The sequence below is a fragment of the Aporhodopirellula aestuarii genome, from assembly GCF_023701485.1.
GTDB classification, from domain to species: Bacteria; Planctomycetota; Planctomycetia; order Pirellulales; family Pirellulaceae; genus Rhodopirellula; species Rhodopirellula aestuarii.
In genome coordinates this window covers 1-57671 of sequence record NZ_JAMQBK010000020.1, presented here as the reverse complement: position 1 = coordinate 57671, position 57671 = coordinate 1, and the positions used below count along the sequence as shown (strand labels likewise).

The window sequence follows — 57671 nt, the reverse complement described above, 5'->3', positions numbered from 1 at the left end:
CCGACATTTCATATGCTCTTTCTGCTTCCTCTTCCGCGCACCCCACGGAGCTAACGACCAACAACAAAGCACATAAATGGACTAAAAATTTCATGGCAAACTCAGACTCTTATATGAAAGAAAGAAGACAACATGCCCCAAGAGCAACACGCTTTGCGTTGATACTTTAAAAGTGAGCAATACAGGAGAAACGGTCGCCAGCTCACCATCGCGTCCGACCAACGGACGCGATGGCTGCTGCGATGGTCTTACGAAATTAAAACTCTGCGTCGATCACTTCTCTCGATGCGCGAGTGCCAAGTGCCCCCCACAATCCGAAGGGGCTTTCTGCACCGGCAACCGATAACGGGTCAGTGTTCACGCTGGCTGTGGAAACCATCGCTCGACTAGATAGATTCCCCGCGTCAATAGAGTCCGTAATGAATTTGACAGCACCGTCACCCATCAAAATATGAGCGCCACCTTGGTGTCGGCTGCTGGGGGGGCAAATTCCCTCGGACTGATACCAGCTTTGGGTAAAGCATAGCTCTCGGTTAGGAGGCAAGATCGCGTAGACGCCTGAGTGGATGGGGATGCCCCAAGCCCAGCGATAGCCGCGTCGATTGTCAACTTGAGGATTGCTGGCAAAGGGAGCGCTCGAATCCCAGAATTGAGGTCGTTCCGAATCAACGAAAGGCTCGCATGCTAACGCACCGCCTGGTGACTTCAGATTCCGCGTGGACGAACCGTTTAAGTGTCTTGTGCGTTTGTCGTCGTCACCAAGGTCGGTGATAAACTCACCCATCGCAATTGTGTTTGACAAACCATCAAGCACATCTCGAAAGGCAGATTTCATTTGGCATTTGAAAAAACCACGATTGCTGGCGTTAGCTGACGCGATGGTGGACGAAGCGTGCGGTACGCCTTTGTGATTCATCACAGCCGCCGCGTTTGTCTGGGCGATGGAGTCCCCCATGCACACGCCATAATTCGTGCGTCCCATGGCGGGAAGCCCGATGCCAGGATCGCTAGGGCATCGAAAAGTTGGGAGGTCTGATTCAAACGGCTTGTAAGGGCCCGCTTGACTATTAAGAAGCTTGTCGAAAGTTCGGCCTGGATACGGGCCCATGGGTGAGTAAATGTTCCCTGCACCAGGTTGGCCGGCAGGAACTTGGTAAGGATTAGAAAGTTGCTCCCAGATTGCCTGCTGCTCGATGAACGGCGTGAGGCCGACCAATGCAGAAAGTTCCAGAGAATTCTGTCCAGGAGCGTATTCTCGCCTCGAAACCGTGTAGGTCCCGCCGCATTGAACGGGCAACTGGTTGTAGGCCGAATGGTAGTTGTGCATTGCCAAGCCGATTTGCTTGAAGTTGTTGCTGCAACTCATCCGGCGAGCCGCTTCGCGAGCCGCTTGAACGGCCGGTAAAAGCAGTCCCACCAATACTCCAATGATCGCGATGACCACGAGGAGTTCAACGAGTGTGAATCCACTGCGTCCAAATTGTCTGCGCATTACGATATTCCCAAATCAAAAAGCCAAACTGAAACGAAACAAACGCAATCACGACACCTGCCGCTTAGGCATTGAACGAGCACGTGGCTGCAGTGTTCGCAATTTCATTAACGTAAGATTGAATTTACCATCGCTGCTCTTTTGTTCTGTGTTCATCGTGCCACACATTGGTTCTTTCGCGCACAATTTGCGGGTTTAGGATTACTTTCCCGGTACGGCGGCTCTTGTTAGCCAAGTTTCTGAATGAATCTGACTCGCGTGAAAGAGGAATGCCTCAGCGAAACGCTCTTTCTGTTTGCCGAGCCCGATGAGCGTCGCCGTAGGGTGAGATCGCAACCAACGGTCGGGAAAGTATGCGTGCAGAATTGCCGCTGGTTGTCTCGCAGCTTTGCGAGCGGAGCGCGGAGGTACTCGGAGCGGATCCACGCCAAGTCGTGTGCGTTGCGGTCAAACTCATCAACGTCGCTGCTGTTTGCCACCTCGGATTCCGCCGGGGTGATTACCGCGTGATCCGAATGCGCCCCAGTCGCAGGTTTGCATGTCTGGGATTCCGCTTTGGGGCGGACGTGATTGCGGGTCGGATCGGGTGGCGTATGGATGTTGTGTTGTTCGAGTGGTTGATCAGTGGGGCGTGATACGCAGTTGGAATAGGGTGAAGGAGCGATCGAGTTGGCGCGTGCATCGATCGACCGGTGTCCCGGTGGTGGACTCGGTGTGTGTTGAGTTGGTTCGGTGCAAACGAATCGAAAGGACGCTACCGCGTCGGTGGCGGTGACCACGCTGGTGTGAGGAGCAAGACCCCGAGACACCCACGCGGCAGCGGTGATTTTCTGTGCAACGACTGGTACTCCATCGTGGTGCTGGTCCCGCGCAGTGATCTCGTCAAAGATTCACTGCGCTTGGTAGGAACCAAGCGACAATCGATGGGTACAAGTCTCGCGCAGCAACGAACCGTGGTGCACTGAACGATGGAAGTGACGACTGTGCGTTGACATATGGAAACGCCTTGTGCACGAGTCGATTGGGAAGAGGCTCGGTCCGACTACGGTACCGGCGGATCGGGACAGAGTGCCCGTGAGACGGCGCGATCGTTTGCGATCGCGAGAGAGTAGAGAAAACGCGGCTCGATGGTCGCAACTTCAACTGGACGCGTTTCGATGGTCGCTTCGGCGAAGAGTGACCAGATCATGTCGATGCCGTGACACCGGGCGGCGTCTTCAATTCGAACGAATCGCAGGCGGGTTTTCGTGTCGGCGTCTGTCGTTTGGTGTTCGCGATCGGATCCGGCCGCAGCCTGGGACGCCGTGGACGCGGATTCGGTTGCGCATGCAGGCTTGGGTGCGCAGGTTGTCCCGGAGCAGCAGCAACAGGAGTTCGCAGCCGGTTTCGGTTTATTGGCTGCGATGAGGTTTTCGCGGGAGTCTGCGTTGACGCGGTCGATCAAAAATGTTGGGGGTGTGACGTTGTTTTCGGTCGCCCAGGTGAGTTTTTCGATGTCCGAGTGACAGCAGCACTTGTCCCAACAGAATTCGGCCGTTGCGCAGCCGCAGGGGCAATCTTCGCAGGGGAATCGCCCCGTTTTTTCGATCGGGGGCGCCGACAGCGGTAGACCGACGATTCCGACCGTGATCACGATCAAGAGCGCAGCAGAGATCGATCGTCGAAACGATCGCGAACTTGCTCGGAATAATCGCAGGGGAAAAGACAATGTTTGTAAAACAGCTAAACGGGCCGGTCGGCGGCTCGCTCCTCACACGAGGCAGTCTAGACATTGGAATCAGGTTGGGGAATCCGCGACAAATCGACGCGACGTGCGGTTTGGCGTCGCACTCGCCGATCGCTGGTCCGCATCAATGTAGGCAAGGTGGCGGGAGGATGTCAGCGGATCTGGTGATTTGGCTGCGGTGGGCCATCGAATGATTTGTGGACTGGGAACCCCGGGTGGGACGGCGATTTGCGAGGCGCTGGCGAGAAAGGTTGGTACCCAGAGACGTCAGAAGTGTTGCTTTGTTAACCCAAGGCAGGAGTAGGCGATGAAGCGTGATTCCTCGCTGTCACGTATTAAAACTGCCCTCTTTGGCTTCACCCTTCTGCTTGCGGGAGGTTCGAAATCGGTAACGACCGGAGAAGGCTCCCTCTGGGATTTAGGCCCTGTTCTCCCAAAGTAAAAGTGAATGTTGCCCCAGATGTCTTTCTTCTGGAGTTCCCGTATCAAACACAGTCTCTTTTTCCAAACGCGCAACTTCAACATGGTCGCGTCGGGGTGTGATCTAAACGGAAAGCGTTGAAGGGCGGTGGGCGTTCGTGGTTTGTTGGACGTGTTGGATAGCCAAGATCGATGCTTGGAGGTTTACGCGTCTCGACTCACTCAAGCGAGTCGTTGTGAATGACGATGCAACGTGTAGATCGGGTGAGCTGCAAAACCGCGCGTAAGATTCGGGCCAGTCATTACTGCGTCATCGTGACACGCTCGATTTCATGTTCAATTTGAGGGTGCACGTAGTCCGATTTGCGACACAAACATGTTGAAAAATGAACGCGCCGCTCGCTCGATGCTGTCATGCGTCATAATGCCTAGGTGAAATCCACACATTTTGGTCCATGTATCAGTTGTTTAAATCACATCTGTTCGCCATCATCATTGTCTGACGAGCAAGCATCGATCCATGAAGGAGAACCGTTCATGACACGCGGCGTCGAAGTTACTGAGTTAGTATTACGAGACGGGCATCAAAGCATCCTGGCAACCAGGATGGCGATGGAGGACATGGTCCCCATCTGTGAAGAAATTGATCAAGCCGGATATTGGAGCGTTGAGTGTTGGGGGGGAGCGACTTACGACTCCTGCATCCGATTTCTGAACGAAGATCCATGGGAACGTTTGCGAACGTTCCGCAAGTTGCTGCCGAATTCGAAGCTGCAAATGTTGCTTCGGGCGCAGAACCTGCTCGGCTATCGCCACTATGAGGATGAAGTGGTGGACCGGTTTGTCGACAAGTCGGCAGAAAACGGGATGGATGTGTTTCGCGTCTTTGATGCCCTTAACGACATCCGCAATCTCGAGCGGGCGATGAAGGCGGTGCAGCGAACGGGCAAACATGCCCAGGGCACGATTTGCTACACGACGAGTCCGTTGCATACCAACGATAAGTTCGTCGAAATGGCAAAACGGTTGCAGGACATGGGATGCGATTCGATTTGCATCAAAGACATGGCTGCGTTGCTGAAGCCACAACCCGCCTACGAGATTGTCAAAGGAATTAAAGAAGCGTGCGGCGATGAAATGCTCGTTCATGTCCACGCTCACTCAACGACGGGTGTGACGTTGGTCAGTTTGATGAAGGCGATTGAAGCGGGAGCGGATATCGTCGATACGAGTATTTCTTCGCTGAGTCTCGGTCCGGGACACAATCCGACAGAGGCGCTTGTCGCAATGCTCGAGGGAACTGAGTATCACACGCGGTTGGACAAGTCGCGATTGAAGAAGATCAAAGAACACTTTGCAAAGATTCGACCACGCTACGCTGAATTCGAATCGAAATTCATCGGGGTGGAAACCGATATCTTCGAAAGTCAGATCCCAGGCGGGATGATTTCGAACATGGAAAGTCAACTCGGCCAACAGGGTGCCGCGGACCGTATCAACGAAGTGCTTGAAGAAGTGCCACGTGTGCGGAAGGTTGCCGGTTATCCGCCGTTGGTGACTCCGTCGAGTCAAATCGTGGGCACGCAAGCGGTGTTCAACGTGTTGATGGGGCCGTTCAAGGTTTTGACGGGCGAGTTTGCCGATTTGATGTTGGGCTACTACGGTGAAACGATCGCCGAACGCGACCCTAAGATCATTGAAGCGTCGGCGAAACATGCCAAGAAAGAACCGATCACCTGCCGTCCGGCCGACCTGCTCAACCCTGAATGGGAAGACCTACGAAGCCAAGCCGAAAAGCTGGGTGGGTTCAACGGCAGTGACGAAGACGTGTTGACCTATGCGATGTTCCCACAAGTTGCACCTGGGTTTTTCAAGACGCGTGATGACGGACCGAAAAACCTTAGCCAAACGCCAGAGCAGGTCGCCGCGGCAGCTGCGAAAGCGGCCGCGAAACGCAACGGTATCACGGGACCGGTTAAGTACGACGTTAAGTTGAACAACCGAGTGCACAAGGTTTCGATTGAGCCGACCGAGGTGTGAGACGCGTCCTCACACAATCAGGAATCGATGAACGGTTGAGGTCGATGGAGGATTTTCAACTTAATTTGGTATGAGTTTGAAGGTGGATCGCTCGCGTGATCCACGACATGTTCACAGCCGCCGGGGCTCGCCCGGCTGTGCCGCGAACAATTTACCTTTTCAATGCACAGTTCGAGCTAGTCAGTCAGATGGCCACCACAAGTAACGACAGTACAAAAAACGCACCCGCGAAGAAATCGATGGACGATCTCATTGCGGAATTGCATACCCGCCGCGCCGAAACGAAACAGGGTGGCGGTGAGACGCGGCATGAAAAGCAGCGTGCTCAGGGAAAGATGACCGCCCGCGAGCGTGTGGACAATTTGTGCGATAAGGACAGTTTCGAAGAGTTCGGGCTGTTTGCTCGACACCGGCAAACGAAGTTCGGGATGCTCACCAAAGCAGCTCCGTCGGACGGCGTGGTGACCGGGGCGGCATCGATCGATGGTCGATTGATTCACTTGGCCAGTCAAGATTTCTCGGTGCTCGGTGGTTCGGCCGGTGAGGTGCACTCACTGAAGGTGGCCGACGCGATGCATCGTTCTTTGAAAACGGGCAGTCCGTTTGTGTTTATCAATGACTCCGGCGGCGCACGCGTCCAAGAGGGAATTGATTCTCTGTCAGGCTACGGACAGGTCTTTCACAGCAACGTTTTGTTGTCAGGGGCGGTGCCACAAATTTCGCTGATTTGTGGTCCATGTGCCGGTGGGGCCGCGTATTCGCCCGCGTTGACCGACTTCATCATCCAAACCCGCAAGGCGCAGATGTTTATCACCGGTCCGCAGGTGATCAAGCAAGTCACGGGTGAAGACATCACTGCCGAGGAACTCGGTGGAGCCGATTCTCACATGGCTCACTCCGGTGTCGTGCACTTTGTCGCCGAAGACGATGAAGAAGCACTGCACATTTGCCGGCGTTTGCTAAGTTTCTTACCGTCCAACAATTTGGAAGCGGCACCGTTTGTTCCGGGAGACGAAAACGTTGATCCGAACCCTGAACTCAACAAAATCGTGCCGGTCGATCCAAAGGTCGGCTATGACGTTCGGCAGGTGATTGCGGGAGTTGTCGATCGCGGTGACTTCCTCGAAGTGCAGGCCGGGCATGCTCCAAACATGGTGATCGGGTTTGCACGAATTTTAGGAAATACGATCGGCATCATCGCCAACCAACCCGCCGTGTTGGCGGGAGCAATTAACAATCAGGCGGCCAACAAAGCGGCCCGGTTCATTCGTTTTTGCAATGCGTTTAATTTGCCGATGGTGACGATGGTTGACGTTCCCGGTTACCTGCCGGGGGTCGAACAAGAGTACAACGGGATCATTCGTAACGGTGCGAAGTTGCTGTTTGCATACTCCGCCGCGACGGTCCCGATGATCCAACTGATCCTGCGGAAGTCGTATGGTGGTGCTCACGTGGCGATGTGTTCGCGAGACATTGCGGCCGACTGCGTGTTTGCGTGGCCGACGGCTGAGATCGCGGTGATGGGTGCTGAGGGCGCCGTTGAGATTGTGTTCCGAAAAGAGATGCAAGAAGCGGAAGACAAAGTCGCACGCCGTGCCGAATTGATCCAAGAGTACCGGGACGCGTTTGCCTCGCCGTATGTGGCGGCCGGTCGTCGATTGGTCGACGATATTATTGAGCCGGCCGACACTCGCAAGCACTTGGCCCGCGCCCTTGAGTATCTGAAGAATAAACGTGACCAACGGCCACCTAAGAAACACGGCCTCATTCCGCTGTAGGACACCATGGACGAAAACAAACAAGACGAAATGTTACAGTTGCTGCGGTCGCTGCGTGATGAAGTGCAAGGTCTTCGCAAGCGGGTCGAAACACTCGAAGCGAATCAACCAAAACGCGTCATTAGCGAAGAGGTGATCTGCATCTTGTCGAGCGCTATCGCTGCGTACCTCGGCGTCAAACCTCGGATTCGACAAATCCGATTGATCAGTTCTGAATCGTGGGCTCACCAAGGCCGCGCGACTATCCAAGCCTCTCACGCCCTGAAACGTTAAGGCACCTCATCGATGAAATTCAATATTAAGGTCGACGGCGAGACGTACGAGGTCGAAGTCGACGTATCAGCACCTGAGCAACCACAACCCGGATTCGTTCCGCCCAGCGGCGGTTATCAACCGCCAGCGGCAGCGGCTCCCGCACGCCCGGCGTCGGGCGCGGTCGACGAGAAGGTTGACGACGAAAGTAAAGTCTGCCGCAGCCCGATTTCAGGTCTGGTGATCCGCGTCGATGCGGAAGTCGGACAAACGATCGAAGCCGATGAGACGTTGATGGTTCTCGAAGCGATGAAAATGGAAACCGTGATCACGGCTCCTGTCGCAGGCAAGATCGCGAAAATCAACCGCGCCGCGGGCGACCCCGTCAAAGCCGGACAAGTTCTGATCGAGTTCGAGTGAACCGACTAGGCGCAGTGACCGAGGATTCGATTGACGCCGCGGTCACTCTCTTTTCATACGTGATTCGAATGCAGATTCGTGTTCGTCTTGCGTGATGTAACCGTCGTCGTCCTTGTCGAGGCGTTTCCAAAGTGGATCGCCACCGCGGAATTCGTCGCGACTGATTTTGCCGTCCCGATCGGTGTCCATTCGCGAGGTGACGTTGGCCCAGGTCAAACCGCCGCCACGCTGAGTTCCCATGCCAGGACGTTGCGCCGTAACGCTCGCGGTACTTTCTGACTGAGTGGCTTTGGGAGTGGCTGGATTCTCGGCATTCGCTTTGAGTTTGGTTTCAAAAAACTCCGAGACCATGTCTTCGACTGTCGGTTCGTTGAATCCCGGCCCGCCATGGCCGGCGCCATGAATGGTGTGGAAGTGAACGGCGACCCCGGTTTTCTTGAAGGCGTCGAAAAGCAGTTTGCTTTGGTTGATCGGTACGGTGCCGTCTTTGTCACCATGAACGATCAGGAACGGCGGATCGTCGTCGCTGACGAAAGTGATCGGGTTGATCTTTCGGGCGACCTCGGGGTGATCGGCAACCAAGCCTCCGATCAGTTTGGATTCGGGGGAATTCATCGACGCGTGACTTTCGTAGCCGGGCGTCGAGACGAAGACGTTCAGATCGGTGGGACCGTAGAAATCGCAGACAGCTTGCACCCGGCTGGATTGATCGAGTGATTCACCCACTTCGAATTCTTTCACATCTCCGCTCGTTCCGAGAAGGGCGACGAGGTGCCCGCCGGCGGAGCTTCCCCAGACGCCGAAACGTTCAGGGTCGAGGTTGAATTCTTCGGCGTGAGCGCGGAGCCAACGGATTGCCGATTTGCAGTCTTCGATTTGGGCCGGGAATTTGGCGTCGCCGCTGAGCCGATACCCGATGCTGGCGACGGCATAGCCTTTTTGTGTGTATCCGGAACGAAGTGGTGGACAACCGTCTTTGCTGCCGCCTTGCCATCCGCCACCGTGGACCCAAATGAGGACCGGGAGGGGCTCAGAGGATTCGGGAACGTAGATGTCGAGTTTCTGACGCTCGTGTCCCGATTTGACATAGGCCACGTCGCGGTGGGCGGTGACGCCTTCGAGCTGGCGAGCATTGGCGCGAGCCCGCAATCCCAACCCGCCCGGGAGTTGGGCGACACATGGTGATGTGGTCAGCGCCGCGATGGTAAGGGAAACAGCGAGCGGGGCGGCAAGTGCGGAAAGTCGTTTCATCAGGCGGTACCGGTTGAGGGAGAGGACTCGTCTAAGTGTATCCAACCCGAGTTGCTCGCGGAGGTTTCGTGTCGCGTTTGAGGCCGTTTATGCCTGGGCGTTCTGTGCGCGGCCGAGCGTGAGCCGCATTTTGAAATTGGTGAGCGTCTCGCCGTGACGCTCCGCCAACTTCTGCTGCACGATGACAAACCCCATTCGCTCAAAAAACGGTTTTGCCGTGATGCTGACGTCAGCGGTGATCTGTTCAAGGTTGTGGCTAATTGCGTCGTTGAATAAGGGGGCAATCAAACGACTTGCGATCCCGCATCGTTGATGATCGGCGGAAACAAAAAGACGGTCGAGGTAGCCGGTGTTCGTCATGTCGGTGAAGCCAGCGATGCGGTCGGACACAACCGCCACGTAGGCGAATCGCCCACGGAAACGATTTGCCCAAGCGGTGGAATCCATTTCAGATGGCGCCCAGGCATTGATTTGTGCAGGCGTGTAATCTCGGATGTTGACACGTCGGATCGTGTCGCGAAACAGTGCCAAACAGGGCTCAGCGTCGGCGGGCACGAATCTTCGAATCGAGATGGCAGGATCGCCCGTACTTGTTTCCGATGTTGCAGGGTTGGAGGTCATTCTGGATACACTAACAAGGTTGCTTTCATGACGGTGACCGCTGTGCCTGAGATCTCGACACGGTCGCCCGCGATTTGGCATGAGACCGTGCCGCCACGCTTGGAGGCTTGGTAGGCAACCAGGGACGTTTTATCGAGCAGTTCGCCCCAGTAGGGTGCTAGGCAACAGTAGGCCGAACCGGTGACGGGATCTTCGTTAATACCGACCCGTGGTGCGAAGACGCGAGAGATGAAATCGACGTCGGGGGTGTCCGAGCGTGCCGTGATCATGACGGCACGCGTATCAATCTTGCCCAGGCGATTGAAGTCGGGGGTGACGCTGCGGACCGTCGATGCATTGTCAACAACGGCAACAAGGTCAAACTTCGATCGCAGGACGGTCGCGCGGTCGACGCCGAGTGACTGGCGGACTTCGTTGGCGAGCGGGACGGCGACCGTTTCGATGATCGGCGTTGATGGGAAATCGAGCGTAATCACGTGGTCGTTCTGTTGGCAGACGAGCATTCCGCTGCGGGTTTGGAAACGGATGGCTTCTCCCGGTGCAACACGTCGCTGTTCGATCAAGGTATGAGCGGCCGCGAGCGTTGCGTGTCCGCAAAGGTCGACTTCGACGGCGGGCGTGAACCAACGCAAGTGGAACTCGCCTTGCCGTTGCAGAGGGACGACAAAGGAGGTTTCGGCGAGATTCATCTCAGCCGCAACGCTCTGCATCCACGCGTCGCCGGGGTACTTGTCGAGTAGGCAGACGGCGGCGGGATTTCCGGTGAATGGAGCGTTTGCAAACGCATCGACTTGCCAGATTGGAATGCTCATGGTTTTGCATCAAAGCTACGGAAGTAGGGACTCCTCAAGACTTCAGTGAGGATTGGGGCATCCGCTAGGTTCGCGTATTCGCTTTGCCGTGTTTTCTTAATCAAATGGGGGGACATTGCCGAAAAGGGATAACAGGTATTCGGATTATAACGAGGGCGGGTTGTTATCCACGGGGCGGTGAACAGATGCAGATTAGTGACCTTTCGCAAACCCGCAGTCCGCTACAACAGCGGCGATTCGAAGAGAAGCAAGAAGTGCAGAGCGTGTTCAGCGCCGTTCTCGAGTCGGTCGGAAGAGAAGGTTACGAATCAGCGGCACCGACCGAGTCTGCCGTTCCGTTGGAAGAACAGATCCAGGATGCGTGGGACGGTTGGTACCAGCTCGAACGGATCGGCCGGTATCGCCACGCGGAGGCTCCCGCGGAACTGGGCGGAGAATTCGCGGCGGTGATCGACCGCGCGTATCGCGAAGGTGGCTACGCGGATCCCAAGCGTTTTTTGAACACGTTGTCCAAGGATGAACTGAAGACGGTGCAGAACGTTCATTGGCTCGCCGAATCAATCGACGTGAATTCATTGTCCGAAGAAGGTGCGTTGAACCTGTTGATTCCGCCCGCCGCTCAGGTCGATTTGAATCGTGATGGATTGACGCAATCGGGGCTAGCGTACGGCATCCGATTCCCGGACAGCACGACGCCGAAAGAGGTCGCTGTGGCGTTTGAGGATGCGACCGCCGGGTTGTCCGAAATGGAAACGTCGCTCCATGTGCTTCACATGAAAATGCCAGTGCTGCTGGCCAACATTCATCTCAACGCTGACGGCACGTTTTCGCACCAGGTTGAGCCGGGCGATCCCGAATTTAGGAATCCGATGCTCGAAGAAGGTTATTCGTATTCGGACGCCGCGCAGAGCTGGATCGAATACCTGGACTATTTTCAAGTGACGATGGACACGCGGCGATATGAAAGTGAGCGGGCGTTTTGGACGGACTTTCAATCGCGTTTGCCCGAAGGCGCGTGAGCGCGATCGTCGCGCTCACGCGGTTCGTTCACCCAATCGCAGTCGGATCAGGAGGTCATTGAGTGCGCCGCGACTCGATGGCATTTCCGGTAGCGTGGATGCGGCGTAGGCCGACTCGAGTTTTGCGGTCAATCTCGCGTATTCCGACTCATGAAACGCGAGGTCGGCCTCCGCGAGAGTTCCTTGCTCCGGACCTTCGAGCTTCATCGCAATCAGGTCGTTGAGGTAGGGAAGTTTCGCGTCTTCGTTCAGCAGCACCAGATTTGCTTCGACGACGCCCGTTTGCATCAGGTGGATGCCCGTCAACAACACGCGGTACACGTACAGCAGCGGTTTCACCCGAGGCGGGGATTCCTTGCGGAACAGTTTCCACTGCGTTGCGGCGAAACCGAGGTAGTGATGGGCATGATGTCGGGTGATGCAACCGACAGCGATCGTCTTCAGTTCGTCGTGTTCGGGTGTTGTAAACACGACCAAGGGCGAGAACACTTGTTCGAGGACGTATCCATTGCGTCGCCCCATCAATGTGAAAAACTTCTGCGCGTCGTGGGTCACCAGATCGATTTCGAGCCCGTCGTAGATGCCTTCTTTCTCAACCGTTTCCCGACCGGGGCTGAGTCCGACAACGGTTTCGAGCGGCAGCAGGTGCACGCCACGAAGATCAAAGTCGGAGTCGGGAGAGGGGAAACCGTAGAGGTGCGCACCGCTAATCGTTGCAAACACGAGCGGAAACGGATGCGTCCGCACATGTTGCATCATCTTGTCGTGGTCGATCGTGGAAGAGTGGTCGATCATGGTAAGTGGTTCTCCATCGCCCGACGGCGGGCGTCGATGAGAAACGCATTGACGCGTTCGTAGTCGGGACGATCGGGAAGTTTGGTGTTGCGGAATGCGGTTTCGAATTGGATTTGTAGTTCTTTCCGCCATTGTTCGGCGGCGTGGAACGGCATCTCACCACGACCGATCGTTAGCAGTTGGTCGCGGTAGTCGCCCGCATCGACGTTTAGCGTGCCTGCGGTCAACACGTGTGTTCCCGAGATCAGCAACCGGACGAGGTGCATGACGTGTTTCCACTTCACGCGTCCTTGGTTGCGAATGTCGGTTTGCATTTTTTTGAACTGCGAAGCGACGTAACCTGAATAGGTTTGAAAAACGAGCTTCGACAGAAATGCGTCTCGGATGCTCAAAAGTTCTTCGCCGAGCGGAGTGACTGAGTCGACGATCGGAGAATAGAGGCATTCGAGGACGTTGGGGTTCGCTTTTAATGCGAGCACCATGAACTTCTGCAGTTCCCAATAAACCTCTTGAGTCTCGTCGTTTTCGAGTTGTTCGGGGACACCGTAGAGCGACCAGTGCAGTTCGGCCGGCGGTAGGTAGACGCCGCGACGATCCGTGTCGGACTCTTCATGATCGAGCCCGTATGCGCGTGAGCCGATCACACACCGATAGATCACCCGTTCATATAAACCGGCACTCATCAGTGGTGAATCGTCCAGACGCATTTGCATGCTCTTAAACTCAGCCAATCGGACGAGTTGCTCGTGGTGAATCGGGGCTTCGAAGCCGTCGTTGAATCGGATTCGGTAGGCATGGTTGCGATCCACTGGCGAACGCACGATCACACCGACCGCGCCGGCGGGATGAGCGATGCGGTCATTCGCCGCCATGACGTCTTTCTGCGCAACGACTTGGGTGCCGACGGAAAAGATCAGTGGACGGTTTGGGTCGGCGGACAATTTTTGAATTCTCGAATGATTTGGGATACCGTAATACGGTTACGATAGACGCTATGAACGCAAAAACGATTGTATCGGGTTACCTGATCGCCCAAGCCGCCAGCGTGGCGGTCTGGTGGGGAGTGCTCGTGTTGGTGCCGAGCAGCGTCGAGTGGTTTCAGCCGGAGGGTTGGCCGCCGGAGTCTTTGCTCGGGTTTTGGTTGGGTGACGTGGTGTTGCTGGTCGGCGGATCGTTTGTGACTGCAAATGCCGTTTGGAAACAGACACGTTGGGCGACGACGGCGGTTTGGTCACTGGCGATGGCGATTCTGTATCCGACGTTGTACTGCATCGGAGTGAGCGTCCTCACCGATGAAGGTTGGATTGCGTCGGCGATGATGGCCAGCATGGCGGGGCTGACGCTCGCGATGGCAACCATTCATGGCAATGGTGACCAAGCACCGTCCACGATCCGCGTGACGCCGATGAACAGGACGGTGGCGGTGGCATGGACGTTCGCACAAACATTCGTTTTTTGGAGCGTGTTTTTGTGGATCTTGCCTATGGGAATCGTCGAGGCGGAAGAGCGGTTGGGGATCGAAGGTTTCCGGCATCCGGGGCAAACACCGCTGGCGATGTTTTTGTTGGTGGTCGCATCCGGGCTCGGATTGTGGAGTGGCATCCGAATGGCGACTCTTGGGTTGGGCACGCCTTTACCGACTGCGACGGCACCCCGGTTGGTTGTGGGTGGTCCGTATCGCTATGTTCGTAACCCGATGGCACTGGCGGGGATTATGCAGGGGCTCGCGGTTGGTTGGTATTTGGGCAGTTACGTCGTGATCGGATATGCGTTCGGCGGCGCCGTCGTTTGGCAGTTTTTTGTGCGGCCGGTCGAAGAAGGCGATTTGCAGGAACGGTTCGGGGATTGGTATCGCCAATATCAACGAGATGTTTGGTTGTGGATTCCCACGTTCAAACGAACTCAGGCTCATCCGAACGAGGATCTGGACGCGCTAACGGAGTGACGAAAACATCGCTCGTCAAGGCTGCCCTTGCACATGGTTAGCGTGGTTACCAAATCGGGGCGGCGCCGTTTTAATGGGACAGGGTGACGCTTCGTTAATTGTGGAAGCATTCGATTGTTTCTGTCGCTCACCCAGTTTACCTGTTCACGGTTGCATCGCATGTCCATTGAACTGACCACGCCGGCGTTGTTGTTTTCAACGATCTCGTTGCTATTGTTGGCGTACACGAATCGATTTTTGGCGTTGGCGACGGTGATCCGGTCGCTGCATCGAGAGTACCAGCAGACGCCCAATCCGATCGCTGCGGCACAGATTTTGAATTTACGTAAACGGGTGAACCTGATACGCGACATGCAGACGCTGGGAGTGGCGAGTCTGTTGTCATGCACGATTTGCATGGGATTGTTGTTCGCCGGGCAGATCGGTTTAGGCAAGATCGTTTTTGGGTTCAGTTTGATTTTGATGGTGGGATCGCTAGCGATCTCATTGTGGGAAATTCGGATGTCGGTTGGGGCGTTGAATTTGCAGTTGGGAGACTTGGAAAAACTTCGAACGGGACTTCGGCCGCGCCCGATGTCGGATGAGGAGTCCCAAGGTTCGTAAGAGACGATGGCGGGCGAGCGTTGATGGTCGGCCTTAATTCTGCAAACAAAATCTCTTGACAAAATCTCACCGCGATCGAATACTCGCTATCGGAATCTTCTACTCCCGGACCCTGACACGCATGCAACACCGCCGACGCCAAGTTGGCTTCTTTCTGCGAGAGCTTTTGCTCTGGGGTGTTGTCGTTGGGTTTGCGGTCAATCTGTTCACCGCACCGGTTGAGGCTTCGGCGACCCGCAGTGATGGACAGAGCTGTCTCGTTTCGGATGTGCATGGGTCACCGGCGCTGCATGCTAGGTCGATGCACCGATGGCAGTCCGATTCGTCGGATCTGCTTCAGCCAAAACTGGCGTGCGGGCCGAGCTGCATTGATGACGTTGCGGAAGCCGTTTCAGCTCGCTTGACGCTAGCGAACACTTGGGCGGGAAGTCACACGGTAACGACTCTCGTGATGCTCGGGATACGGTTGCAAATTTAGGTCAACGTTGGATCGCGATTGACCTTTTTTTACTTGCAACTTCCCTTTCGGTCGGTATCTCCGATACCGAACCGGTCTGTCATGAGATATCAGATGTCCAAAACACAAAAAGATAAACGATCCGGGCGCGCCGTCGCATCCACGTCAGCCAACGGTACCCACGAAAATTCCGTCATTCCCAAACGCGTGATCAGCTTGATCTCGCAAGAAAACTATGTTGCCGCGTACGACGTCATCCGGGCGTTGCCGCGATCGCCGGTCACCTTGCAGGCGATGGGGGTGTGCGCGATGCGGTTTGGCAAAGCGGCCGACGCGGTGAACTTGTTCCGTAGCATGGCCGTCAGTCCAGGCACGACGGTGCTGCGATCGGATATTGATGATGCCGTGAAGATAAATTACGCGACGGCGTTGATGTTGGCAGGATTGCCAAGTGGTGCGCTTGAAATTCTAAATGAACTCCAAGACAAGAGTCAGCCATCGGCGGAGAAGATTCGAGCGGCGATCAAGACGTGGGCGGCCGGCTTGTCGTTCTGGCGTCGTCTGGATTGGAAGCTAAACGGCATCGACCCGCCGAACAGTCCCGTTCCGATTGATTTTGAGCCGGGTGTGTTCCCGTTTGTCGTTCCACACGTGACAGAATCGTCGCTCCCACTGTCCGCCCCGTCACTGCCGCATAGCGAACCGGTTCAATTGAGTGCATGATGTTCACGGTCGGCGTGCTGTCGGACGTTGAAATTCGGCTAGCCGCGATGCCGTGCAACGCGATTGTCCCCGGACGCGAGTCCGGGACTCCGGGAGCATTATCCGCGATCAAGTTCTGGAGGAACGACAGGTGTCGTCACATTGGTGTTTGGGACCGCGGATTTTGTTCTGAATTTTGGATTGGTGAGTTCCGCTACGGGAGGTTGCCGAGGACATTGGCAAGCTTAGCCGCGAATGCGAGGATATTTTTTAGTTGATTGCAGGTCCTGTTCGTGGCTTGCTTGCGGGTGAATCAAATCGCTCGCTCCCGCGTTCGCGGAATCGAAGCGAACAATCTTTTCACTGAGTTAACATGAACGAGCATATAGAAGCGTGGGGTTTGATATCGATCGGCTTGGTTTTGCTGGTTGCGGGTGGGGAGATGTTGGTCCGCGGCGCATCGACGATCGCTGCGATCTTGCGAATTCCACCACTGGTGATTGGTCTAACCGTGGTCGCATTTGGAACGAGTGCTCCCGAGCTCGGTGTCAGCCTGCAAGCGGCGATGTCGGGAGCCGCCGACGTGGCCGTTGGGAACGTGGTCGGAAGCAATATCTTTAACGTGTTGTTCATCCTCGGATTGTCGTCGCTGATCACGCCATTGGTGGTGTCGAGTCGGTTGATCCGGTTCGATGTTCCATTGATGGTTGGCGTGTCGCTGTTGGGATGGTTATTGGCCAGCGATGGCGTCGTGGGACGAATCGACGGAATCGTATTGTTTGCTGTTTTGCTCGGTTACATCGTGATCTGCATTCGGATGGCCAAACGGGAACCGGAAGAGGTCAAACAGGAGTTCGCCGTCGAGTTTGGGGCGGACTCGCAGCCGCAAACGAATCTGTGGTGGCCGGGCTTATTGGCCGTGGTGGGATTAGTACTGTTGGGGTTCGGGTCCAAGTGGCTGGTTTCCGGCGCGGTGGCCGTTGCGACGTGGTTCGGTGTGAGCGAGTTGGTGATCGGACTGACGATCGTTGCGGCGGGAACGTCGCTGCCGGAAGTGGTCACGTCGGTCGTGGCGAGTGTCCGTGGCGAACGTGATATTGCGGTTGGAAATGTTGTGGGTAGCAATCTGTTTAATCTCGCCTGCGTGCTGGGGTTATCGAGCATCATCTCGCCTCAAGGTGTGTTGGTCAGCGAGCAGGCGATCGGGTTTGACTTTCCCGTCATGGTGGTAGTCGCGGTCGCGTGCTTGCCGATTTTCTTCACGGGTGGTCGGATCTCTCGGTGGGAGGGTGCACTGTTCCTCGCAGGTTTTGTTGCCTACACGGCGTACTTAATCGTTTAGAACCGACGCATTGGTATGGAAGTGACCGACTCCTACGTTTGCACGGTCCAAGCAATCGGTAGCCAGCCGCGGTTGACGATGCGGGTGGGGCGAATCCGCCATGGGAGTGGCCCGCGCAGCTCATCTTTTTGCACCGATGCGCAAACAATGACCTCGTCCAGCCAGGGGAAAGAATGACGCAATCCGCGTTCAAATCCCGCAGGGACCAATTAGGCCCTGTCTTCGATGCCGGCATGGTTTGGATTTTGACGTTGGTCGTGGACTCACGTTCACGGCCTGAGCCAGTCTTGCGTTGGGCCTTGGGATGGCGGTCAGTGTTCGATTGAGATGGGGGCTGCGGATTTGTCGTACCAGAAGATGTCAAGGCTTTCGGCGGGTTGGTCGCTAGCCCAAACCCTGGACAAGTTCCGCAACGGATAGGCGACCCTTCATGACGGAGAATTGGCGACGAGATAGCCACGTTATCTGATCTGATCTGGCCTGCTATAGTCCACATCTACCGTGAGCCGCCAAATCCATCAAATGGGAGTCGGTGGAGAAACGCGACTTCTTTGCGGCTGCACTTACTCTCGTCTTTTGCGAGGCCAGCGGGGGCGTCGTGTGATGGTTCCGGTGATTGGCGCGGGGGCAACTTGGATATTGGATGAATCAGTACGCTTGGACATTGGTCGATGACAGAACGGAATCAACTTCCCTCACGTGAACCATTGGCCTTGGTGGGCGTAGGCTGCCGATTCCCAGGCGGTGCGAATAACGTTGATTCGTTGTGGCAACTCTTGGTTAGCGGTGCCAGTGCGATCGGAGAGGTTCCCCCCGACCGTTGGCATGTCGATCGATACCACCACAGCGACGCTGAGTCGAAAGGGCGGATGGTTACGCGACGTGGCGGTTTCGTCGACCGGATCAAGTATTTCGATGCTGCGTTTTGGGGTATCTCCCCCCGCGAGGCGATGCGGATGGATCCGCAGCAGCGGTGGTTGCTCGAGACCGCTTGGGAGGCGTGCGAGGACGCAGGGACCCCACCGAGTAAAATGCGAGGGACGAACGTCGGCGTATTTATCGGCGCGTCGGGGCACGACTACGCCAGTTTGCAACTCAACGATTTAGCAAACCTCGACGTTCACACCAACACGGGCGGCACGCTCAGTATCGCGGCCAATCGCATCTCTTACATGTTGGATTTGAAGGGACCGAGCATCGCGGTAGACACGGCATGTTCGTCAGCGTTGGTCGCCGTCGCCCTGGCATGCCGCTCGATTTGGTCGGGTGAATGTGACACGGCGCTCGCCGGCGGCGTCAATGCGTTGATCACGCCCAACACCAGTATCGGTTTTAGCAAAGCGTCGATGTTGTCGCCGACGGGTGAGTGCTTTGCGTTCGATTCGCGGGCCGACGGTTACGTGCGGGGTGAAGGAGCGGGGATCGTCCTCCTCAAACCGCTTTCTCGGGCGATTGCGGACCACGATCGAGTGTATGCGGTTTTGCGTTCGGCCGTAGTGAATCAGGACGGACAAACTTCCTCGATGACGGTCCCGAGTGTCGCCGGTCAAAGTGAGATGCTGAGGACTGCGTACCGCAACGCAGGGATTGCTCCGCGAGACGTTGCCTACGTGGAAGCTCATGGAACTGGTACTCCAGTGGGTGACCCCGTTGAAGCCGAAGCCCTTGGACGGGTGCTCTCGGAAGGGCGCGGTGTCGATGATGTTTGTTGGATGGGGTCGATCAAAACCAATATCGGACATCTCGAATCGGCGTCGGGGATTGCCGGTTTGATCAAAGTTGCCTTGGTGCTCGATCGGAAACAGATTCCGGCCAACCGCAATTTTGAAATTCCCAATCCATCCATTCCCCTGGATCGTTACCACCTCAACGTGCCCACCGAGCTTCGATCGCTGCCGTCGGACGGACCGGTCCAGCCGCTTGCCTCGGTGAACTCGTTTGGTTTTGGCGGTACGAATGCGCACGTGGTGTTGCAGGCGGCGCCAAAGCCTACGTCGCCACAGCGTGATCACGCCATCGCCGACCGACCGTTCGTTTTGCCGATCTCGGCGAGAGACGAATCGTCACTGCGTGAGTACGTCAATCAATATCGAAAACGGCTCAAGACGTTTGACGGTGAACTCGCGGATTTCTGCTCTTCGGCGGGGGCCCGCAAAGAACACCACGAACAGCGGCTGACGGTCGTTGGTCGTAACACTCGTGAGCTCACGCGAGGGCTTACGAAATGGCTTCGCCAGGGAGAGGCGAGCGACGGGATTGTCTGTGGACGTCCGAGCGACCGGGCCGACCAGAGCGTGTTCGTGTTTACTGGACAGGGTTCCCAGTGGTGTGGGATGGGGCAGCGCCTGATTCAGCGTGAACCGATTGCGCGTGAAACAGTCGAGGAGATCGACGAGCTGTTTCAAGCCCAGAGCGGTTGGTCGTTGTTGCACGAGATGTTTCTTCCCGAGGGTGAATCGAACATTCAGCAAACACGCGTGGCGCAACCGGCGATCTTTGCTTTGCAGGTCGCTTTGGCTCGATTGTGGGCGTCCTGGGGGATTCATCCGACGTCCGTTGTCGGCCATAGCGTCGGCGAAGTCGCGGCGGCGTGGTGTGCAGGCATCTATTCGCTCAGCGATGCGGTAAGCCTGATCTATCATCGCAGCCGATTGCAAAACGAGACCGGCGGGGCGGGGCGGATGTTGGCTGCGGGAGTGTCCCCCCAGGAGGCGAGGAAGTTCATCGGGTCGCATGGCGGTCGGGTTCAAATCACCGCCGAAAACAGTCCCTCGTTGGTCACGATCGGAGGCGACATCGAGCCACTCGAATTGATTGCCGAGAAGCTCGAAGCGAGCGGCCGATTCGTTCGTTGGTTGGGGCTCGACTATGCCTTTCATACTCATCAAATGGAGCCCATCAAGGATGAGTTGCTCACATCGCTGGCCCATTTGTCGCCACGCCCGTCGCGTGTGCCGTTGATCTCAACGGTGTCGGGACGCGAGCAATGTGGCGAACAAATGGACGCGTCGTATTGGTGGGCAAACGTCCGTGAGCCGGTCCGTTTTGAATCCGCGATGGCAACGTTGGTGGCGGGTGGTGCGCAGCGATTCCTCGAAATCGGACCGCACCCGTCGATGCGGAGTTCGATCGACGCGTGCGTTTCGAATCAGAATGCGGTCGCCACAATTCTTCATTCGATTTCCCGCACGACGGACGATGCGGTGGAACTCGCCACTAATCTTGCCAAGTTGCACGTTGACGGGGCGAAGGTCGAGTGGCAGTCACTGAATCAAGGCTCTGGAACGTTCGTTCCGCAACCGTCGTATCCGTGGAATTACCAGGAATACTGGTTGGATCAAGGTGACACGGCCACACGAGTTGACCCACCACTGCATCCGTTACTCGGCGAACGGTTGAACGTTGCCAAGCCGACGTGGCAATTTCACGTCGATCCGCATCTGTTCCCCTATTTGAACGATCATCAAATTTGGGATGGAATTGTTTTCCCTGCGGCAGGTTATGCGGAGATCGGCTTGGCGATCGCGGCGGAATTGTATCCGGGCGATTCGTATGCGGTCGAAGATCTCGAATGCGAAAAAGCATTGTTTGTATCGGAGACCGCTGTTCCGATCGTGCAAGTTGTCTTTGAGGCGGAGACGAAATCCTTCACTGTTTATAGTTCGTCGGGATCCGATGCGCGGTCAAACGCGTCGCGTGGCGATGTGAATTGGGAGGTGCATGCCAAAGGTCGGTTGGTATCGCGTCCCGCGTTGCCTGAGTCGCATTCGATCGATCTTGACGAACTACGCAATCAATTTCCGGCAGCGATCATGCATGAGGACATGTACCGTGATTTACGCGAACTTGGTTACGGATTCGGGACCGACTTTTCGTTGATCCAAACGTCTTGGAATGATGCGCGCGGTGCGAAGCTTTCGAATCCCGAGTCACTTTCGCGTATCGCTGTTTCGGACCGCGTTGCCGGCGATGCGGCGCAGTATTGCATGCATCCGGCGGTGCTCGATGCGTGTTTTCAAGCGACGCACGGAACCCGCTACGTTTCCGGCCACAGCGAAAAAAGCAATTGTCTCTATTTGCCTGAATTGATCGGACGCGTGCAGCTTCACACGCGAGCAATCCCAAATGAGTTTTGGGCCCATGCGATCCAAACCGGTTCGGTCGGCACGTCGGTCGAATACTCGGTTGGCGTTTTTGACGAACACGGCAAACCGCTTGCGACGATATCCCGTTTTCGCGTGGCTCGGGTCGAGCAAGCCGATGCGGCCGCCGATAGCAGTGGCCGCCTCTACCAATTCAAATGGCAGCCGCAGCGGCTATACGGGGTGGGAAACGTTGGTTCGGCCAATCTGCCATCAACCCAAGACGTCGTTGCCGCCGTTTCAGAATCGATTCCCAACTTCTATGCCGAGGCAGGGCTTTCGGAATACTACAACGAGTTCGTTCCGCGGATGCAGCGGATCGTTCTGCAACTGATCGAGAATGGGGTCGTTGATTCAGGGTGGTCATTCTCGGTGGGTGAGCGTTTTGAATTCGATCAAGTTTTCGCTTCCCTCGGGGGCGATGAAACGCATCGCCGGCTGCTACGAGCCGAGTTGGGTTGGCTGACGCAGGCCGGCCTCCTTCGAACGCATGAGTCCGGTTGGCAGGTGGTTCGTGAACCGGTGCGGGTCGAGGTGACCGATTCGTTGACTGAACTGGAAAACCAATTCCCACGATTTGCATCAGAAGTCGCGTTGATCAAGGCGACCGGTCCGCGTCTGGCAGATGTTTGGTGTGGGGACGTGGACCCATTGGAGTTGTTGTTCCCGGGCGGTTCGAGCAGCATGCTCGATACGTTCTACTGCGAGGCGGGCGAGTTTTCGACGTTCAACCGGTTGTTGCAAGTCGCGATCGCCAAATGCGCTGAGCAGATTCCCGAACGCCGTGTGCTGCGTGTTTTGGAAATTGGTGCGGGGACGGGGTCTCTTACGCGGAGTTTGCTCGATGTGCTGCCACCCGAACAAATCGAATACACGTTCACTGATATCGGCAGCAGATTCATTGCGGATGCGAAACGCAATTTCTCTCATCATCCGGCTGTGGTTTTTAGGTCGCTTGATATCGAACGCGATCCAGCCGGCCAGGGGATCGATCCGCATGCTTATGATTTGATCGTCGCAACCAATGTGTTGCACGCCACGTCGGATCTGCGTGAAACGCTGGCTCACGTGAAATCGTGTTTGGCCTCGGAGGGAATGTTTGCGTTTTTGGAAGTCGTTCGTTCGCGTCCGATTTGGGACAACGTGTTCGGATTGCTCGATGGTTGGTGGCGATATGCCGATGTCGACCTGCGTGAAAATTCGCCGTTGCTGGATCGATCGCAGTGGCAGACGCTGCTCGCGGATTGCGGCTTCGACGCAGTGCAATCATTTACGTGTTCATCGAACGATGAGGAAACGGAGCAGGCTGCCTTTGTCACACGCGGACCGTGCGTGAAGACGGTTGAATTATCGACCGCGACCCTGTCGCGCGAGCCATCGACGGTGCTGATCTTTGCGGATCACGGTGGGACGGGAGATGCGATCGCCGCAAAGTTCGAACGGGATCATCACCGCCCCATTTTGCTCCGTCGTGGATCGGAGTTTGAGAGAATCAGTGAGTCTGAATTTCTCCTTAACAGCGGGAGTGCCTGCGAAATTCAACGAGTGGTCGATGACCTTGGCCTCCACCACGCTGATTTGGCAAGGATCATCCATTGCTGGACGCTTGATAATGATTGGGACGAAGTCACTTCCCAGCGTTTGATGGAGGAACAAGGTTCAGGCGTGTTCAGTGCGTTGGGGCTTTGTCACGCCCTGGACACGTTTGATATGACAACGATCCACCGGGTTTATTTCGTTACCCGTTCGGTGCAGCAGGTTGAGGAAACCGACCCGGTCAACGGTTTGTCTGCCTCGCCACTAGTCGGTTTTCTTCGCGTGGCGAACAATGAAGCGAGTCAGTACCGATGGACGCTCATTGATCTCGATCCGATCCCGAGTAATTTCGACGCGGATGATGTCTTTAACGAAGTCACGCATGAGAGCGACGAACGCGAGGTTGCGTATCGCGATGGCCGGCGTTTTGTAAATCGCTTGCAAAGTGTCTCGCATGACGATCTCGAGCAACGAAGCCGGGACGCGTTGATTTCCAATCGCGACGTGGTGCCGTTTCGATTGCAGATGAAGAAGGCAGGTGTACTTGAGCATCTGTCGCTTAACGAGACGACACGTAATCAGCCTGGACCGGATGAAATCGAAGTCCGCGTCATGGCTGGAGGAATCAATTTCCGAGACGTGATGAAGGCACTCGGGATGTATCCGGGCACGACCGAAGATTTGCTTTGGTTTGGCGATGATTTTTCGGGTGTTGTCGTCGCACGAGGTGCCAATGTCACTGACATCGACGTCGGTGACCACGTTGCCGGAATTGCACCTTATGCCTTTCGCAGTCATGTCACAGTCGATCACCGGTTGGTACTCCGTCAACCAGCGAACATCTCGTTTGAGCAAGCGGCGACGTTGCCCACCGTTTTCTTGACGACTCATTTTGCAATTCATCACGTTGCAAGAATGCAAGCGGGCGAGAAGATTTTGATTCATGCCGCTGCCGGTGGTATCGGTCAAGCGGCTGTGCAAGTGGCCCAAAGCCTCGGGCTGGAAATCTTCGCCACCGCTGGAACACCCGAGAAACGCGAATTATTGAAATCGATGGGCGTGGCTCATGTGATGAACTCACGGACTGTCGAGTTTGCCGATCAGATCATGGAGCTCACCGGGGGCGAAGGTGTCGACGCCGTCCTCAATTCATTGGCCGGTGAATTCATACCGAAGAGTCTGTCGGTGTTGGCGCCTTTTGGCAGGTTCCTGGAGATTGGTAAAATCGACGTTTATGAGAACTCCAAGGTCGGCCTCGCAGCGTTTAAAAACAATATCTCTTACCACATGATCGATCTGGCTCAGATCATTGCGGACAGACCGAGCCGAATCGCAGCGATCTTGGCTGACGTATCATTGCGTCTTGAATCGGGAACTTATCGCCCCTTGCCGCATCATGTTTTTCCCATCGGCAATGTCGTCGACGCGTTCCGGTTCATGGCACAGGGACGCCACACGGGTAAGAATGTTCTGTCTTTTGATGGGGGTTCGTCCTCTGCGGAGACACTGTCTATCGGGCCGTGTACCGAAGACGGGAAATTACTGCGTGGGGATGCGAGCTATCTGATTACGGGTGGTGCGGGTGGATTCGGGTTTGAGATCGCGAAGTGGATGATCCGGCAAGGTGCGCGGCGCCTGGTGTTGATGAGTCGCAGCGGTCCGCGTGAAGAGACTGCGATTGAAATTGAGACCCTTCGAGCAGAAGGAATCACGATTACCGACGCGCGAGGCGACGTAACAAACCGAGACGACGTCGAACGAGTGATCGGTGAAATTGAGGCCGATGGGTCAGTGCTCAAGGGCGTGGTTCATGCGGCGATGGTACTCGATGACATGTTCATCGCCGATCTGGACGAGGGGAGTTTCAGCAAGGTTCTGTATCCCAAAATGCTCGGTGCGTGGAACCTTCACCAATCGACGCAAAATCTCTCGCTCGATCATTTCATCTGTTTCTCATCGTTCTCGAATGTGGTGGGGGCAGCCCGTCAAGCGAACTACAACGCCGGAAATAGTTTTCTCGACTCGCTGGCTCAGCATCGTCAGGCCCGCGGATTGCCCTCGCTTACTGTGAATTGGGGGGCCGTGCTTGGGGCTGGTTTCGTGGCGAGAAACCAAAAGACGGCAGAGTATCTCGAGGGTATCGGGTTGCAAGCGTTTGGAATGAGCGAGGCACTCGATGTGTTTGCGGAGATGATCCTGCGTGACACCGCCCTGATCGGTGCTGCTGACGTGGATTGGAAACAATTGGGACGATTGAGCGCGGCGGTTGGAAAGCTGCCGATGTACTCGCTCGTTACACAAAATGCGTCCTCCAACCGATCTAATTCAGGGTTGCAGTCCGAACTGCAAGATGCATCGCCGAAAGAGCGGTTGGGGATATTGGCTGATCTCGTGGCACAGCAAGTGGCGGGAGTGTTTGGTATCGAAGCGGACAAAGTCGATCGCGTGGCGTCGCTAACCCAAGTGGGAATCGACTCGTTGATGGCCGTCGAACTGATCAACCGGCTCGAAACCGCGACCGGAACAAAGATCCCGATGAATCGCATCCTCAGCGGACCGAGCGTGCTCGAGCTGAGCCGGACGATTATGGATCTGATGTCGCGGCTTGATTCGGTGGAGTCGGATGGTACCGCGACCGGATCGGGAGCGTCGATCGATGCAATCGATTTTGAAAAGGAAGCTCGGCTCGATCCGGCGATCGTCACAACAGATGTCGTGCGGGAACCCGTTGAGTCACCTCGCGTATTGCTAACAGGGGCAACCGGATTTATTGGCGCTCAATTGTTGAGCGAGTTGTTAAAGACGACATCATCCGATGTGGTTTGTTTAGTGCGTGCGGACGATGAATCGGCCGGTCGACGTCGAATTCTTGACAACCTCGCGAAGTACGACTTGCAACATTGGGGGTCCGAGGATCGGATTCAGATCGTCGTCGGCGATTTCTCGCATCCGCGGATGGGGCTGTCGGATGAGAGCTTTGATCAGTTGGCGGATTCGGTCGACGTGATCTATCACAACGGCGCCAGCGTCAATCTGGCGTTGCCTTATCACGCGTTGAAGCCAGATAATGTGGTTGGAACGCAGGAGATGTTGCGTTTGGCGTTTCATCGCGGTCTCAAACCGCTGCACCACGTCTCTACCTTCACAGTGTATGCAACTGACGAGAATCGTGGACGCGTGATCCTGGAATCTGATCCACTGCCACGCTGCGAGGACTTGCTCTATGGGTATTCGCAAAGCAAGTGGGTCTGTGAGAAGATGATCGAGGAGGCTCGGCAGAGTGGGCTGTCAGTGACGATCTATCGTCCCGGGCACGTGACCGGGCATAGCGAGACGGGCGTCGCGAATGTGAATGATTTGCTGCACAGCATCGTGAGGGCGTGTTTATTGGTCGGCGCGGTGCCTTTCCGTGATCTGGCCCTCGATCTGACGCCTGTCGACTATGTGGCACGCGCAATCGTTTTCCTCTCGCAGCAACCGGAATCAAAGGGCAAAGACTTTCAATTGACGAATCCACATCCGATGCAGACGACAGCATTGACTGAGTGGATGAGCGAGGGCGGGGCGAACCTTGAGTTGATCAGCTTTGAAGACTGGCAAGCGAGGTTGCTGGCGTTTTCAGAACATGCCGGCGAAGCGGAAGAGGGATACAAGCTGCTCTCCGAAGTATTGATGCCACGTTTGACGGCAGGTAACGAGCGGGGCATTCACGGCAAATTCGATTGCCAACAGACGTCGCAGGCTTTGTTGCCCAGCGGGATCAGCTGTGCACCCGCTGATGCGAGATTGATCTCAACGTGTTATGGATATCTGAAACGGTCTGGATTGCTTCGACGCGTCGACGTTTCATCCGCGTCGCCATCACGGATCCGACGGGTGGGCGGTCTCGTTCAGGTTCGAAACGAAGAGGTGCATTAGTTCATCGGCTTGCGCAGGCGTCACAAAGTCGGCGTCGTAATGCAAATTGAGTTTGAGTCGGTGGGCGTATTTCACGGTGAGCATGGTGAGGCAGTTGTGGGGACGGATCGGTGCAAGTCCATCGATATCGACAATCGTCGTATCACCGACTCGGACGAAACCGTCTTGGCGAGGCAGAGAATCACGCCACAACGCTTTTCTAACGCAAGAGAAGATCGCAGATGTCTTGCACTCGTCACGCTGGACGGACTTTCTCAATGCCGTTGGGATTCGGTGCAACGCATTAATGAAGAACAAAAACGTGTAACGTAGTTGAAATTTTCTAATGACCGCCATTTCATCTCGGATACTGCGAAGCAACTGATCGCGATCAGTCCGGTCGCTTCCACGGCGATCAAGGAAGATGGAACTGACCTGATTCATCGCGGGCAGTGATCGATACGACTTGTTGCGCATGTCGATTGGAATCATTAACCGGATCCAATGCTGGTCGTTGTACTGATCGTGATCCTGTTGCCATTTCCAAAGGGCGAGGAAAAAGTCGCGGATGAGTAATTCATTCAGAGAAACGTTTTGCTCAATCGCGGCCTTTCGCAATGCCAGCGTATTCGCTTTATCGAACCGAAATGCCGCCAGCGATGGGTAGGGTGACGGAGAGCTCTGATCGCGGCTCCGAGCTTGATGGGCGATCACCGATTTGGGTTTTCGTCCCCAAAATTGGATGGCACCGAGCAGGCCGACCAATTGGCCCGGCAGAATTTTGAGTGTTGACCAAAATCGAAGTCCATAGGCCCCACGAGTGGCCAAGCTACTGACATCAACGGTCGGCGGGTGATCGCATCCAGGGCCGTTCTCACACACGCGGGCGTAATTGACCATCACGTCTTCGATGAACCTCGCTATTCCGTTTCCGTCACAACACGCATGATGAAACTGAAGCGTCAGTTCTGTTTTCGTGTTGTCTCGCACGACAAAGGTTTTCAGTCCAGGCTCACGAAACAGATCGATGTCGGCGGCGGGTGGCAGCGGGCCTCCCGTTGTTCCTTCACGCCAGATAATGGATGGTTCCGTGTCGTCGGGGAACGACCATCGTTTGCCCCATCCTGTTTTGATGATCGCTCTGAGCAAGGGATGATGCTGCAGCGCGGCATGCATTGCGATGGTCAGTGATGACCGATCAAGTCTGCCGTCGAAGTGCAGACGGATGAAACAGTAGCACGGATAGGCCGCGCAATGTTCAAACATCATGCATCGTTCGAACGGGGTTAAACGCAGCGTCTTGGACATCGGTTGGTGGTGACCTGCACGTCAGCAAAAGCGGGCAGTATACTCATCGGTGACGTTGCCGACGATGGTCCGTGTCATGAGTTTTGCCCAGCGTCGCTGAACTGTTTTGGGAGTCTATTTAGTGACGCTTGCGGAGATGCTGTTTTGGACCGTCGTTGTCATTGTGGCGATCCAGAGCAGCTTTGCAGTCGCATTTTCGGCAATCATGATCGGCCGTAGGCCGCCTACGATAAATGTCTTTTGTCCTAAGGCGGTTGTTGTGCTGTGTCTGCGTGGATCGGATCCGTTTCTGCGGCAATGTGTGATGTGTTTGCTCGGCCAGGATTATCCTCACTATGAACTGCACGTCGTCGTGGATCATGATCAGGATCCATCCATCGAAATTCTCGAGGAGTTTCGGTCTGACGTTCGATTGAAGGTCAGTGTTCTAGAAAATCCATTGGAAACCTGCAGTTTGAAATGCAGCAGTATTGTGCAGGCGGTGCTGGCGCTGGAATCCTCCGTCGAAATCGTCGCGTTGTGCGATGCGGATTGCGTTCCTCACGAAACCTGGCTCGCCGAACTGGTCGCACCGTTCGCGGATGAGCGCGTGGGCGCGACGACGGGAAACCGCTGGTACCGCCCGCCGGAGTTTTGGGGCGGTGCGATGGTTCGGTACGTTTGGAACATACCGGCGGCGCTCAACATGATTTTGTTGCGGATCGGTTGGGGAGGCAGTCTCGCGATTCGCCGTCAGGCGATCGACGAATCTGGATTACTTGAAAAATGGTCACACGCATTGTGTGAGGACACGATGCTGTACCAAGTCCTGCGAAGGCACGGATACCGACAGGTTTTTGTCCCGAGTGTGCTGATGGTGAATCGCGAATCATGCACGCTCCATGATTTGATGCAGTGGATCCCACGCCAGATGTTGACGGCGAAACTGTATCATCCGCTTTGGCCGTTGACGTTCGGATACGGCGTCATCTCTTTCATCGTTCCGCTGCTTTCAGTGGTGTTGGCTGTCGTCGGTTGGGTTCGATCGGATCCGCATTCGATGTGGATGGCACTGACGCTGTTTGTCGGATTTGAGTTTTCGAATGTTGTGTTGGTCACGCTATGCGAGTTGAGTGCGCGTCGTCAGTTTCGCAATCAGGAAACCCGAGGGGGGCGATCGGAGTTGATGTTTTGGTTGGGGCTGCCGTTATGGATCGTGATCGCTCAGATGACCGGACCGCATAGTTTCCTGAAATGTTTCACGGCAAAAGAAATATCGTGGCGAGGGATTCGCTATCGGATTCGAGGGCGTGAAATTCGGCGCGAAACGTATACGCCGCTTTGTGAGACGGCAGGGGACGTGCGTTCACTCTGAAATGTGAGTTTGTGCGGGTTAGGTCGGCCCGTGGGGTGGCAAGGATGATGCTGATACGAGCCCCGTACGATTCCGATAAACCTAAAAGTTTGACTACCCCGTGCGACCCACTCACCGCCTGATTCGCAGCCAATGCCAGTCCCCTTGCTAGCCAATCTCGCTCGCTACGCAATGGCAGGTCTGCTGATTGCCTCGACGGTGGTATGCAGTTCGGGCTGTCGACTGACCGGCGCCGCAAAATGGACGTCCGCAAAATTGTCCTTCAAGGGCAATGACGAAGACGCGAGCAAGACGCAAACGGTGCCAGAGCCCGTGACGACGGAATCGTTGTTGCAGAAGGTCTCGTATTCTCAACCGACCGACCCGGATTCGTCGGTGACGCAAGGACCGTGGGATGCACGTTCGGGTGAAGCGGTTACGTTTTCACCACCGACCGCCGATGATTTCGATCGTTTGACGCCGTGGTATCTAACGCTCGACGAAGTGGTTCGGTTGGCGCTCGACAACAGTCCCGTGATTCGCGACCACGGTGGGAAGGTGTTGGCGTATCCCGATGCGGTGCGGACGACGCTGGACCCGGCCGTTTTGCGAAGTGACCCCAACCTTGGGATTGATGCCAGTCTCGCTGCGTTTGACACGCAGTTTGAAACGGGATTCGTGTACAACGGTGGCGGCAATACGGTCAATTCCGCTTTCTCGGGCGGTCAATTTGGTGTGTTTGCTCAGCCGGAAACGCTCGCGAAGGTCGGCTTTGGGAAGGTGCTGAGTTCGGGGACGAAGGTCTCGGTCGGTGGAGTGGGCGGCTATGACGAAGAACTCGCGGGCGGACTTTATGCGGCGTATGGTGCTCAAGCACGTCATCCGCTGATGCGTGGTGCGGGCAAGCAGTTCAACCAGATCGCCGGTCCTTTGGCGAAACCCGGAATGTACCGCGGTGTGTTGATCTCGCAGATCGAACATCGACAGGCGCGGTTCGAAGTCGAACAATCGGTTTCGGAACTGGTGCGCGATGTTGCGATCGTCTATTGGGAATTGTTCTTCGCGTATCAGAATCTGGAAGCCAAACGCGCGGCACTTGAAAGTGCTCGGCAGGTCTGGGAACGCGAACAACAGCGAGTCGCTCAAAGCGTGAGTCCGGCTGACCTCGAGGCTCTCGCTCGGCAGCAGTACTATTCGGCCGAAGCGGGCGTTCGCAATGCCATCTGCGGCACGGCTCCTGGGCGAACGGGGGTCTACGACGTCGAGTTGAAGTTGCGAACGCTGTTGGCATTACCAATGAGCAGCGATTGTTTGATCTGCCCGGTGGGGCCTCCGTTGGCGGCACCGATTCGGTTCGATTGGAACGAGAGCGACGCGTACGCTCGAATCAATCGGATTGAACTTCGTAAGCAGCAGGCTCAAATCAATAAACGTGTTTTGGAAGTCAAAGCCGCTCGCAATCTACAACAACCGCAGGTGGATTTGATCGGAGCGTATCGACGATTGGCTGACGATCCGGCCGCCGAATCGGATCTGTTCAGTGAAGCGTTGCAGGGATGGCAGCTGGGGGTTGAGTACAGTCGCCCGGTCCTCAATCGTCGCGAAAACGCGGCGGTGCATAACGCTCAATTGCAACTCTGTCGCGAGCAAGCCATCGCGGAGGAGCAAGCCCGTCACGTGTCATCGGAATTGCGTTCCGCGTTCATCGAACTGGATCGCGCATACGGTTCGATGAATTCGATGGCTCAGAGTCGTGATGCCGCGAATGTCCGGCTCAACGCGCAATCTGAACGCCACGCCGCGGGCGATGTGCACGTGGAGGATGTGTTGGAGGCTCAGATCCGAGCGATGAAAGCGGAGACGGAATTCCAACGCAGTTTAGTCGACTACAACGTCGCATTTATCAAATTGCATCAGGCGCGTGGCACGTTGCTGCATGCGATGGGCGTCGGGTTTGGGCAGTCGACCAGTGACGAGTGCCGATTTGCGCTGAATTCGCCATCGGTGTATTCCCGTGCTCTTGAGTGGAATCCGTCGAAGCCGATGCATGCGGGTGAAGGCGAGATCCGCACGGCCACCACCCCTTCACCTGCAACAGTCGTCACGCCACGATAGGGTCGTGCGGACGGGTGCGAGCATTGGACTGCGTCGACGTCCGCGGTTTGGGTTCTTTCGGATTGTGATTGGTGAAAATCGGCTTCTACTCAACGATGACCGGCGTTCCGTGGGGGGGCAGCGAAGTACTGTGGTCGCGGGTCGCCCATCGATTACTCGCAAAGGGAACCGATGTCACGGTGAACTACCGGTGGTGGGAAGAGGAACCATCCGAGCTGCAAAAACTCCGGGCTGCCGGCGCGACGGTTTGGCCACGGCGAGATCCCACATGGCGTTCGTGGCCTTATCGTTGGAAGCCGCCGTTTGATCTGGAGGACGAAACGAAACATCTGCAGCGTTGGATCGCGCGAGAACAACCAGATGGAGTCATGGTCACGTTGGGGTACCACCTCAACCCGGTCCTGCCCGCCGACGAATTGATTCGTCGAGGGATTCCCTACGCCATCAACGTGCAGAGTGTCAGCACCGAAACGCTCGATGATCAGTACCTCGATGAGTTTCGAACAGCGTACACTCACGCGAGGAAGGTGTACTTCGTCTCACAGGAAAACCTCGACCGGGTCGAAACCAATCTGGCGGTGAAACTCGACAACGCGGTTGTCATCGATAACCCGTTCAATGTCTCTTGGGACGCAAACCCGGATTGGCCCGCAAACCCGGATTGTCCGGCAAACAATGTTCAGTGGCGTCTGGCGTGCGTGGCTAGAATTCATTTCACGTCAAAGGGGCAGGACGTCTTAGTCCATTTGTTGAAACAAGACAAATGGCGGGATCGTAATTTGAGCGTTCATCTTTTCGGAGTCTCCCAAGGCAATCTGCGGCAGACCCAAGACCTGATCGAACGGTATCATCTTCAGGAGACGTTGCTGATCGCGGGGTATGCCGAGAATGTCGAAGCTGTTTGGGCGAACCACCATGGGTTGGTTCTGCCGTCGCGGTTCGAAGGTGCGGCGCTCGCGGTTGTGGAAGCGTTATTGTGCAACCGGATTTGCATCACAACAGATGTCGGTCGAAACCGTGAGTTAATCGATGACGGTGAAACCGGCTTTATCGCGCCGGCGGCCACGGTGGAGTTGTTTGATCAGGCACTCGAGGCGGCATGGCAAAAAAGGGAACAGTGGCACGAAATGGGGAAACTCGCCGGTGAACGGATTCGTCAGCGATACGGCGAAGACCCGGTCGCGGCGTTTCAGAATGCGATCATTGAATTAGCCCGCACGAATGGGTAGGCCGATGTTCCTTCAGCAGTGCTGTTGTCCGATATGAAAATTAGCGTCGCTATCTGCACGTGGAATCGTTCGCAATTGTTGCAACGCACATTGCAGCGGCTATGTGATCTCGAGGTTGACGCTCGCTATACGTGGGAGCTGATTGTGGTCGACAATAATTCGACCGACAATACGGCGCAGGTGATCGATCGATTCGTTGATGCACTGCCAATCCGGGCGGTGCATGAGTCCAAGCAGGGGCATTCGCGAAGTCGCAATCGGGCAATCGCCGAGGCGACAGGGGACTATATCGTTTGGACGGACAACGATGTATTGGTATGTACGCGGTGGCTCAGTGCCTACTTCGACGCGTTCACCGCAGAACCGGATCTTGCGTTCTTTGGTGGCGTGATCGAACCGGTGTTTGACCCGCCTGGGCGACCCGATTGGTTGGCAGCGACCTGGGAAAAGTGCAAACCGGTGTATGCCGCCCGTGATCTTGGCCCAATGCCGGTCGAGTTGAACGAAAGTCGTTTGCCGTATGGTGCGAATTTTGCGATTCGTTCCGACATTCAACGCAAGCATCTGTTTGATCCGTCGCTAGGACGAGTCAGTTCAGCAATGATGGGTGAAGACGAGACTCAAGTGCTCAGGCAGATTGCTCGATCGTGCGGTAAGGGGCGTTGGGTTCCCGACGCAAAAGTGCAACACATTGTTCCTGCCGATCGCGCCACGGAAAGGTACGTTCGCTCGTATTTCATCGGCCAGGGAATGGCAAACGTGGCGTTGAATAAATCGTGTAAAACACGAGTCGCCGCATTCCTGGATTCTGTTTGGCAGTCACTGCTCTATCGGATCAAACGTAATTGCACTGACCCTGATGAATGGGTGTCTCACTTGATCTGCTCGGGGCTATCGTGGGGCGAGTATTTTGCGTTGACCGCGAGAAGGAGAAATGGGAAGCGGGAATCGGTTTAGAGCGTGCCGATTAACCCCATCGCCTCTTCGGCTTCGTCCATGAACCATCCGAGTTGCTCGTCGGTGAAGTATTCACGCCAAGTGCCCGCGCGTCCGCGACGGAAAAATTTGTCCGGTTGATTCGTGTTGGGATCGCCAAATCCGGCTTTCGTCCTTGAATCCAAACACTCCGCTTTGGAAGGTGAGAGGCCGAGGAAACGATACGCTTTGTCGCGTTGCTTTTGCGTATCGAGTTGCAGGTCCTCGTATCGGAGCCACAGATAAGGAAGATCAATCTCACCTTGGTCTGCCGAATGCATCATTTGAAAATCATCTAGGATCGTCGCATTCCATTCCTGGGCGACGTCGCGGACAAGGACTTCGCACGAGAGCAGTTGCTGTTTGTTCTCTTCAAAGTGATAAGGATTCTCGTCGAACTGACGCATCTTCTCTAACATCTCTGGACGGGTGTCGATTTTTAGGTTCATGGTGTGATAGAACCAACTCACGACTACGTCGCGTCCGTCTCTGGTGATGTAGAGATTCTTGACTCCTGGGATGAAGGTCGTTCGGAGAGGATAGGGGGTTTTGTCACCGCAGCGAGGTCGAGCCCCGCAAATATCGATGATCAATTGTTTGACGGTGCGATGCAACGCGTCATGCATGAGCCTTGAGTTGGGTTCATGCCTGAGGACGCTCCACGACAGGTCTGATATCGATTTCGCCCCCTCAAATAATGGAGCAAGATGAAACTCGCTGATGCTGGAAATCTGAGGATGCAAATTCATCAGATTAGACAGCCACGTGGTGCCCGATTTGGCGTAGCCGCGAATAAAGAACGCTTCGGGACGACGGAATCGAAAGAGGTTTCTCATTTGATCGCTGTCGCCTACCCTACATCACTGTGGCTCGATACCTTTATCGTTTGAAAAAGCCTATCGCTATCCAAATATTGCGACAACCGGACATGGTCGTTGCGATCGAATGCTGCCTGATGAAAACGATCCTCATCACGACTGATCAACCGTTTTGGCGGCGTGAGAACGGGGCTCAACAGCGGACTTGGTCGATCGTTCAGTTCCTGTTGGCAAGCGGGTTCGAAGTGACCGTTTTCTTTTTGGTGCCGATGACTCCATCGGACGTGGTGACCTGTGGTAAACACGGTCTGCGGATTGTGTTATTTGATCCACGAGAAATCAGAACACGCGACCGAATCGTATTTGGCGTTGGTCGTTTGATACGTGGTGTTCGCTTGTGGTTTCGCGGCGGATCACCTGCGAGTCAGACCGCAGCGTTAACGCTCGAAAGCTACCACTGGCCCTTGGCGGTGTTGCAATTTCGTTCGCTGGTCGAGTCGTTGCGTCCTGATTTTGTATACAGCGTTTACGTGGTTTGGTCACATTTGCTCGACGGGGTTGCGGATCGAAAACGATGTTTTCGTGCGATCGTGGACACACATGATTTGCTTCATCAAAGGCAGCAAGAGTTTACGCGCCGCGGACATCGGCACTGGATCTCGGTATCCAAAGACGAGGAGGTGGCGGCACTGCAGAACTTCGATTTGATTTTGGCCACTCAAGCGGAGGAGGCTGAATCAATTCGGGAGATGGTTCCGAGACGTGAGGTGATCGTGGTCGGGTATCTGCCTGGAAACGGTGCCGGAATTCGGCGAACGAATCGAGGCACTCCGCAAAAGAACCGACCATGGCGATTCGCTTTCATCGCGTCTGACAACGCCGCGAATTTCGATGGCATTTTGTGGTTTTTGAACGAATGCTGGGACGAAATTTTTCGATTGACCCAGGCCGAACTCGTGATTGCCGGCGATGTGGCGGATGTGCTGCGGCGAGAGATGCCAGCCGATCGACGAGGTGTGCGGTGTTTGGGAAAAGTTTTGAGTTTGGAGGATTTCTACGCCGAAATAGACATCGCGATCAATCCAGTCCACTTTGGAAGTGGGGTTAAGATCAAGTCGATCGAGGCGATCGGTTTCGGAAAACCGCTGGTTACCCATTCACATAACACACGTGGTCTCTCCGAGGGTGCAGTCGACGCGATGATTCTTGCAGATGAGTCAGCTACGTTCACCAATGCGTGTGTGCGTTTGGTTCGCGACGACGTTTGGAGGAACGAGGTGATGGATCGTTGTGAGCGGTTTTGCGAAACGGAACTTTCGTCGGAGTCGGTCTACTCGGGATTGCTGCAATGGCTGCAGACGAGTGATGGCACCGACGACGTTCGGACATAGCCTCGTCCCACGGAATCACTCCGTCCTGGAACGTGAGGAGTTTTGCGTCCCTCTTGATCCATTTTCCACGATAGGCGATAGTTTCAAGATCAATCGAACCGGTCGACTGTGGATTTATTACGCTTCGACGCTCTATCTCATGGACGGGCCCATCGGTGGCAACGGGTACAATCTTTTATGTTGGAACCGAAGCGGAAGTGGGGCATCACGCCCGTCCGTTAATGCAGCGGATGCCGATCCGGATTGCAGCTCCCGAAGAGGTTGCGAGCGAAGCTCAGCCGGGCGATTTGGCGATCTTCTTTTCTGAACATTTTGAGCGATTTCGGACCGCGATCGGCAAGCTCAAGACGCGAAACGTTGCCACGTTGTACGCAATCGACGGGATCCTGGAATGGCGAAACGCCTGGGAAAACCGTGCCGACGAACCGGCATGCCCGTGGACGATGCGACCGGTTCTTTGTCATAAGGTCGCTTGCATTGGGGCTTCGCAGGCAAGGAATCTGAGCGAGTGGGGCAACGCCGACAAAGTTGAAATCGTTGGAATTCCGCGATTCGATCACCTCAGTCGTCCCGCGGTTTTGGGTGACCGATCGGACGAACCGTTTCGATTGCTCGTGATGACTGCGAAGTGGCCAGGGTTCACGCCACAGCAGCGATCGCAGATCACGCAATCATTGATCGAGCTACGCGAATGGGTGCACGTGACCAAGAAGATTGGCGAGCGTCCGATTGAGCTGATTTGGCGATTGACCGGTGGGCTCGAACAGGTTGTCGGCGTTGACAACGAGCTACAGGATACAACGGGAGAGGATCTCGCGACGGCACTACGGCGTGCTGACGCGACGATAACGACTCCTTCGACGGCCCAGCTCGAATCGATGCTGCTGGGAAAGCCCACCGCGATCTTGGATTACACCAACAGCCCGCTGTATGTCGGCGCGGCATGGCGAGTGACGTCGCGAGGGCAATTCACCGACACGGTACCTCAATTGTGCGATCCACCTCCCGAGCGAATGCATTTCCAAGATTGCGTTTTGGCGGATGCGTTGCAACGTGAAGTGAGTGCGACCGACCGCATGCTGCTCTTAATCGAGACCATGCGTGAAATTGCGACGACGAGCATTCAGCAAGGGCAGCCGATTGAGTTCGCTCGTGGACTGCTGCCTCGGCTCGCAAATGATGCTCCTCCGCTTCCCATTGGCGAGATCTTTGCGGAACGAAGGACTGGTGAACACGAAGATGCCGATGCACTGCCGCTCGAACTCGCTGACGCACGACGCGAGATCAAACAGCTTCGCGCGACGATCGATCAATTGAACAAGGAACTCGGCCAGGCACACGCGATCTTCGAGACAATCCACAAACACCCGATCGCGGGCCCGGTCGTCCGCACGCGCGAGCGGCTACTGGGATGGGTTGGTAAGTCCACCACGGCGCGGAGCGACTCGAAATAGAAAAACATGTTAGCGTCCGATACTCTTCCCGCCGAACAATGTTCACACCGATCAAAAATATCGAATCGGATCGATGTGGTATGCGCCGCCGATGATGCCTACGTGATGCCGTTGGCGGTGACGCTCAAGAGTTCCTGTCGTCATCTCGCCGCCGGAAAACGAATTCGATTGTTTCTGCTCGCTGGTGATATCGGGGATGAGAACTGGTCGAAGTTGGAACGGACTCTCGCGGGTGAGGCGATTGAAATCCACTTGATCAAGCCGGATCGAGGGCGTGTTTCCGATCTGAATATCTCTCATCACATCTCGCACACGGCTTACTTTCGCCTTCTGACGGCCGAGTTGGTCCCCGATGATGTTGACAAAGTTATCTACCTCGATTCGGACTTGTACGTCAAAGACGACCTGGCCGCGTTGTGGGATTTGCCGGTCCAGCAACAATACTGTCTCGCCACCACAGACATTGCGTGTCCTTTCATTGATGCAAGATTAGGGTGTACTAATTTTCCATTGGCCAATCCCTACATGGCGGCGTGGCGACCGATACCCAACTATCGCGAGTTGGGTTTGGATGGCGCGGGAGAATATTTCAATAGCGGCGTGATGGTGTTGAACGTGCAGCGTTGGCGGGAAGATAACGTCGCCGAACGTCTGCTGAAGGTTCTTCGCGACAATCGAAAGTACGTTTGGTGTTGGGACCAGTATGCGTTGAACGTGCTGTTCCATGGCCAGTGGGGACGTTTCGAGCCGCGTTGGAACCAGGGGGCTCATGTGTTTGAGTACCCTTCAGACGCTCATGCTCCGATCGACCGTGAATTGTGGATCGAGATGAAGACGAATCCGGCAATCGTGCATTTCACGACCGAGTTCAAGCCGTGGCAAGCCCACTCGAATCATCCACGCAGCGAAGTGTTCTTTGAAGGGCTTACCGACACGGCATGGAAGAATTGGCGGACGCCAGTGCCACCGCCTAGCTTCCAAAATTGGTTTAATCGTCGGATGGTCGAGTTGATCAAACGCAGCACGATCACGTCTCGCAAAATCGCTTCGGCGTGGGCGGTCTCATGAGTCGATTGTTGGCCGAACCGACTCGCCATGTCGTCGATACGAGGGCCCCACTGTTGACCCTGTTTACGGTGCTCAAACCATTCGTAGGCGAAGCGGATGTGCATCAACGAAACGCGATCGCGAGTTGGAGAGCGTTGTCCCCGGACGTCGAGGTGATCCTGATTTCCGATTCGAGTATTCCCGCCGACATTCGTGCGGAGTGCAACTGCTATCGGGCCACGAAGATGAACCGATATGGCACGCCTCTACTCGATGGGGTGTTCCGGTTGGCGGCGGAGCAAGGACGCGGTTCGATGCGAGCGTTCGTCAACGCCGATATCATTCTCGACGGACGGTTTGTGCGTGCTGCTGAGCAGTTGTTGGAGTCTGGGTTGAAGTCTTGGCTTGCGATTGGCCAGCGAACCGAATTGGATGTGCCCGAGATCGTCGATCATACGACCGACGAATGGATCGCCGAGTGTTTCCGCCGACTGGATTGCGATGGCACGCACGCTTCGATCGTGTGCAAGGACTATTTCATTTTTCCCGCGGATCTGTTTCGAGATGTCCCTGCTTTTGCAATCGGGAGAGGCAACTGGGACAGTTGGATGGTTTGGCAGAGCAAGGCGTCCCAGATTCCCGTCGTGGACATCAGCGAGGTCGCTCCAGTGATCCATCAAAAACACGGCTACAACCATGTCTCAGGTGGCCGGTTTTCGGCGTATGTGAGTGGTCCCGAAGCGAGAGAAAATCAACGGCTCGCCGGAGGCAGGAACTTGCTCTCGGGCAGTACCGCCGACTGGAAGATGGACGCAAACGGTATCCACCGGCTTCCGTTTGCGACGTTCCGGATTGGGAAAGATGTCTTCCGGTTTGCGTCGCTGCTGCGGAGTATGGTTCGGTTGCCGGTTTCGTGAGACTTATGTTTTCTTCCCTACTGAACGCACCCTTCTTTTCTGTCGGTCAGCTTTCATTGCTCATCGGATCGGTGCTTCTGGCCTCGTCGCTGGTGCACTTTGGGGGCGCGTGGTTCTTTCGTGTATTCATCGTGGGCCGCCGGTTGGCGCGAAGCGAATCGGCGAGCGATGTGGGTGAGGACGGCAAAGTATCGGTGTTGATGTCGCTGAGAGGTTGTGACCCCTTCCTTTCGGAAACCTTGGCGAGGTTGCTCGAGCAAGCCTACGACAACTTTGAAATCATATTGGTAATCGACAGTTGTCGGGATCCGGCATGGCGGGTGGCGCAGGAGATCAAGTCGCGATCGGATACGAAGGATCGTTTAAGAATTTTTGAGCTACAGAACCCAGCGAAGACTTGTAGTTTGAAATGCAGTTCGCTGGTCCAAGCGACAGAGCAAATGTCCGCCGACAGTGAGTTCGTGGTGATGATCGACGCGGATGTGGTTCCGTATGCGAATTGGTTGCGAGATGTTTTACGTCCGTTGACCGATCCTCAGGTTGGCGTCGTGACGGGGATTCAGTGGTTCGCCCCAGAGGGTTTGGGCTACGGATCGTTGTTGCGAAGCGTTTGGAATTCGGGGGCGATGGTCGCAACGGCGGTCAATAGCAATCCGTGGGCCGGGACGTGCGCGATGCGGTGCGTCGAACTGCGGCGATCCGGGCTAATTGAAAAATGGAAAACATCGGTTGTTGACGATGGACCGGTTAAGGAGGCCTTTGATCGACTCGGTTTACGAGTCTATTTTGAGCCGAGGTTGACCATGGTGAATCGTGATCAATGCTCACTCAAGTTTGCAGGACGTTACGTGACTCGGATGCTCACGTGGTCGCGGATCTTTGAAAAAACGTTTATCAATACCGTCATTCATGCGGTGGCGGTGGTCGGATTGCTGGTGGCGGCGATCGCCATGTTGGTTGCCGCGATCGTGGTTCAGGAAGGCGTCGCGGCGATGTTTTTGGCCGCGTCGATATTGGTTTCGAATCTGATCATGTTCGGCGGATTCGTGTGTGCGGAGCGTTCGGTTCGCGATGCGGTGTCGCATTGCGGAGGACGCGAACAAATGACGCCGATGACATGGTCACGAGGGACACGCGTGTTTGCGCTGATTCCGGTTTGCCAGGTGGCCCATATGATCTGGACATTCCAAGCGATCGTTGCCCGTCAGGCGTCATGGCGAAATATCACCTACCGTTTGTATCCTCAGCAACGTGTGGAAATGGTCGCGTACCAACCTTACGCGATCGACAACACCGACACGCCGCCGAATACGTCGATCTGAGTGAGCTGACCGTGCAAACGGCTAGGCGTGATCGCATCTTGGAAGGCTGGTGTAGATGTCTGACGCGGTGAGTTCGTGGATGAAACGGTCGATGCTCCAAAGGTGTTTTCGACGTTCCTGTAGATACGCAGTCGTTTCTCGGATCAGCCGATCGTCTTGCAGTTTGTGAGCCGCTTCGTCCAACGTCTGGAAGTAGAACGGGTAGTCTTCGCCGAGGTATTCCTTTACGGCGGGTAGCGGATTGGTGAGCACCGGCGTTGCCCGTGCAATGCATTCGACGATCGAGTTGTTGCAGTTCGCTTCCCATAATCCGACTACCGCGATGCTGCAGGTTAGCAGATCGTCGTAGGCCTGATCCGTGATGTGTTTGGGACATCGGACGTAGGCAAACCGCCGCCGACGCACCCCTTCACACTTGAGGGCGTGCTTGTGGCGGAAGTCACCTCCAGCCAACCAAATTCGGCGATAACCTTTTACTGGTAGATCGTAGATCGGATAGAAACGCCGCAGCCAATTGCCGAGTTGAACGATCGTTTTTTGACGCGTTGCGGCGAATCGTTCCAATGAAAACTGAGCGACATCCAGGGCGGTTGGCAATTGCAGCGTTTGGACCGGAACGCTGACGTGCTTGCGTAGTTGAGCGGCAACGTGTTCGGAATTGGTAAATAGACCTCGGCAATGCGGAAGGCTTAAGCGGAGATTTGGATGCTGGTGCAGTAGGAAATCGAGGTCTGAGCGGCCGCCATACATCGTCGGAATATGGGCAGGTGCGTGAAATGTTTGGTGGGCGACTCCAATCCAAGGGCTCTCAAAGGGTTTCGTTTGGAATAACGCGTCCTCAAGCTCGCCGTAGAACTCACAGGATGCGTGTGGATGTGTTAGGCGTTCGAGCACGGCAGACTGCACGTCACGCCAGCCGCTGCGATGATGTGCCCACTTCATCTGGACGGAGCATCGCAATCTCCGGTCGAGATTGTATTCGGAGCATTCGGCTGGCACGTTGCAGGCTGCGTTCGTCGGAGTTGTCGGACTTCTAACCCAGGCTCATGCCTTATCAGGTCACCAGAGAGAGTGTTGCGACACTCGGTGTTGTTAAACGGCTATTCGTATCGAAGTGCATCGATCGGGTCCAGCATCGAGGCTTTTCGAGCCGGATAATAGCCAAAGATGATTCCGACCGAGGCGGCGACACCTACGGCGACAATGGGAGCCCAAAATGACATTTCGTTTGGCCACCCCATCAACCACCCGATCGTCGTGGAGCTGGCGTGGCCCAGCACGATCCCGAAGATCCCTCCGATCAGGCACAGCACAGTGGCTTCGATAAGGAACTGCCGAAGGATCGCGTTGCGGTTCGCTCCGACAGCCATCCGCAGCCCGATTTCACGTGTGCGTTCGGTTACCGAGACCAGCATGATGTTCATGATGCCTACGCCCCCGACTAGTAGCGAAACGCCAGCAATGATCAGCCCAAGGGCGGAGAGGCCCGCGACCACTTGAGCGGTAACCTTGGACACTTCCGTGATGTCTTGGATTTGAAAAACGTCCGGATCGACGTCATGTCGGCGGGAGAGAGCGAGGCGGATTTGCTCGCGTGCTTCGGGAACATGTTCGGGCGTTAATGCTTGAACATAGATCTGGTTCAGGTGGGCATTGCGGGTCGAGCGTTTGGCGGACGCGAGCTGCATCTTCGGCATTTGGTCTTCAAACGCGGCGACACGGCTGATCGTGTTGGATTGACTGTTGATTCGATACTTAAACGTGGTCCACGGCGCGAGCATGATATCGTCTTGGTCGTTTCCAATGACGTCGCCGCCTTTGGGAGTGAGCACGCCAACGACGCGGAGCGAAATACCGTTGGCCCGGATTTCTTTGCCGATCGGGTATTCATCTTCGAAGAGGTCGTTAGCGACGGTTTGGCCGATGACGCACACGCGTTGAGCGTCGTAGACCGCTTCGTCGTCAAAGAGCTGTCCCATGTCCATTTCGGACCAATTGCGGCCGATCAGGTAGTCAGGAGAACTGCCCAGCACAAAGGTCGGTCGGCAACGTCGATTGCCATAGACCAGTTGAACTTGTCCGAAAACAATCGGGGCGGTCAAACGTACCGCGGGGCATTGTTCTCGGAGCAACGCGACGTCCGCCGGTGTCAACGGAACGTAACGCCGGCGTCGTCCTGCGCTTGGCGTGTAGGTGGATGACACGTTGATCATGTTGGCCCCCATGCTGGCCACGGTGTCTTTGATCGCACGCGACGAACCGCTGCTGAGTTCCATCACGTTGACCACCGATGCGACACCGATGACAACGCCGAGCATGGTCAGCGCGGTTCGCAACGCGTTTGTGCGGAGCGCCGCGAGCGAAACCATGACCGCGTTGATCATCGCGACGACCATTTGCCCCGATGTGCGAGCGTCGAGCGAAACGGGGGTTTCGGAAGCTGTTCTCGAGGAGTTCGGTTGGACGGGGGCGGATGGTGGATGGGAACTTGGATTGAGTTGATCATCCGCGATGATGCCGTCCTTCATGTGAACGACTCGATCGGCACTCCGTGCGACTTGCGCATCATGAGTGACGACGACCAACGTGATCCGGTGTTCGAGGTTGAGCTTCCGAAACAGATCGAGAATTTCAAGTTCTGTGTTTGAGTCGAGGTTGCCGGTTGGTTCGTCGGCGAGCAACAATCGCGGGCGATTGATCAGTGCACGTGCGATCGCGACGCGTTGGCGCTCACCTCCGGATAATTGATTCGGGGCATGATCCATTCGCCCGCCGAGACCAACGACGGTGAGCAGGTGTTTGGCGTATTCGATTCTCTCGGCTTGGCTGCGATCGTCTGTCGCGTACAGCGTGGGAAGTAGCACGTTGTCGAGTGCGGAGGTGCGGGGCAGCAGGTTGAAGTTTTGGAAGACGAAGCCGACGTGGCGGTTGCGAAAAACAGCGAGTTCGCCGCTCGAAAGACTCGAAACGTCAATGTCCGCGAACTTGTACACGCCAGCGGTTGTGCGGTCCAAGCTGCCCAGGAGGTTCATCAAGGTCGTCTTGCCCGACCCGGACGTTCCCATCAGTGCGACATACTCTCCGGCGTCAATGTCGAGCGTGATGCCTTTTAGGACCGGCAACGGAATGTCACCGACTTGGTACGTCTTGCAAATATCGCCGAGCTCGATCAAGCGAGGAGTTCCTGATAGGGGGGCCGTTGCTTTGTTAACGGAGGCCAGTTTTTCGTGATCACGACGGACGCCTGTTGCGGCACGAAGGGTTACCGGAGTGTTTTGGCTGTGGGGATGATGCGGGCGAGCGTCGTGCGATTGATCACGCCAACGACGACGGGCATGTCGTCAGCGAAACCGTTGCCGTGCACCTCGGTTTGAACGCCGTCGTCGATTCCAACGCGAACTTGCATCGGCCGAACTTTTCCGTTCTTGCCCGGTACCCAAACATACGCAGTGTCACCTTCGCGAGGACCTTCCACATTCTCCTTGATTGCTACAGCGTGTTTTGCGACTGGCCTCTCCATTTGTTCCGTTTCAGGCCACCATGTGAGGGCGCCGGTCGGCACCAACCAAGCCTGGTTGCGTCGGATGATCTCGAATTCGACATCGGTTGTCATGTGCGGCAGGAGTTCGACATCCGTTTGGTCGATTCCGACGATGACGTCGTAGGTGACGAAGTTACCGTGCATTCTTGCATTGAGCAAAATTTCTTCGACGCGTCCGGTCATGACTTGATCGCGATATGCGTCGACGGTGAAGGTTGCACGTTGGCCGCGTCGTACTTTACCGATGTCGCTCTCGCTAACGGACGCCCGAATGCGCATCTGGTCCAAGTCTTTGGCCAGTAGAAAAAGACCTGGATGTCCGACGCTGACGTATTGTCCGAGGTTAGCTCGTCGATCGATCACAATCCCATCGATAGGAGAACGCACGACGGTTTTCGCTAAACTGCTGCGGGCGTGATGGACTTCCGCAGCGACTTGGTCGAGTTTCGCTTGACCGACCGCGAGTTGGGCAACGGCCATCTCGTTGGCAGTTACGATTTCGTCGTAATCGCTTTGCGCATTGGTCGAACGCAGGCGGTCGGCGCGTTCCAAATTGCGACGTGCCTGTTGAACGACGGCTTGCAATCTCGTGATATCAGCCTGAGCCAATCGGTAGGCGGCCTCCGCTTTTTGCAGTCCGATCTCGTATTGTTCGGGATCGAGCTTGAAAAGCAGTGTACCTTTTTTGACGCGATCCCCGACGCCGATGGTTTTGGTGGAATTGTTGAGTTCTGTTCCAAACTCGGTGATTTTGCCGGCGACGTCGGCACCGACCTGAACGACCTCCTCGGGTTCGATCGTTCCCGTTGTTCCCACCGTGATAACGAGATCGCGTTGTTCGGCCTGGACGGTCCGCAATTCAGGAAAATCGGAGCGGCTCCCGAATAGCCGATAGGCGATGAACGCCGTTGCGAGGCAAAGTACTGCGACGCAAGTGAGTGCGAGTCGGAGCCAAAGGGTTTGTTTCTTGTCGTGTCCGCTCATGCTGCGAATCCTTGCTTTTGGGCGGTTTCGACTTGTCCGTCGACCAGTTTGACGACGCGATCGGCTGCGAAGAAATACCGATCATCGTGTGTAATGGCAACGACGGCTCGCCCTTTCTTTTTTAGTTCTGGAACGATTTCGCGATAGAAGATCTCTTTGAAAGTCGGGTCTTGTTCCGCGGCCCATTCATCGAACACAAAAACGGGGCGTTCATCGAGACATGCCACCAACATCGCGAGTCGTTTGTGTTGTCCTCGAGAGAGTTTGTACGTTTTGAGGTGGCCGGTCTCGAAGTCGACCTTGTCTTCAATTCCGAGACGTTTGGCCCAGTGTCGCAGGAGCATCGGATTGGGCTCCATTCCGATCAATCGATCGAATAAGTGTCCCTCCACGAAAACTGTCGAGAACAATTGTCGGTAGTCGCCCATCGAGGAGTTGTCGATCAAGTACCGATCGACGTAGATCTCTCCCGATTGCAGCGGGTAGAGCCCGGTTAAGATTTTGGCGAGTGTTGTTTTGCCGCAGCCGTTACCTCCGACGATGAATAGCACCTCACCGGGATGTACCTCCAAATCGACTGGACCTAAATGAAAGCCGCTTTCGCCCTCAATTGGCGATCGGTACGAATAGGAAACGTTACGCAATTCGATGGATCGAAATCCCGTATTTGCGGAATTGACGACGGGGGCTTTGGCCGGATCGATCATCAGGCCGAGCGAATTGATCTTATTCAGCGAGATGGCGGCATGATTGAGCGACGGTAACCATCCGAGGATGCTGTCGAGGGGACTGGTAAGATAGATGATCGTGAGGGTGTAGCCCATCAATGTTTCGGGGGTGACCGTCCACATACGCGGCCACACAAAGATCAGTAACCCGATGCCGATGAACAAGGATAGACGCCCCCACGTGTGGGCGCCGCCGAGGATATCGGATCCTTTGATCAGTCGTTCACGCATCCTGGTGTCGGCGGGCAGCAACACGTCGTACAGGAAATCGATGCAGCGACGGTTATTTGCCTTGAGTTCCTTGATGCCGAAAACCATCGCTTGTAGTTGCTTGCTGACTTCGTCGCGGTCTTCGCGAGCCTGTCGCAAGTGAAAGTTGGCCCAATGGACCCCCGCCAAATAGCTGGCGATGGCGAAGGACGCCATGATGACCGTGCAAGCGGCGAGCGGAATCGAAAGGCTCGCGAGATAGCCCACACCGCTGATCAGGACCATCGCACTGGCACAGACGGAGGGGAAATTAGACAGGGCGCCGGTGATCGCGCCGACATCGCCGCCGAGAGTCGCAAGCAGTCGGTGAGGGCCGACGGACTCCAGTTCAGGCAGCGGTGCAGCCATGATTCGATTGCACAGTTCGAATTGCAATCGGGCTGCCGTCGATTGCGACAATCGGGTCAGGATGCATTTTGAGAGGATTTGAAGGACCAATACGGCGGTACAGGCAACGACGAATAACGCCGGCAGAGCTGCTGATTGCATACCTTCATTGCTGAACGACTTGTGAATCAGCGTGATGAGCGTCAATGTCGCTAATCCGCTGGCGCCGCCGAGTACGATCGAGGCAACGCTCGCCTTCCACGATGACCGCAACATGAGGAAAAAGAGATTCATAGTGTTTAATCCCTCGTTGCACTCACTTTGGTGGTCTTTCTCGGTGTGAATCGTGATTTTAAGGCCGTTGGGCCGGTAGCTCGGCTGGGTCGAGGTGTAACAAACTCGAACGCCCCAGACCAAGAGCAGTCGAGGAGCCCCCTCTTGCGGCGAGAAATTGAGATAGGGGGCCGCTTGGGCGGCGTGAAAACACCTTGGCGGACAGGTCATGAAGTGGTCGACGTCGAGATGTTCGTCCGAATCCTGGACGGGGCGTTCGCCTTTACCAACGAGCATCGCCGGTTGCCGAGGATGGACTATGTCATTGGCGAAGGCGGTTTCCCCAGCGGCACCCGGTTTGCTCTTGCGACCCATTGGGACCGTCGATGTTGTAGTCGGTCCACCGAGCGATGCCGCGCGCCGCTTCACGTTCCAACACCCAATGCATTGCAAAGACACAGTTAAACATGGAAAAAATACAAGCCTACGCGGCTCAAAAGGCTGGTGGTCCGTTCGAAACCTATCAATATGATCCGGGAGAGCTGCAGACCAGCGACGTGGAAATCGAAGTCGAATCGTGTGGCATCTGTCATAGCGATCTGTCGATGTTGGACAACGATTGGAAGATGACTCAGTATCCCTTTGTCGGCGGACATGAGGTGATTGGCCGCGTATCTGCGGTCGGTGACACCGTTCTTCATCTCGAAGTGGGTGACCGTGTGGGACTGGGTTGGACCAGCCGTAGTTGCATGCACTGCAACCAGTGCATGTCAGGCGACCACAACCTGTGCGCTTCCTCCGAAGGAACGATCACTCACCAACACGGTGGATTTGCCGACCGAGTTCGCTGTCATTGGGGATGGGCGACTAAGGTTCCTGAGGGCGTGGACGCGGTGTCAGCCGGGCCGTTGTTGTGTGGCGGGCTCACCGTTTTTAGTCCGTTGTTGGAATACAATCTCTCGCCGACTTCACGAGTGGGCATCGTCGGTATCGGCGGGCTCGGTCACATGGCGTTGCAATTCTGTGACGCTTGGGGATGTGAGGTGACGGCAATTTCGCGGGGCCGAGACAAGGAGGAAGAGGCCCGGCAACTCGGTGCCGATCATTTTTTGGCCACGGGAGAGGACGGGGCGCTCGAGTCTGCGGCCGGACATTTCGATTTGATCCTCAACACGACAAACGCCGACCTGCCTTGGGATACCTACATCGCTGCGCTCGCTCCGAACGGTAAACTGCACACCGTGGGGGCCGCTCCCAAGATCGAAGCCTCCGTGTTCCCGATGATTGTGGGGCAAAAATCGTTGTCCTCCTCACCGACCGGAAGCATCGCGGCAACTCGAACGATGTTTGACTTCGTCGCTCGGCATGACATCCGGCCGAAGATCGAAGTTTATCCGATGTCTGAAATCAATGACGCGTTTGAGAAGCTGCGAAACGGCTCGCCTCGTTACCGCCTCGTGCTCACGCGGGATCATTAGTCGCGGAAGAGGCTCGCCACTGTGTCGTTGGCTGAAGCTAACGAACGTACCCGCGGTCATCGGGAAATGAAAACCAATTAGCTATTTCAAGGAGTTTGACGATGAAACACAAAGCATCCGCCGTCTGGGAAGGTAGCCTCAAAGAAGGATCCGGGCGGTTGTCGACGAAGAGCTCGGCGCTGCAAGACACTCCCTACACTTTCAAGTCTCGATTTGAGGGGGCCGGCGAAACCAATCCCGAGGAGTTGATCGGGGCGGCGCACGCGGGATGCTTTTCGATGGCATTATCGAATATTCTCGGGCAAGCCGACTTGGTGGCCGAGCGGATCTCGACGGAGGCGACCGTCACACTCGAGCAGAAAGAGGGTGGTTTTGCGATTACCAAGGTTCATTTGGACGTGACGGCAATCGTCCCGGGAGCGACCCCGGATGCCTTCGCCGATGCAGCCGGAAAAGCCAAGGCGGAGTGCCCCGTATCGAAATTGCTCAACGCCGAGATCTCGATGGATGCGAGATTGCAAGACGCAGGCTGAACATACGTTTGGCACAAACGCAGGCAACCTCAACGACGACGGTCCTGGTCGGGAAGCGGTCGGGCTGCGCGTTGAGATTAACCGCATAGGTGTCCGGGAACTATTGGCGAGTTTGGTTTGATCAAAAAGTGCCAGGAATCGTGTGTGGACCCCGTCCGCGTGGCACGGACCAGCCTAAGGTGTTCGAGTTGGCGGGCGTCTTGATGTCCACCAATCGTTTCGCTCCAGCGTCGCAAGCGGATGAGTGCGGTGATGTCTTGGATTCTGGCCAAGCTCGTTGAGGAGACATTAGCGCCGGTTCCGTGCTCGGGCGGTCAACCGAGAGCGACGGCGCAAAACGAGGTGGCGAAGTTTCGTTTCGCTCGCCTCGCGACTCGGAGACCTTCGGTCGTCCTTCGCCAAGAGCGGCGCTGTTTCATGTTGAAGTGGCTACGGAGGACCGGGAAATCTTCGAGCAACCACCCTCTTCTGATTGGTGGTGGAAGGGAGTACGAAAGCCCGTGTTTGGGGTCTCGCAAGCGCAGTCCTCCGATTGAGGGTCGGATCATCACTCAGAGGCAGTGTGCGGTGCAATGGACGTGCCAAAAATTGAGTGGTTTTGGTTGCGAATGCCGCAAGAATCAAAGAATCGCGGAAATGTATAGACAATCGCGTCGAAAAAATGTTCAAAAAATCATCCAAATTGGCCAGAAAGTGTCGCATCTGGCTTCGATCTCCGATAAGGTCATGGGCATGCAGATTGTTAACAGCCCCTTGTGCCGCTGATTGCGGTGCATAGTGCCCCATTAAAGCCTTGGTTTTAGAAGGATGAAATTATGAATCGAATCTCACTCAAGCGACGCGCGTTCACGTTGGTGGAGCTGCTCGTCGTCATCGCAATTATTGGTGTTTTGGTCGGATTGTTGTTGCCAGCGGTACAGGCCGCTCGTGAAGCGGCTCGTCGGATGAGTTGCAGTAACAACTTCAAGCAGATTGGTTTGGCCATCCACAACTACCACTCCGCGTACAGACAGCTTCCCGTTCATGGCGGCGGCACGATCGACAACATGACGGCGAACCAGTGGCGTCCATCGGAAGTGTCGAATATGAGCAAACTGAGCTTCCTCGTTGGCTTAACACCGTTTATGGAGCAGCAAGCGATCTGGGAACAAATTTCCAATCCGATGAACGAAGACACCCTCGGAAACTCGCCTCCGGCAGCGAACCCGAGCGGTTCGGTTCAAGCACGACGTGCGGCAGGCGCGCCTTTTCCAGCGATGGGCCCGACTCCCGAGGACATCGCTTATTTCCCATGGGCCACTGAGATCCCAACACTGCGTTGTCCAAGCGATCCGGGCAAAGGACTTCCTTCACTGGGCCGTACCAACTACGCGGCGTGCTTAGGTGATTGTTGCGACCGTGCCGAAGGCGACCTGCAACGAGTGGGAGGTGTTTGGGAACACAAGGCGAACCTTGTCGAAGAATGCCGTGCCTCGCAGCGTGGCGTCTTCCGGGGCGTCAACAAGACCCGCTTCCGAGACATCTTGGACGGCCTCGCCAACACGATCGCCGCCGGTGAAATCGCAACCGATCTGGGTGATCGCGACAACCGAACGATGGCTCTCAGCCACCAGTCCGAAGGAAGCGGTTGGTCGTCGATTCGCGACATTCCGCCAGTGATCAATCGCTGCCAACCCGAAATCGATTCGACGCGGCCGCAGTTCTGGAACGACAGCTACGCAACTGCGGGACCGACCGATGGTCGCGGCTATCGTTGGGCACACTACAACCAAGCCTTCTCCGGATTCTTCACCGCGAATCCTCCCAACAGTGCCGTGTGCACCGGATTCAACGCCGGTGGAGACGGATGGTGGAGTGCCTCCAGTCGTCACCAAGGTGGCGTTCACGTCCTCATGGCGGACGGTGCTGTGAAGTTTATCACCGATTCGATTGAATCCGGAAATGCTAACTCCGCAACGACGCGACCGGAGTGGCTGATCAACAAATGGCTCAATCCAGGTGGACAGAGCAAGATGGGACTCTGGGGTGCGTTGGGTACACGTGCTGCCAAAGAAGTCATCGAAGCCGAACTGTAGTCGAGATTTTGGTTGTTAGGATCCATCGAGGACGTGGTCGCTTGAATCTAAGTGGCCACGTCCCTTGCTAGCGAAGTTTCTTCCTGACAACGCGTTGCCAAGCGAGTCATTCGCCGTTGGCGGGGCAATACCGAAGAACTATTTTTAAACCATCAATTTTTTTTGCGTACGGAATATCAAAGTGAAAAAGTTAGTCATCCTCATAGGCCTGGCGATGTTTGTCGGTTGTGGTGAAGCTCAGCCATCGAATGTTGCTGACGGGGCGAGCCTGTCGGAGATCGAGCAATATCGACAGATGGTCGAAGAGTCGGAGCAAGCGGCGGCGGCCGGCTACGAAGAGGCTGAAAATGCCTACAAGGCGGACCCGCAAGGTTAGCACGCTACCGTTTCTGGCATCCTCCGATCCATGCCGGTGGTCTCCGTCAGTATCTGGGTCGGCGATTGCATTTCTGATAGCGAATTAGCAGGGTAACGTCACTTTTCACGTAGCTCGGTCTTTCCGAGACCGAGAGTTGCGAGCGTTACCCGCTTTCGGCTACGTGAGAGTGAGGGGCGAAAACTCCAAAACCCCCGCCAAAAGCTAACCCTCTCCATTGAGCGCTGCGCGACCCGTCGACTGAACGAACGTGCAAAACTAACGGGCGAGTCGACCGCGGAAACGCACCCGGCTACGGGGGCTGTCGGCTTGCGTGTGACTCGCAGCTCGCTAGTCGCATCCGCCCTTCCAGGTTCGTCGTTGGAAGCGTTCCCAACGCCACATCAGTTTTCTGAGTGTCTTGGATTACGTTTGGCGAATGCCGTCGGCAAGACGCTCTTGTCGATGGGCAGTTCTATTTTGCGGCGCGGGCGTACTGCACCGGCAATATTTCACTTGCCGTCGGGACGGCCAGTTCTTTCGCCGCATGGTACGGCCAATAGGGGTCACGCAATATTTCTCTGGCTAGCATTACCATGTCGACCTGTCCTGACGCGATTGCGTCCTCGGCCTGCTGTGGTTTCGTGATTAACCAACTCGTCGTCGTCAGAATTTCGGCTTCGCGGCCGATTTGATCCGCATGCGGTAACATCATGCCGGGCGACCATGGAACCGCATCAACGCCAGGAATCACAAATCCGTGGCTGACGTCGAGCATGTCGAGTCCCGCCGATTTTAATCGTTTGGTCAACTCGATCGATTCTTCGATCGTCACGCCGCCCTCCACCCAGTCGGTGACCGACAGTCGTGCCGCGAGCGGCAGGTGTGCGGGCCAGACCTCTCGTACGGCGGCGAAGGTTTCGGTTAGGAATCGAATCCGGTTCTCGAAGCTGCCTCCATATTCGTCGTCACGTTTGTTGGACAGTGGCGAATAAAACTCGTGCGCGAGATAACCGTGAGCGAAATGGATTTCCAAGAATCGAAAACCCGCTGCGAGGGCCCGTTTGGCTGAGTCGACAAAGTGAGACTGAACCCGTTTGATATCGTCGACCGACATTTCACACGGAACTTTGGGAATATTCTCGCCGAACGCGATTGCCGACGGTGCGATCGTGTCCCAACCACCCTGGTCGCTGTCGATCGAATTGTCACCTTCCCAAGGTTTCCGCACACTCGCCTTCCTCCCGGCGTGGGCGAGTTGGATCCCCGCGACGGCGCCGTGCCCCTCCAGGAAGCGAGCGATTTTAGCAAACGGTTCCACGTGGTCGTCGGTGTAGATGCCGCTGTCCGCGGGGCTGATTCGCCCTTCCGGTGATACCGCGGTCGCTTCCACAACCACCAATCCTGCACCGCCTACAGCACGTGAGCCCAGGTGCACGAGATGCCAGTCGTTAGGCATTCCATCGTTTGACGAGTATTGGCACATCGGTGAGACCGCGATGCGGTTTCGCATGGTGACGTCTTTGATCGTCAGCGGTTGGAATAGTTTGGTCATCTCAATCGCAAGTTTAATAAGGGGACAAGCAAGATGTTCTATCCGCCGCGTGTCGCGTGGTGTTTCAAATCGCGACGTCAGACCTGGGAAAGGACACGCGACGCGGTGATGCGTTTGCTTCACCGCAGCGGCGTTGAGGTGGAGGCGTGCTTGCAGACGGACAGACCGGTTTCTAAGTAGGGACCGTACGCGATGTCTGTATCACGCTTCGATTATTCCGCTCTGTCAAGACGGCGAAATGGCTACGCCGTCGAGACGGCTGACGGCTCGTCCAGGTTGGGCTTGGATTCAGCAAAGTTTGCCCACACGTTCTTCTGCATTAACAATGCCGAACCGGTGAGTGTGGAGAAGGCGACATCCGCGGCGTCTCTACCCACGCCGATCCGAACGAGACCGACCGTGGATGCCAATCGGGTCGGATCGAACATGTACCACTCGCCGTCAAGAAAGGCTTCCATGAATCCGTGGTAATCTGGCGGCTGCAGATCGACGGCGTATCCAGACAAGTATCGGGCAGGAATCCCGACGCCGCGACAGAGCGCGATCGCCAAGTGGGCATAATCTCGGCAAACGCCGGTACGTTGCAGCAAAACATCTGCGGCGGTTGTCGTCGCATTCGTGCTGCCAGGGGTATAGTCCAGGTGATCGTAAACCCAATCACAGATCGCCTGCACTCGGCTGAATCCTCGCTCGAGTTGCCCAAACTCTTCAAACGCAAATCTTCCGAGGAGATCGCTTTCGCAGTAGCGGCTCGGGTTCATGTACGTGAGCACTTCGGCGGGCATTTCAGCCACCTTGGATTCGCCGATTTGGGTCTGAGGGTCGATCTCCTGCTTCAAGTCGACGGTCGCTTGATAGTTGACCGAGAACTGACACGGTTCGACGATGACGCGGTGGACGCGGTTTCCCTCCACACCGACCTGACAATCTTCGACTTCCACAAAAGGATCAAAATTCAGTTGTTCGTTGACAACGCGTTGTCGGGATGTCAGTCCTGCGGTGATTTGAAACAAGAAAACGGTTCGTTGGCGAACGTCGTATTGCAGCGTGCTGCCAATATGTATTTCAGTCATGATTGGATCTAAAAGTTTGAAGGTTGAATAAGCTGCGCCGCCCACTGCATCGGCAGATTGGCGAGCGATTCGGTCAAGGCTTGGGTCCACTGGTCCGAAATAGGAGCAAGCTCCGCTTCGGTAAAACGTTGAAAGCGGGGACTCGTCTCGTGACTGGCGAGTACGGCGAGGTCGAGGGGATAGTCCACGTCGGTTACGCTCGTGCGGGTCGCGTCGAACGCCAGAAACGCGAGAGCCACCGCCGAGGCGATCGGGGTATCAAAACGCAACAGCCGATCCAATATCGGTTTACCGTAGTAGGTGCGTCCGATCATGAAGTACGGCGAATCCACGGACGTCTCAACCCAGTTGCCTTCCGGGTATACGTAAAACATTTGGGGACTGTCGTCGGCTATCAGTCGTCCGCCGATGATCCCATGAAGATTGAAGGAATGATTGCTCGCAGCGAGTGAGGGCCCGTCTTCCGTTTTGACCCGTCGGAGCTGCTCGCCAAATAAGTTGACGAATTGATACAGGCGGTCACGTGTGATTGTTTCGTTTCGCAGCGTTTCGTCAACGTACGTCAGTGTCTTGTCTCGCACGGAACGCAGCCCGCTGGTCATCGTGAAGAGGGATTGTCCGGCGTGCTGGAACTCGGCCAGTTTTCGCTTGTTGACCTGTTCGCTTCCTTTGACGATGCGGGTGTCAGCGAGCGCAACGATCCCTTCGGCGACCTTGATACCGACACAAAATGTCATGCGTAAACTCAAATAGTGAAAGAAATCATTGGGAAACGATTAAAACCACTGTGAGAAAGCCGCCGCCGATCGTCCCCGATCCTTCCATCACCGTCGTTCTAACATGGCGTATTGCCGATGAGACGACCGCCTTACGCACACGGCGCGCCACAATGCATTTTGATCACCGGATACGGTAAAAATGACCGATTTCGGTGCCATAGGGGCCGAGTTTGGATGGTCGGCGACCGCGGTGGTGCCTCACCGCGCAGTGTATGCCCCTTTCCGCATCGAGGCTATCGCTTGTTGCTCATCTCTTCGAGAAGATCGGTCTGAACCTGTTGGATTTCTAGCAGCCGTTGCCATTGATGAGTCAGTAATAGGTCCATTTTGGAATGCAGGTGTCGAATTTCGAGCTCTGCCTTGAGGTTGATCCGATAGTCGTTTTCCGCTCGCAGTCGATCTTTCGTTTCCTGTCGGTTTTGGCTCATCATGATGACGGGTGCCTGGAGGGCCGCCAAACAGGACAGTACCAAGTTCAGCAAGATAAACGGAAACGGGTCGAACGGCCGGCCGAGCATCGCGAGCGAGTTGATCGTGATCCAAATAACGAGCACCCCCGCGAAAAAGAGGATGAACGTCCAACTTCCCCCAAAGCTGGCGACCTTGTCCGCCAATCGCTGGCCGACGGTGGCTCGGTCGTCGACCTCATCGTTGAGGTTTTGAGTCAAAATATCGTGCTCACGAAGGCTGTCGATAACTTCTTTTTCGAGCGAGGTGAGTTCACCACGTTCTTGTTCGAGCACGTCTTGAACGTAGAGGCTGCGGTAGCGGTTCAGGTCGTTCTGGCAGATGTAGCTATCGGCTCGCCATTCGGGGTGTTCCGACGCGATGCGTTCGGCTATCAACGGCCGGACGAAGCGAGCCGGGATGAGTTCCGACAGCGAGAACGATTTATGACAGACGCTGCAGACGATTTTTTGATGGTTATGCATGTTGAAGACTGCTTATCTTCCCGGTGTCCGCTGAGAGGCTATCGAGGAAGGATCGCCTCATGGGAGGAGGTAGTTGGGGAAGCACTCATCAATCGTCAGGGCGATTTTTAATGCTTGGCGACCGCGGCGTCTTCCAAAATCCATTGACGTGCTTTGGCGACGTCGGTGATGTCGAAGTATTCGATCGTTGCCGAAGTGAACGGTTTGCAAAAAGTTGCCATGCCTTTCTCCCATTTCGTTTCGCCCACGATGGCGAGACGTTCGATATGGGCGTGGTGTTTGAAGTCGAATTTGATGTCTTCCCACAAGGCCCCCGCGTCCCATCCATGAAAGTCATGCAAGATTACGAGCATTCGGACTTTGCCGAATTCCTTGATCCGTGCTTCGGTCATTGGCACGAATGCCTCATAGGCTTCTTTGGAAAGTTTGCCCGAGATTTCGACTTCGATGATTTTGCCTTCGGCATGTTCGGTGAGATTGAAGGACATGTCTGGTGCTCCTTAGGCTAGTGAATTGGTTTCCGGGTCACATTCAGAAAACATTGCATTTCATGTACCGGGGGGCGTATTTGTAAGCGCAGGGCGCACGAGTGTTAGAATGGGTGTGCACGGGCGGCCATCTTTTATCCGCGGTTAACGTGACGATGTGGCACATGTGCCGCATCGAATCTTGCTCGTTTTGAAGATGTCAATCGGAATCACAGCGCCTTTAACGACTTAGGAGGCGTGTGAAGACGCCTGTGGGCGTCAAGGACGCGATGGCCCGATAGTTGCGTTTACTGACACCTGTTCCCCTCCCGCACATCCCCCAATTCCGGCGGCTGATAATGAACTCGATCGAAAGAAATATTAACGACCTTGCTTCCGATGATGGCGTCGTTCGTGACCGCGCACGCAAAGCGCTCGTTGCCGCACAAGGGCATGAAGTTGTGCACGCATTGATTGCGGAACTTGTAGACCCTCGCAAACGTGTTCGTTGGGAAGCGGCTAAAGCGCTCGCAGACATCGGCAGTCCGGTGGCAGCATTACCACTCGTTCACGCCATGACGGATGAGGACGATGAGGTGGCGTGGTTGGCGGCGGAAGGCGTTGCCAGTTTGGGTGAACCCGGCCTGCTGGCGGTGTTCAGCGGAATCACCCGCGATTGCCATTCGCTTGAGTACTGCAAGGTCGCACATCACTCATTGAAAGAGTTTCGCAAAATCGGAAATCATGTTGAGGTGATCGATAAAGTGAAGAAGGCACTCGAGGGCGTCGAGCCGAAACTGTCGGCACCCATCGCCGCGTATCGTGCCTTGCAAGAGTTGAAACTCGACATGGCCGCGAAATAGCTGCGTCCCGTTTGAATGGGACGGCGCGAGCGGTTAGTCACGAGAGACACTGATTGTTGAGTGCTACTTATTAGCGGAACGACGCAATCCGTCCGGTCCCGCGTTACCGAACCGCTTGCGAGATTCCGCTACTTTTGAAATCCTGCGGTAATTGAATCGATGTGTCCACAAGACCGACGAATTGCGTGCGTTACCCGCTTTTTCGGCCTCGGAGAAACTCAGCTCTTGAGAGGCAAATATCCAATGCGCCTGCTAGCAAGTATGCAGGAATCATCTGGC

General features: G+C 55.7%; 45 protein-coding genes (1 of these 45 running past the window's edge). 26 read left to right on the top strand and 19 right to left on the bottom strand.

What is annotated here, in order from left to right:
- Together NB063_RS06540 and NB063_RS06535 are read right to left on the bottom strand one after the other, a co-directional pair.
- On the bottom strand, positions 1-94 hold the 5' portion of the coding sequence (locus NB063_RS06540; protein ID WP_250927954.1) for a hypothetical protein. Its footprint begins 74 nt before the window's first position; only the first 94 of its 168 coding nucleotides appear in the window; it begins with the start codon at positions 92-94; the stop codon falls past the left edge of the window.
- A gap of 162 nt (positions 95-256) precedes the next feature.
- A complete protein-coding gene (locus NB063_RS06535; RefSeq protein ID WP_250927953.1) occupies positions 257-1492 on the bottom strand; it encodes a DUF1559 domain-containing protein in 1236 nt (411 codons plus the stop codon).
- 353 nt (positions 1493-1845) lie between these two features.
- Here NB063_RS06535 and NB063_RS06530 point away from each other — a divergent pair, with 353 nt between their 5' ends.
- Positions 1846-2127: a hypothetical protein gene (locus tag NB063_RS06530; protein WP_250927952.1), complete on the top strand. Its 282-nt coding sequence runs from the start codon at positions 1846-1848 to the stop codon at positions 2125-2127.
- Between the two features lie 407 nt (positions 2128-2534).
- On the opposite strand, the gene NB063_RS06525 is transcribed toward NB063_RS06530, so the two are convergent.
- Positions 2535-3125 (bottom strand): hypothetical protein, encoded by a 591-nt coding sequence (locus NB063_RS06525; RefSeq protein ID WP_250927964.1) that lies wholly within the window; start codon positions 3123-3125, stop codon positions 2535-2537.
- 1050 nt (positions 3126-4175) lie between these two features.
- On the opposite strand from NB063_RS06525, the gene NB063_RS06520 reads away from it, so the two are divergent.
- The 4 genes from NB063_RS06520 to NB063_RS06505 all read left to right on the top strand — a co-directional run bounded on the left by NB063_RS06520 (position 4176) and on the right by NB063_RS06505 (position 8128).
- The gene (locus tag NB063_RS06520; protein WP_250927951.1) at positions 4176-5678 is read left to right on the top strand and encodes a methylmalonyl-CoA carboxytransferase subunit 5S; all 1503 of its coding nucleotides are present in this window, start codon (positions 4176-4178) and stop codon (positions 5676-5678) included.
- Positions 5679-5917: 239 nt separating this feature from the next.
- A complete protein-coding gene (locus NB063_RS06515; RefSeq protein ID WP_250927950.1) occupies positions 5918-7456 on the top strand; it encodes an acyl-CoA carboxylase subunit beta in 1539 nt (512 codons plus the stop codon).
- 6 nt (positions 7457-7462) lie between these two features.
- Positions 7463-7729 carry a hypothetical protein gene (locus tag NB063_RS06510; protein WP_250927949.1) on the top strand — a complete coding sequence of 89 codons (267 nt, stop codon included), beginning with the start codon at positions 7463-7465 and terminating at the stop codon, positions 7727-7729.
- A gap of 12 nt (positions 7730-7741) precedes the next feature.
- On the top strand, positions 7742-8128 hold the full coding sequence (locus NB063_RS06505; RefSeq protein WP_250927948.1) for a biotin/lipoyl-containing protein: 387 nt from the start codon (positions 7742-7744) through the stop codon (positions 8126-8128).
- A 42-nt stretch (positions 8129-8170) separates the two neighbouring features.
- Here NB063_RS06505 and NB063_RS06500 read toward each other — a convergent pair whose 3' ends face one another.
- The 3 genes from NB063_RS06500 to NB063_RS06490 all read right to left on the bottom strand — a co-directional run bounded on the left by NB063_RS06500 (position 8171) and on the right by NB063_RS06490 (position 10812).
- Positions 8171-9379, bottom strand: a complete 1209-nt coding sequence (locus NB063_RS06500) for an alpha/beta hydrolase fold domain-containing protein (protein WP_250927947.1) — start codon at positions 9377-9379, stop codon at positions 8171-8173.
- Between the two features lie 87 nt (positions 9380-9466).
- Complete coding sequence (locus tag NB063_RS06495; protein ID WP_250927946.1) at positions 9467-10000, bottom strand: GNAT family N-acetyltransferase; 534 nt, start codon at positions 9998-10000, stop codon at positions 9467-9469.
- Positions 9997-10812, bottom strand: coding sequence for a PhzF family phenazine biosynthesis protein (locus tag NB063_RS06490; protein ID WP_250927945.1), 816 nt, complete (start codon positions 10810-10812; stop codon positions 9997-9999). Before NB063_RS06490 ends, NB063_RS06495 begins: the two co-directional genes overlap by 4 nt.
- 185 nt (positions 10813-10997) lie before the next feature.
- On the opposite strand from NB063_RS06490, the gene NB063_RS06485 reads away from it, so the two are divergent.
- A complete protein-coding gene (locus NB063_RS06485; RefSeq protein WP_250927944.1) occupies positions 10998-11831 on the top strand; it encodes a hypothetical protein in 834 nt (277 codons plus the stop codon).
- 15 nt (positions 11832-11846) lie between these two features.
- Here NB063_RS06485 and NB063_RS06480 read toward each other — a convergent pair whose 3' ends face one another.
- Together NB063_RS06480 and NB063_RS06475 are read right to left on the bottom strand one after the other, a co-directional pair.
- A complete protein-coding gene (locus tag NB063_RS06480) occupies positions 11847-12626 on the bottom strand; it encodes a nucleotidyltransferase domain-containing protein (RefSeq protein WP_250927943.1) in 780 nt (259 codons plus the stop codon).
- Entirely contained in the window at positions 12623-13567 is a 945-nt protein-coding gene (locus NB063_RS06475; RefSeq protein ID WP_250927942.1) for a nucleotidyltransferase domain-containing protein, read from the bottom strand. The genes NB063_RS06480 and NB063_RS06475 overlap by 4 nt, the downstream gene beginning before the upstream one ends.
- A 53-nt stretch (positions 13568-13620) precedes the next feature.
- Between NB063_RS06475 and NB063_RS06470 the strand changes: the two genes are divergently transcribed.
- The 6 genes from NB063_RS06470 to NB063_RS06445 all read left to right on the top strand — a co-directional run bounded on the left by NB063_RS06470 (position 13621) and on the right by NB063_RS06445 (position 27271).
- Positions 13621-14571, top strand: coding sequence for a methyltransferase family protein (locus NB063_RS06470; RefSeq protein ID WP_250927941.1), 951 nt, complete (start codon positions 13621-13623; stop codon positions 14569-14571).
- A gap of 159 nt (positions 14572-14730) precedes the next feature.
- Positions 14731-15174: a DUF2721 domain-containing protein gene (locus tag NB063_RS06465; RefSeq protein WP_250927940.1), complete on the top strand. Its 444-nt coding sequence runs from the start codon at positions 14731-14733 to the stop codon at positions 15172-15174.
- 121 nt (positions 15175-15295) lie between these two features.
- The gene (locus NB063_RS06460; RefSeq protein WP_250927939.1) at positions 15296-15652 is read left to right on the top strand and encodes a hypothetical protein; all 357 of its coding nucleotides are present in this window, start codon (positions 15296-15298) and stop codon (positions 15650-15652) included.
- A 93-nt stretch (positions 15653-15745) separates the two neighbouring features.
- Positions 15746-16354: a tetratricopeptide repeat protein gene (locus tag NB063_RS06455; RefSeq protein ID WP_250927938.1), complete on the top strand. Its 609-nt coding sequence runs from the start codon at positions 15746-15748 to the stop codon at positions 16352-16354.
- 352 nt (positions 16355-16706) lie between these two features.
- Complete coding sequence (locus NB063_RS06450; RefSeq protein ID WP_250927937.1) at positions 16707-17675, top strand: calcium/sodium antiporter; 969 nt, start codon at positions 16707-16709, stop codon at positions 17673-17675.
- Between the two features lie 671 nt (positions 17676-18346).
- Positions 18347-27271: a type I polyketide synthase gene (locus NB063_RS06445; protein ID WP_250927936.1), complete on the top strand. Its 8925-nt coding sequence runs from the start codon at positions 18347-18349 to the stop codon at positions 27269-27271.
- Here NB063_RS06445 and NB063_RS06440 read toward each other — a convergent pair.
- On the bottom strand, positions 27215-28558 hold the full coding sequence (locus NB063_RS06440) for a hypothetical protein (RefSeq protein WP_250927935.1): 1344 nt from the start codon (positions 28556-28558) through the stop codon (positions 27215-27217). The genes NB063_RS06445 and NB063_RS06440 overlap by 57 nt on opposite strands.
- Before the next feature lie 106 nt (positions 28559-28664).
- Between NB063_RS06440 and NB063_RS06435 the strand changes: the two genes are divergently transcribed.
- From NB063_RS06435 to NB063_RS06420, 4 genes are all read left to right on the top strand, one after another.
- Positions 28665-29912, top strand: coding sequence for a glycosyltransferase (locus NB063_RS06435; RefSeq protein WP_250927934.1), 1248 nt, complete (start codon positions 28665-28667; stop codon positions 29910-29912).
- Between the two features lie 132 nt (positions 29913-30044).
- Complete coding sequence (locus tag NB063_RS06430) at positions 30045-32006, top strand: TolC family protein (RefSeq protein WP_250927933.1); 1962 nt, start codon at positions 30045-30047, stop codon at positions 32004-32006.
- 71 nt (positions 32007-32077) lie between these two features.
- Positions 32078-33235: a glycosyltransferase family 4 protein gene (locus NB063_RS06425; RefSeq protein ID WP_250927932.1), complete on the top strand. Its 1158-nt coding sequence runs from the start codon at positions 32078-32080 to the stop codon at positions 33233-33235.
- Between the two features lie 33 nt (positions 33236-33268).
- Positions 33269-34192 (top strand): glycosyltransferase, encoded by a 924-nt coding sequence (locus NB063_RS06420; RefSeq protein WP_250927931.1) that lies wholly within the window; start codon positions 33269-33271, stop codon positions 34190-34192.
- On the opposite strand, the gene NB063_RS06415 is transcribed toward NB063_RS06420, so the two are convergent.
- Positions 34189-35046 (bottom strand): sulfotransferase domain-containing protein, encoded by an 858-nt coding sequence (locus tag NB063_RS06415; RefSeq protein ID WP_250927930.1) that lies wholly within the window; start codon positions 35044-35046, stop codon positions 34189-34191. The two genes, NB063_RS06420 and NB063_RS06415, sit on opposite strands and share 4 nt — an antisense overlap.
- A 119-nt stretch (positions 35047-35165) precedes the next feature.
- On the opposite strand from NB063_RS06415, the gene NB063_RS06410 reads away from it, so the two are divergent.
- The 5 genes from NB063_RS06410 to NB063_RS06390 all read left to right on the top strand — a co-directional run bounded on the left by NB063_RS06410 (position 35166) and on the right by NB063_RS06390 (position 41159).
- Positions 35166-36419 (top strand): glycosyltransferase, encoded by a 1254-nt coding sequence (locus NB063_RS06410; RefSeq protein WP_250927929.1) that lies wholly within the window; start codon positions 35166-35168, stop codon positions 36417-36419.
- Positions 36420-36574: 155 nt separating this feature from the next.
- Positions 36575-37873 carry a hypothetical protein gene (locus NB063_RS06405; RefSeq protein WP_250927928.1) on the top strand — a complete coding sequence of 433 codons (1299 nt, stop codon included), beginning with the start codon at positions 36575-36577 and terminating at the stop codon, positions 37871-37873.
- Positions 37874-37879: 6 nt separating this feature from the next.
- Positions 37880-38941: a glycosyltransferase family 8 protein gene (locus NB063_RS06400; RefSeq protein WP_250927927.1), complete on the top strand. Its 1062-nt coding sequence runs from the start codon at positions 37880-37882 to the stop codon at positions 38939-38941.
- On the top strand, positions 38938-39837 hold the full coding sequence (locus tag NB063_RS06395) for a hypothetical protein (protein ID WP_250927926.1): 900 nt from the start codon (positions 38938-38940) through the stop codon (positions 39835-39837). Before NB063_RS06400 ends, NB063_RS06395 begins: the two co-directional genes overlap by 4 nt.
- 5 nt (positions 39838-39842) lie before the next feature.
- Positions 39843-41159, top strand: coding sequence for a glycosyltransferase family 2 protein (locus NB063_RS06390; RefSeq protein ID WP_250927925.1), 1317 nt, complete (start codon positions 39843-39845; stop codon positions 41157-41159).
- A 21-nt stretch (positions 41160-41180) separates the two neighbouring features.
- On the opposite strand, the gene NB063_RS06385 is transcribed toward NB063_RS06390, so the two are convergent.
- The 4 genes from NB063_RS06385 to NB063_RS06370 form a co-directional block, all read right to left on the bottom strand.
- The gene (locus NB063_RS06385; RefSeq protein WP_250927924.1) at positions 41181-42101 is read right to left on the bottom strand and encodes a hypothetical protein; all 921 of its coding nucleotides are present in this window, start codon (positions 42099-42101) and stop codon (positions 41181-41183) included.
- 158 nt (positions 42102-42259) lie between these two features.
- A complete protein-coding gene (locus NB063_RS06380) occupies positions 42260-44332 on the bottom strand; it encodes an ABC transporter permease (RefSeq protein WP_250927923.1) in 2073 nt (690 codons plus the stop codon).
- An 89-nt stretch (positions 44333-44421) separates the two neighbouring features.
- Positions 44422-45684 carry an efflux RND transporter periplasmic adaptor subunit gene (locus tag NB063_RS06375; RefSeq protein ID WP_250927922.1) on the bottom strand — a complete coding sequence of 421 codons (1263 nt, stop codon included), beginning with the start codon at positions 45682-45684 and terminating at the stop codon, positions 44422-44424.
- On the bottom strand, positions 45681-47657 hold the full coding sequence (locus NB063_RS06370) for a cyclic peptide export ABC transporter (protein WP_250927921.1): 1977 nt from the start codon (positions 47655-47657) through the stop codon (positions 45681-45683). Before NB063_RS06370 ends, NB063_RS06375 begins: the two co-directional genes overlap by 4 nt.
- 92 nt (positions 47658-47749) lie before the next feature.
- Here NB063_RS06370 and ahr point away from each other — a divergent pair, with 92 nt between their 5' ends.
- From ahr to NB063_RS06350, 4 genes are all read left to right on the top strand, one after another.
- On the top strand, positions 47750-48760 hold the full coding sequence (gene ahr, locus NB063_RS06365) for an NADPH-dependent aldehyde reductase Ahr (protein WP_250927920.1): 1011 nt from the start codon (positions 47750-47752) through the stop codon (positions 48758-48760).
- A gap of 101 nt (positions 48761-48861) precedes the next feature.
- Positions 48862-49293 (top strand): OsmC family protein, encoded by a 432-nt coding sequence (locus NB063_RS06360; RefSeq protein ID WP_250927919.1) that lies wholly within the window; start codon positions 48862-48864, stop codon positions 49291-49293.
- Positions 49294-50108: 815 nt separating this feature from the next.
- Entirely contained in the window at positions 50109-51368 is a 1260-nt protein-coding gene (locus tag NB063_RS06355; RefSeq protein WP_250927918.1) for a DUF1559 domain-containing protein, read from the top strand.
- Positions 51369-51549: 181 nt separating this feature from the next.
- A complete protein-coding gene (locus NB063_RS06350) occupies positions 51550-51744 on the top strand; it encodes a hypothetical protein (RefSeq protein ID WP_250927917.1) in 195 nt (64 codons plus the stop codon).
- Positions 51745-52198: 454 nt separating this feature from the next.
- Here NB063_RS06350 and NB063_RS06345 read toward each other — a convergent pair whose 3' ends face one another.
- From NB063_RS06345 to NB063_RS06325, 5 genes are all read right to left on the bottom strand, one after another.
- A complete protein-coding gene (locus tag NB063_RS06345) occupies positions 52199-53278 on the bottom strand; it encodes an NADH:flavin oxidoreductase/NADH oxidase (RefSeq protein WP_250927916.1) in 1080 nt (359 codons plus the stop codon).
- 242 nt (positions 53279-53520) lie between these two features.
- On the bottom strand, positions 53521-54351 hold the full coding sequence (locus NB063_RS06340; protein WP_250927915.1) for a transglutaminase-like domain-containing protein: 831 nt from the start codon (positions 54349-54351) through the stop codon (positions 53521-53523).
- 8 nt (positions 54352-54359) lie between these two features.
- On the bottom strand, positions 54360-55088 hold the full coding sequence (locus tag NB063_RS06335; protein ID WP_250927914.1) for a proteasome-type protease: 729 nt from the start codon (positions 55086-55088) through the stop codon (positions 54360-54362).
- Positions 55089-55363: 275 nt separating this feature from the next.
- The gene (locus tag NB063_RS06330; protein WP_250927913.1) at positions 55364-56062 is read right to left on the bottom strand and encodes a DUF1003 domain-containing protein; all 699 of its coding nucleotides are present in this window, start codon (positions 56060-56062) and stop codon (positions 55364-55366) included.
- Positions 56063-56169: 107 nt separating this feature from the next.
- A complete protein-coding gene (locus tag NB063_RS06325; protein WP_250927912.1) occupies positions 56170-56550 on the bottom strand; it encodes a SpoIIAA family protein in 381 nt (126 codons plus the stop codon).
- Between the two features lie 338 nt (positions 56551-56888).
- On the opposite strand from NB063_RS06325, the gene NB063_RS06320 reads away from it, so the two are divergent.
- The gene (locus NB063_RS06320; RefSeq protein ID WP_250927911.1) at positions 56889-57392 is read left to right on the top strand and encodes a HEAT repeat domain-containing protein; all 504 of its coding nucleotides are present in this window, start codon (positions 56889-56891) and stop codon (positions 57390-57392) included.
- Positions 57393-57671 lie beyond the last annotated feature (279 nt).

Coding starts and splice junctions, on each gene's coding strand:
- NB063_RS06535 (WP_250927953.1), bottom strand. CDS start 1,492: ATGCGCAGACAATTTGGACGCAGTGGATTCACACTCGTTGAACTCCTC.
- NB063_RS06530 (WP_250927952.1), top strand. CDS start 1,846: ATGCGTGCAGAATTGCCGCTGGTTGTCTCGCAGCTTTGCGAGCGGAGC.
- NB063_RS06520 (WP_250927951.1), top strand. CDS start 4,176: ATGACACGCGGCGTCGAAGTTACTGAGTTAGTATTACGAGACGGGCAT.
- NB063_RS06515 (WP_250927950.1), top strand. CDS start 5,918: ATGGACGATCTCATTGCGGAATTGCATACCCGCCGCGCCGAAACGAAA.
- NB063_RS06510 (WP_250927949.1), top strand. CDS start 7,463: ATGGACGAAAACAAACAAGACGAAATGTTACAGTTGCTGCGGTCGCTG.
- NB063_RS06505 (WP_250927948.1), top strand. CDS start 7,742: ATGAAATTCAATATTAAGGTCGACGGCGAGACGTACGAGGTCGAAGTC.
- NB063_RS06500 (WP_250927947.1), bottom strand. CDS start 9,379: ATGAAACGACTTTCCGCACTTGCCGCCCCGCTCGCTGTTTCCCTTACC.
- NB063_RS06495 (WP_250927946.1), bottom strand. CDS start 10,000: ATGACCTCCAACCCTGCAACATCGGAAACAAGTACGGGCGATCCTGCC.
- NB063_RS06490 (WP_250927945.1), bottom strand. CDS start 10,812: ATGAGCATTCCAATCTGGCAAGTCGATGCGTTTGCAAACGCTCCATTC.
- NB063_RS06485 (WP_250927944.1), top strand. CDS start 10,998: ATGCAGATTAGTGACCTTTCGCAAACCCGCAGTCCGCTACAACAGCGG.
- NB063_RS06480 (WP_250927943.1), bottom strand. CDS start 12,626: ATGATCGACCACTCTTCCACGATCGACCACGACAAGATGATGCAACAT.
- NB063_RS06470 (WP_250927941.1), top strand. CDS start 13,621: ATGAACGCAAAAACGATTGTATCGGGTTACCTGATCGCCCAAGCCGCC.
- NB063_RS06465 (WP_250927940.1), top strand. CDS start 14,731: ATGTCCATTGAACTGACCACGCCGGCGTTGTTGTTTTCAACGATCTCG.
- NB063_RS06460 (WP_250927939.1), top strand. CDS start 15,296: ATGCAACACCGCCGACGCCAAGTTGGCTTCTTTCTGCGAGAGCTTTTG.
- NB063_RS06455 (WP_250927938.1), top strand. CDS start 15,746: ATGTCCAAAACACAAAAAGATAAACGATCCGGGCGCGCCGTCGCATCC.
- NB063_RS06450 (WP_250927937.1), top strand. CDS start 16,707: ATGAACGAGCATATAGAAGCGTGGGGTTTGATATCGATCGGCTTGGTT.
- NB063_RS06445 (WP_250927936.1), top strand. CDS start 18,347: ATGACAGAACGGAATCAACTTCCCTCACGTGAACCATTGGCCTTGGTG.
- NB063_RS06440 (WP_250927935.1), bottom strand. CDS start 28,558: ATGTCCAAGACGCTGCGTTTAACCCCGTTCGAACGATGCATGATGTTT.
- NB063_RS06430 (WP_250927933.1), top strand. CDS start 30,045: ATGCCAGTCCCCTTGCTAGCCAATCTCGCTCGCTACGCAATGGCAGGT.
- NB063_RS06420 (WP_250927931.1), top strand. CDS start 33,269: ATGAAAATTAGCGTCGCTATCTGCACGTGGAATCGTTCGCAATTGTTG.
- NB063_RS06415 (WP_250927930.1), bottom strand. CDS start 35,046: ATGAGAAACCTCTTTCGATTCCGTCGTCCCGAAGCGTTCTTTATTCGC.
- NB063_RS06410 (WP_250927929.1), top strand. CDS start 35,166: ATGAAAACGATCCTCATCACGACTGATCAACCGTTTTGGCGGCGTGAG.
- NB063_RS06400 (WP_250927927.1), top strand. CDS start 37,880: ATGTTAGCGTCCGATACTCTTCCCGCCGAACAATGTTCACACCGATCA.
- NB063_RS06395 (WP_250927926.1), top strand. CDS start 38,938: ATGAGTCGATTGTTGGCCGAACCGACTCGCCATGTCGTCGATACGAGG.
- NB063_RS06390 (WP_250927925.1), top strand. CDS start 39,843: ATGTTTTCTTCCCTACTGAACGCACCCTTCTTTTCTGTCGGTCAGCTT.
- NB063_RS06385 (WP_250927924.1), bottom strand. CDS start 42,101: ATGAAGTGGGCACATCATCGCAGCGGCTGGCGTGACGTGCAGTCTGCC.
- NB063_RS06375 (WP_250927922.1), bottom strand. CDS start 45,684: ATGAGCGGACACGACAAGAAACAAACCCTTTGGCTCCGACTCGCACTC.
- NB063_RS06370 (WP_250927921.1), bottom strand. CDS start 47,657: ATGGGTCGCAAGAGCAAACCGGGTGCCGCTGGGGAAACCGCCTTCGCC.
- ahr (WP_250927920.1), top strand. CDS start 47,750: ATGGAAAAAATACAAGCCTACGCGGCTCAAAAGGCTGGTGGTCCGTTC.
- NB063_RS06360 (WP_250927919.1), top strand. CDS start 48,862: ATGAAACACAAAGCATCCGCCGTCTGGGAAGGTAGCCTCAAAGAAGGA.
- NB063_RS06355 (WP_250927918.1), top strand. CDS start 50,109: ATGAATCGAATCTCACTCAAGCGACGCGCGTTCACGTTGGTGGAGCTG.
- NB063_RS06345 (WP_250927916.1), bottom strand. CDS start 53,278: ATGACCAAACTATTCCAACCGCTGACGATCAAAGACGTCACCATGCGA.
- NB063_RS06340 (WP_250927915.1), bottom strand. CDS start 54,351: ATGACTGAAATACATATTGGCAGCACGCTGCAATACGACGTTCGCCAA.
- NB063_RS06335 (WP_250927914.1), bottom strand. CDS start 55,088: ATGACATTTTGTGTCGGTATCAAGGTCGCCGAAGGGATCGTTGCGCTC.
- NB063_RS06330 (WP_250927913.1), bottom strand. CDS start 56,062: ATGCATAACCATCAAAAAATCGTCTGCAGCGTCTGTCATAAATCGTTC.
- NB063_RS06325 (WP_250927912.1), bottom strand. CDS start 56,550: ATGTCCTTCAATCTCACCGAACATGCCGAAGGCAAAATCATCGAAGTC.
- NB063_RS06320 (WP_250927911.1), top strand. CDS start 56,889: ATGAACTCGATCGAAAGAAATATTAACGACCTTGCTTCCGATGATGGC.